Source organism: Serratia sp. S4, assembly GCF_000347995.1.
In the GTDB taxonomy this organism is placed as follows: Bacteria; Pseudomonadota; Gammaproteobacteria; order Enterobacterales; family Enterobacteriaceae; genus Serratia; species Serratia quinivorans.
This window is the reverse complement of the sequence record NZ_KB661120.1, coordinates 4596850-4652260: the sequence shown is the minus strand read 5'-3', so window position 1 is coordinate 4652260 and position 55411 is coordinate 4596850. Positions and strand designations below refer to the sequence as shown.

Below are 55411 nucleotides of genomic sequence, written 5' to 3'. Positions count from 1 at the left end.
GGGTGCCAGGTAACGCCTGGGAGGCGCAAGCCTACGACTAGTGCAACAGAGAGCAAACCGCCGATGGCCCGCGCAAGCGGGATCAGGTAAGGGTGAAAGGGTGCGGTAAGAGCGCACCGCGCGACTGGCAACAGTTCGTGGCACGGTAAACTCCACCCGGAGCAAGGCCAAATAGGGGTTCACATGGTACGGCCCGTACTGAACCCGGGTAGGCTGCTTGAGCCAGTGAGCGATTGCTGGCCTAGAGGAATGACTGTCCACGACAGAACCCGGCTTACCGGTCAGCTCCCTCTATAAAGAAAACCCCGCGTGACGCAAGTTACGCGGGGTTTTTTCCTTTCTGGATGCCCATCACACCGGCAAATCGATCAGCAGTGCGCGCAGCGGTGTCTCGGCGCGGATGGTCAGGCGGTTTTCCTCGTGGATAAACGCCCCATCGCCGCAGGTCAGGTGTTGGCTGTCGTTGCGCTCGCCATGGGCTTCAATGGTGCCGTGGATCGATTGCAGGTACGCCCGCGGTCCGTTCAGCGCCAGCGTCTGCTGTTCGCCCGGTTGTAAATCCAGATGGTGGATCCACACCTGTTGACGCAGTTGCAGACTGCCCTGAGCACCGTCTGGCGAGGCCAGCAGCGTCAGGCCGGTCTCTGGCAACATCAGGCGTTGTACGCGTTCGTTGTTGCGCTCTGGGCAGGCATCCAGCCACAGTTGCAAGCGGGTCAGCGGCGTATCATTGCTGGTGTTCTGCTCGCTGTAACTCAGCCCCGGCTGGGTGGCCAGCAGCAAAGCCTCACCGGCCCTGGCGCTTACCGTGTTGCCTTCGCTGTCGCGGTATTCCGCTTTACCCTGCAGGATTAAATTCAGGATATCCACGCTGGGGTAGGTGCGTGGCTGGAACGACGCGCCCGGGGCCAGCACTTCTTGATTTAATACCCGCAGCGAGGCGTAGCCCATCAGCTTGGGATCGAAGTAGTGTCCAAAAGAAAAGGTGTAGCGAGCCTGCAGCCAACCAAAGTCAGCTTGCCCGCATTGTTGTGCTGTTCTGCATGTAATCATGGCAATCGGCTCTCTAAATTCATTATCTAGATGGTAAGCATCTGGACGGCGGATTGTTAGCCAGTTAATCTGGTCGGTATATTCAAATTTCCTGACAGAGAGATTCGATGGCCAGAGATCGGGCGTTAACGCTTGAAGCGTTAAGGGTTATGGATGCGATTGACCGACGTGGCAGCTTTGCTGCGGCAGCCGATGAGCTGGGGCGCGTGCCTTCGGCGCTCAGCTACACCATGCAAAAATTGGAAGAAGAATTGGACGTGGTGCTGTTCGACCGCTCCGGCCACCGTACCAAGTTCACCAACGTCGGACGTATGCTGCTGGAGCGCGGACGGGTACTTCTGGAGGCAGCAGACAAGCTGACCACCGATGCCGAAGCGCTGGCGCGCGGCTGGGAAACCCACCTGACGATTGTCAGCGAGGCGCTATCACCCCCGAGCAAACTGTTTCCGCTGGTCGATAAACTCGCGCTGAAGGCCAATACCCAGGTGTCGATCTTGACCGAGGTGCTGGCCGGTGCCTGGGAAAGGCTGGAACAGGGGCGAGCGGATATTGTTATCGCTCCGGATATGCACTTCCGTGCGTCGTCCGAAATCAATACGCGTAAGCTGTACAAGGTGATGAGCGTGTATGTAGCCGCACCGGGCCATCCAATCCACCTGGAACCGGAGCCGCTGTCTGAAGTGACGCGCGTGAAGTACCGCGGCATTGCGGTCGCGGATACCGCCCGGGAACGCCCGGTGTTAACCGTGCAATTGTTGGATAAACAGCAGCGGCTAACGGTCAGCACCATTGAAGACAAGCGCCTGGCTTTGCTGGCCGGCCTGGGTGTGGCGACCATGCCTTACCCGATGGTTGAGAAAGATATCGAAGAAGGGCGTCTGCGCGTTGTCGGACCGGAATACAGCCGCGAAGTTGACATCATTATGGCCTGGCGACGTGACAGCATGGGGGAGGCAAAGGCCTGGTTCCTGCGCGAAATTCCGCGTCTGTTTGCACAGTTGGAACGACAGTAAAACTCCCTTTTGCCGTTAAGCAAAAGGGAGTTGTGCGTTAACTAAAACGCCGGTCGCGGCCGTGTGGCTCATCCAAATCTTGCGCCGGCCCGATAGAAATAATGCCGTGCGGATTGATGGTGGCATGGCTGCGGTAATAGTGATTGCGGATGTGCGGCAGGCTGACCGTTTCGGCCATGCCCGGCATTTGGTAGATGTCCCGCAGGAAGCCATACAGGTTGAGATAATCGCTGATGCGGTGTTTGTCGCATTTAAAGTGGGTGACATACACCGGGTCGAAGCGTATCAGCGTGGTCCACAGACGCAGGTCTGCCTCAGTCAGGCGATCGCCCGTCAGGTAACGCTGTTGCCCCAGGATCTGTTCCAGTCGCGCCAGTGCGTCAAATACCCCGTTTACCGCTTCGTCATAGGCTTCCTGGCTGGTGGCGAAACCGGCCTTGTAGACGCCATTATTCACCAGGTCATAAATCCAACCGTTCAGTTCATCAATTTTCCCGCGCAGCTCGGTGGGATAATAGTCGCCGGCGCGTGCGCCAACACCATCAAATGCGTTGTTGAACATGCGAATGATATCGGCCGATTCATTGCTGACGATGGTCTGTTGCTGTTTGTCCCACAGCACTGGCACCGTCACGCGGCCGGTGTAGTGCGGGTCGGCGCGCAGGTAAAGCTGGTAGAGAAAGTCTGAGTGGTACAGGCTGTCGCCGGTGGCCTCAGGGAAGTCGGTGCCAAAGGTCCAGCCATTTTCCAGCATCAGCGGATGCACCACGGAAACGGGAATAAGTGACTCCAACCCTTTCAGTTTACGCATCAGCAGCGTGCGATGTGCCCAGGGGCAAGCGAGTGAAACGTACAGGTGATAACGATCTTGCTCCGCTTTAAAACCCCCGACTCCGTGTTCGCCCGGCTGACCGTCGGCGGTCACCCAGTTGCGGAACTGAGAGGTTGAGCGTTTGAAACGGCCCCCGGTGGATGAGGTGTCATACCAGATGTCTTGCCAAACGCCATCGACGAGTTGTCCCATGGGAATCTCCTTCGTGTCCGAGTGAAAAAGCAAAAAGGCCCGACATGCGGGCCCCTGAGTCGGTGTTAAAACCTTACCACTTTTTGTTCAAAATGCGGTCGATACTGAAACCGCCTGGGCCGGCAATGGCCAGTACGATGAAGCCGCCAGCTATGGTCAGATTTTTCATGAACATGATCTGGTTTACGCCATCTGCAAAGTTAGTATGGAACAGTAATGCGGTCAGGATGGTAAAACCGGCGGTGAACAGTGCCACAGTGCGAGTCAGGAAACCGAACAAAATTGCCAGACCGCCGCCAAATTCCAGCAGGATGGTCAGCGGCAGCAGGAAGCCAGGTACGCCCATCGATTGCATGTACTGTTGGGTGCCGGCATAGCCATCACCCATTTTGCCGTAGCCTGCCACGATAAACAGGATTGGCATCAGAATACGAGCAACCAGCAAACCTGTATCTTCTAATTTTTTCATCATTTACTCCAAAGTGATTTTTGTTTGCCAGTTTTGGCGTTTGTCATGTTAGTGAGCGGTATGCCGGGTATCTGACCCTGTCCTGCCCGTTTCGTCTTGATGGAGTGAATGTTAATCGGGATGAGTACGCTTTGTTAGCAAGTAAAACTGTCGTATTTTTTCAAAAAAACTGAATCTTTAGCCTGCTAACAAATCGTGGGGAATCAGAAAGTTGCCCAGCCTTCACCGGCAGAAACGCAAAGTCTCTGTGAAAAGGCGGGCAAAACATCGGAAGTATTGATGGAAGGGGGACGGTTACTTGCTGGAAAACGTTTTCTGGATCAAGCGGATAGTACCAAAGGCACCAAAAGCGCGGCGTGACCAGCGAATCAACTTGCTGGGATGGCGGATACCGTACAACGCCATCACGCTGGAACCGACCACCAGATATTTACGCAGGCCGAAAAGGGTTTGCCAGCCGCGATCGATGCGCTCGGTCTTTTCCAGCCACAGGGCTTTGTTTTCGGCAAGATCCAGCCTTTGTTGCTGGATCTTGCCAATCAACTTCTCTTTTCTCCATTCCAGATAGCGGCGGCGATTCATTTTTCACCTTCCAGCTCGGAACGGTCGATTTCCAACTGATTGCGTGTCGCACCCAGCAGCGTGGAGCGGCGCGCTTTGACCAGTGTCCAGATAGCGCCAGCCACGGCCAGGAACAACAGCACACCGGTCGTCGTGCCTAACGCGATCAAACGGTAGACGGGATCTACGGCCCAGAAAATCAGGATCAGCAGGCTCATCAGGCCGAATGCGGTGAATAACAGGGTCATACCGGCCATAATCAGCAACTGAATGAGGTTGGCTTTCTCCTCCTCCAGCTCGACCACGGCCAGTCGAACCCGGGTCTCCACCATACCGACCAGAATGGTGATGATGCGCTGGGCGACATCCAGGACCCCTTTAGCGGGGCCCTGTGCACGAACTTGCGGTTGTTCTGCCATAATTAGCGGCGCGCTAACAGAACGCCCAGCACTACGCCGACCGCAGCGCCGATACCGATACCGGTCCACGGATTATCACGAACATACTCGTCCGCCTGGCCGGCGATTTGTTTGGTCTGGGAGGCAATCTTGTCCCCGGCATCGCTCAGGCGAGCACGGGTATCCTTCAGCGCACCTTCAGCTTTGGAACGCAACTTTTCCAGCTCGGCTTTTGGCTTATCGGTGGAAGAGTTCAACACTTCTTCCAGCGTATCGGCTAAGGATTTAAGTTCAGCGCGTAAGTTTTCTGCATTTGAATCATGTGCCATGTGATTATTCCTTAACGTTAACTTCGACAGACTTTCAACATAGCGGATTTTTTCGCCGGAGCAAAGGGCGGATGGGTAGCTGATATCACTAAGCATCCATTTTATACGCAATAAAAATCCCGTGTGGCGTGGCTCTCAGCGATAAATCCGCTGGTGTAAAAAAATTATTCCGCTTGAGCTTGTTTCAGCTCGGCTTGAGCTTCAGCCAGCTTTTTCTGTTTCTTGGCCACTTTCTCCAGGTTGCCGGTCTGCTGGGCTTCTTTCAGTTCCTGCTGACGCTCGGTGACCTTGCCTTGTTTTTCATCAATTTTTTTCTGACGATCGGCCTGCAGGCTGGCTGGTGTGCAATGGGTCTGCACTTCGCCCAATGCCGTTTTCAGCCCGGCGACACGCTGAGTATTGCCGTGCTGGGTGGCATAATCGATCTGTTTCTGAATTTCTTGTGCCTTGGTCACACAGCCATTCTCTGCTGCGAATGACAGGGCCGGCACGAGGAATAATGGGAGGGCAAGTAACACCGAATGGCGTAATTTCATGTTATCAGTTCCTTAATTATTGGGATGCATTGGTAAACATCCTCTGTTCCTGACTGCCAACAAAGGCAGCGCGACAGGAGTCTTACGCTGCTGACTGACGCTAACCTTTAGCATAGTCATGGAAAGCGCAGACCCCCAAAGAATCCGCCCCAGTTCGGTGGTGATTGGTGATTAATTGAACAGTGAGGCTAAATGAAAGGAAAGCCCTTCATATGAAGGGGGTATTATCCCAGATTGAGTGGGGCGCGTGCAAATTCACGCACCCAATGGGTAGGAACAGGGGATTCGCTGAGGGCGATGATGTAGCCCGGTGGCAAAATGTTTTGCAATGCTTCGCGCGCCAGCAACTGTTGTTCCGGCGAGTCCAGGCGGATCACCAGGCCATCGCCTTCCGGGGTGATGCTTTTGATGCGAATGCCTCGCTGATCCAGCCTTTGGTAGACATAGAAACCGTCAGGTAGCGAAAGGCCTTGCTGGCCCGCACGGATGCGCAGTTCGCTTTCGGTACGCACCATGCAGGGCACCAACAGCGTGGCGAGCGCCAGTAAAGCTAGCGCAATCAGCAACACGTACTGCCAGCGCGGGCGCTTGATCATCACGCCCCTTTCCCCTGATCGGCGCGTTTCTTGCGCCACAGCACGATTAACGAGCCCACCAGCCCCGCTACCAGCAACACCAGCGGCAGTAGCATCAGGCAGAACATCAGTTGGTCTTCATATTTGCGGAACACCGGGGTTTTGCCCAAGGCAAAGCCCAGCGAGGTCAGGATCACCACCCACAGCAGACCGCTCATCCAGTTAAAGAACTGGAAACGTGCGTTGCTCAGGCCAGAGAGGCCGGCAATGGTCGGCAGCAGAGTGCGGACAAACGCCAGGAAACGGCCGACCAGCAGAGCGGAAAGCCCGTGGCGGTGGAACAACTGATGGGCACGCTGATGATAGTGAGCCGGCAGATGAGATAGCCAGCCCTGCACGGTTCGGGTATTACCGAGCCACTTGCCCTGTATGTAACTGACCCAACACCCCAGACTGGCGGCGACGGTGAGGATAAAAATGGTGAGCGGGAAATTCATGGTGCCTTTGGCGATCAGCACGCCAACCAGGATCAACAGACTGTCACCCGGCAGAAACGCCGCCGGCAACAGGCCATTTTCCAGGAACAGAATCAAAAACAGCAGGCCGTAGAGCGTCCAGACCAGCGAGGGATTCGCCAGCGTCTCAAAATCCTGCTGCCATAAGGCATGTAACAGTTCTTTAATGATGTCCATCCGGTGTTCCTAAAACGTCATTGTTTGTTTTTGTCTCAGCGGCGGATCGGGAGTGGACGCAGAGCGCGCGGGCGATCCTGGCTGCTGATAATGATGAAACGGTGTTGCTTTTTAGTGGTTTCTAATCGGTGCGACACCGGTCAAGAGTGGTAAGTCAGCGTACCACGATAAAGCATATTACTTTCTTTCCAGCCACCCAGCCTGTTTTGCTGCTGCGAGGTATGCAGCGTCCAGTTCATCTGGGCAAGCCGGTTTGGCGCAGGTGATTTCTGGCGCGGGAGGCAAGTGCTGTGACCCAACTCTGTGGCTAACGAATAAACCGGCAACAGTTGGGCGGGGGCAGGTAGCGAACCGGGGTAAGAATGCACCCGCGGCAGCAGCAGCGGCATTTTACCGGGCGCTTTACGCCGCAGTTCTGCCGGTGACTGGTAAACCGGGTCATCAGGGGAGAACACCGACTCGGCAAGCGATGGCTGACCGTTCAGTGCCGTGGGAATAGCTTTGGAGGACGCCGCGCATAGCTTTTGGCCGGAGACCGAACCGGTCCAGCAAAAAAGAGCAATAAGCATGGCAAACAACCAGCGCATGTATTCGCGTCCCGCCCCGTAGCAGAGGGTAAAAAGTGGCTCAACTTTACCAAAATAGCACGATTGGCAACAGGGAAATCTACGTTGCCAGCGGTGAAATACTACACGGCAAATCGCCGTTCAGGCATCGATTCAGCGGATTTTACAATACCTGACATAACGCTACGGTTTTTGACTGCTCGCGCTATTTATTTTCTGGGGCCACGCCGTCCAGATGAACCACCGGGTTATCGGCGAACAGATAGCGGTCGGCATTATATTCAAAATCGTCGCTGGTGGCGTTGAACAGCATCTGCTTGGTATTTTCCAGATGCTGCCACATGGCCAGTTTGGCGGCGTAAGGATCTTTACGTATCAATGCCTTGAGGATCTGATCGTGATCGTCGCACCAGCTGGCGATCGAGCGGTCGTCAATATGCTCATGCAGCTTGATCCAATAGGGGTTATTCACGCGCTGTACCCACATTTTTTCCACGATGGTGGCCATCGCCGTGTTCTGAGTGGCCAGCGCGACCTGCACGTGGAATTTCAGATCCCACTGCGAGTCGCGGAAGCGATCTTCCTTGCGTGCCTGTTCCTGGATCTCCATCAACAGAACGATGTCCTGTTTGGTGACCTGGGTGGCGGCGAATTCGGCAATGTTGCTTTCAATCAGTTGGCGCGCCTGCAGCAGTTCAAATGGCCCGGCGGTGGCAAACTCGATGCTGTCGCCCGGAATCACCAGGTTTTTCTGCTGGTTGGACATCACATGGATCCCGGAGCCTTTGCGCACGTCAACGTAGCCTTCCACTTCCAGCATGATGATCGCCTCCCGCACGACGGTGCGGCTGACGTTCATCTCTTCGGCAATGTAGCGTTCGGCCGGCAGTTTATCGCCCACCGGATATCGGCCGCTTTCAATACGCTGCTTTAGCTCGGCGGCCAGCTGCTGATACAGGCGTCTGGTTTCAGTGAATTCCATAGTGAATGCTCTTAGGGTAGGGAGGGGCGCGTAACCATGGATTTGTTATACCACTTATCCTGCGGAGCTACCAGTGGCCGGGGGGCGCGCCCGGCACGCTGGCCGGGCGATGGGGTTAACTGCGAGCCGAGGCCGGTTGCAGCGGATCTTCCTGCGGCTGTGAGGCCGGCCGATTTTGCAGGATGGTCCAGATGGCGATGGCACCGAGAATATCGAATACCGACAGCGCGGCGAACAGTGGGCTAAAACCCAGAGTATCGGCCAATGCGCCGACCACCAGGGCAAACATTGTGCTGGCGGTCCAGGCTGCCATGCCGGTCAGGCCGTTGGCGGTGGCCACTTCGTTGCGACCAAACACGTCAGATGACAGGGTAATCAGCGCGCCAGACAGCGCCTGATGGGCAAAACCACCGACGCACAGTAGCGCGATAGCCGCATAAGGACTGGTAAACAAACCGATCATTCCAGGGCCAATCATTAGCACGGCTCCCATAGTGACCACCAGTTTGCGTGAAACGATCAGGTTCACCTTAAAGTGCTTTTGGAAAAACGGTGGCAGGTAGCCACCAACGATGCAGCCGAGATCGGCGAACAGCATCGGCATCCAGGCGAACATGGCGATCTCTTTCAGGTTAAAACCATAGGCTTTGAACATGAATAACGGGATCCAGGCGTTGAAAGTGCCCCAGGCAGGCTCTGCCAGAAAACGCGGCAGCGCTATGCCCCAGAACTGGCGGTTGCGCACAATCTGCCAGGCGGACATTTTCTTGGCGTTGTCGGTTTGGTGCTGCGCTTCCTGGCCCTCCAGAATGTACTCGCGTTCCTCACTGCTGAGTTTCTTCTGGTCTTTCGGGTGCTTATAGAAAATCAGCCAGCAGATGGCCCAGATCAGGCTTAGCACGCCGGTGATGATAAACGCCATTTCCCAACTGTGTGCCACTATGGCCCAGACCACCAGCGGTGGAGCGAGCATGCCGCCGATTGACGAGCCGACGTTGAAGTAGCCAACGGCTATCGAACGTTCTTTGGCTGGGAACCACTCGCTGCTGGCCTTGAGCCCGGCGGGGATCATCGCCGCCTCTGCCATGCCAACGGCGCCGCGCGCCAGTGCCAGACCGCCCCAACTGTTGGCGAGTGCGGTTCCCATACAAAACAGCGCCCACAGAATGGCGAACATGGCGTAACCCACCTTGGTACCCAGTACGTCCAGCACGTATCCCGCCACCGGCTGCATCAGGGTGTAGCAGGCAGAATAGGCCGCGACAATGTACGAGTACTGCTGCGTGGTGATATGTAAGGTGCCTTCCAGCGTCGGTGCCGCCACGGCCATGGCATTGCGGGTCAGGTAGCCCAGCACGGTGCCGATGGTCACCAGCCCGATCATGTACCAGCGTAACCCTTTAATTTTACGCATCCAAAATATCTCCCAGTCTTCAATAGGTGACGCCGAGATGGCGGCAGTGTTTTAGGGGGATCCCCCTTTTCGTTGTTCTGCGCCGGCCTGTCCGTCACCGACGTATTCCCGCCGCATGAACGACTGGGTGGCGAGACAATAACTTGTCATACAGATTTAAAAGTTGAGTGATATCACAAAAGCCGTTTTTCAATTGGGCAATACTGTTTGCTGGATAATTATGCGATTTAGACGAGTTTTTGCCGTAAAACTGCCGTTTAACGGCCTTTTATGGCTGATGCTACCCAGGCAGTGGGTGATATTTTGCTGGACGCTCAGTGAAATTGGTGTGATAACTTTGTCGCATTGGACAGAGTACCGAACGGCAAGCAAGGCGAGGAACCAAAAAAGATGGCGACGTTTTTAAGCGAAGATTTTCTGTTGGGCAACGAATTTGCCCGGCGTTTGTATCATGACTATGCGGCAGACCAGCCGATTTTTGACTATCACTGTCATTTACCGCCGGAGCAGATCGCCGAGAACACCCGCTTCAAAAATTTATATGAGATCTGGCTAAAGGGCGATCACTATAAATGGCGGGCGATGCGCACCAACGGTGTGGCTGAACGGCTGTGTACCGGAGATGCCGGTGACCGTGAAAAGTTTGATGCCTGGGCCGCTACCGTGCCGCATACCATAGGTAATCCGCTCTACCACTGGACTCATCTGGAGCTGCGCCGCCCGTTCGGGATTACCGGCATGCTGCTTTCCCCAACGACTGCGGACGATATCTGGCAGCGGGGCAACGCCTTGCTGGCGCAGGATGATTTCAGGGCGCGTGGCATCATGCAGCAAATGAATGTGAAGATGGTTGGTACTACCGACGATCCGTTCGACGATTTGCGCCACCATAAAGCGATTGAGGCTGACAGTAGCTTCGATATCAAGGTGTTGCCAAGCTGGCGACCGGACAAGGCGTTCAATATCGACGCGCCGGGTTTCAATGATTACCTGCAAAAACTGGAAGCGGCAGCGGATATCAATATTGGCCGTTTTAGCGCGCTGTGTGACGCGTTGAAAAAACGCATGGATCATTTTGCCGCCCATGGCTGCAAGGTGGCTGACCATGCGCTGGACGTGGTGGTGTATGGCGAAGCGGACGAAAGCACATTGGACGCGATTTTAACCGCGCGCCTGAGCGGCAAGCTGCCGACGCCGGAGCAAAGCGCCCAGTTCAGAAGTGCGGTACTGCTGTTCCTGGCCGCCGAATATCAACGTCGCGAATGGGTACAGCAGTATCACATCGGCGCGCTGCGCAATAATAACAGCCGTATGCTCGCCAGTGTGGGGCCGGACATCGGCTTCGACTCGATTAACGACCGGCCGCTGGCGGAGGCGCTTTCTCGCCTGCTGGACGCCCAGGCACGCCAGGGCGGCCTGCCGAAAACTATTCTGTACTGCCTCAACCCGCGCGACAACGAAGTGATCGGCACCATGGTCGGCAACTTCCAGGGTGAGGGCACGCCGGGCAAGATGCAGTTCGGCTCCGGCTGGTGGTTCAACGATCAAAAAGACGGTATGCAGCGGCAAATGACGCAGTTGGCGCAACTGGGCCTGCTGAGCCGTTTTGTTGGCATGCTGACCGACAGCCGCAGTTTCTTGTCTTATACCCGTCATGAATATTTCCGCCGCATCCTTTGCCAGATGATTGGCGGCTGGGTGGAGAACGGGGAAGCGCCGGCGGATATTACGTTACTGGGTGAGATGGTGAAAAACATCAGCTTCGACAATGCCAAAAACTATTTCGCCATTGAACTGGCGTAGCCGTTGCCCGAGGTGGGTTTATGCAAAGCATGGTAAAAATTCATTCGCTGGATAATGTCGCGGTAGCGCTGAGCGATCTGGCCGCCGGCGAAACCTTGGCGTTGGACGCACTGACGATTCGGCTGGCGCAACCGGTGACGCGTGGGCACAAGTTTGCGCTGCAGCCGATCGCTGCCGGTGAGGCCATCATCAAATACGGCTTGCCGATTGGTCATGCGCTGGAAGCCATAGCGCCGGGTGAACATATTCACTCGCAAAATGCCAAAACCAACCTGAGCGATCTCGACAGCTATCAGTATCAACCCGCTTTCCCGACGCTGCCACCACAGGCTGCGGATCGTGAGGTGCAGCTTTACCGCCGAATCAGTGGGGAGGTGGGGATCCGCAATGAACTGTGGATCGTGCCGACCGTTGGCTGCGTCAACGGCATTGCCCGGCAGATCCAGCAGCGTTTTCTGAAGGAAACTCAGGATGCGCAGGGGATCGACGGCGTGCATCTGTTCAGTCATCCGTTTGGTTGTTCGCAACTGGGTCAGGATCATGAGAACACCCGCACCATGCTGCAAAATATGGTTCGCCATCCGAACGCCGGGGCGGTGCTGGTGATTGGACTCGGGTGCGAGAACAATCAGGTGGATGTGTTCCGCAGTACGCTGGGCAGGGTCGATGAGCAACGGGTGCGCTTTATGGTGTGCCAGCAGCAGGACGATGAGGTCGAAGCCGGGCTGGAGCAGTTGCATGCGCTGTATCAGGTGATGCGTGACGATCGCCGTCAGCCGGGTAAGCTGAGCGAGTTGAAGTTCGGACTGGAGTGTGGTGGATCGGACGGTCTGTCCGGGATCACCGCCAACCCACTGCTGGGGCGTTTTTCTGATTACCTGATCGCCAACGGCGGCACCACGGTGTTGACCGAGGTACCGGAGATGTTTGGTGCCGAACGGATCCTGATGAGCCGTTGTCGCGATCGGGCGACCTTCGAGAAGACCGTCAGCATGGTCAACGACTTCAAACAGTACTTCATCGCCCATAATCAGCCGATTTATGAAAACCCTTCACCGGGCAACAAGGCTGGCGGGATTACCACGCTGGAGGAAAAATCCCTCGGCTGCACGCAGAAAGCCGGGCAGAGTCAGGTGGTGGACGTGCTTAAGTATGGCGAACGCCTGCGCCAGCCCGGCTTAAACCTGCTCAGCGCGCCTGGCAATGATGCGGTAGCGACCAGCGCGCTGGCCGGTGCCGGCTGTCATATGGTGCTGTTCAGCACCGGACGCGGCACGCCTTATGGCGGCTTCGTGCCGACGGTGAAACTGGCCACCAACAGCGAACTGGCGGCGAAGAAACCCCACTGGATTGATTTTGACGCCGGTCGGCTGATCCACGGCACCTCGATGGAGAGTCTGCTGGAGCAGTTTGTCGACCTGATCGTGGCGATCGCCAATGGTCAGGCGGCGCGTAATGAAGTGAATGATTTCCGTGAGTTGGCGATTTTTAAAAGCGGGGTAACCTTGTAGGGCTGTGATAGTGAGGTCAAAAAAAGGCGCCCAATAATGAGCGCCTTGTTGAATAAGCTCGGAAATTAACGCACCTTCAGCGGATCTTCATCTGCCAAACGTTGGTCTTCCGCCTGACAGGCTGCGGCAGTAAACAGGACGTCGGTAGAAGAGTTCAGTGCGGTTTCGGCGGAGTCTTGCAGAACGCCGATGATAAAGCCGACGGCGACCACCTGCATGGCCACGTCGTTCGGGATGCCGAACATGTTACACGCCAACGGGATCAGCAACAGCGAACCCCCGGCCACGCCGGAAGCACCGCAGGCACAAACGGCGGCCACTACGCTCAGCAGCAGCGCGGTCGGCACGTCAACCGGGATCCCCAGAGTATGCACCGCCGCCAGCGTCAGCACGGTAATGGTGATCGCCGCACCGGCCATATTGATGGTCGCACCCAGCGGGATAGAAACCGAATAGGTGTCTTCGTTCAGATTCAGTTTTTTGCACAGCTCCATATTCACCGGAATATTGGCGGCCGAGCTGCGGGTGAAGAACGCGGTCACGCCGCTTTCACGCAGGCAGGCGAACACCAGCGGATAAGGATTGCGACGGATTTTCCAGAAAACGATCAGCGGGTTAAGCACCAGTGCGACCAGCAACATACAGCCGATCAGTACCACCAGCAGTTGAGCATAACCCCACAGTGCGCCGAAGCCGGTTTCTGCCAGCGTCGAAGCCACCAGGCCGAAGATGCCAAGCGGGGCGCAGCGGATCACCGCACGCACCACCATGGTGACTGCATGTGACATATCGTTAATCAATGATTTGGTGGTGTCAGAGGAGTGACGCAGCGCCAGTCCCAGACCCACAGCCCAGGCCAGAATACCAATATAGTTAGCGCTAATCAGCGCCTGGAACGGGTTGGCCACCACGCTCAACAGCAGGCCTTTCAGCACCTCAATAATGCCGCCCGGTGGGTTGATCTCGGCATTGCCGGCCACCAGCGCCAGGTTGGACGGGAACATAAAGCTGACCACGACCGCCACCAGCGCCGCAGCGAAGGTTCCCAGCAGGTAAAGGAACAGGATCGGCCGGATATTGGTTTTCTGCCCGTGTTTGTGATTGGCGATTGAGGCCATGACCAACACCAGCACCAGTACCGGCGCCACCGCTTTCAGTGCGCCAACGAACAGCGCACCCAGCAAGCCTACCGCCGAAGCCGTTGCCGGTGAGACCAGCGCAACAATAATACCGGCCACCAGGCCGACCATGATTTGTTTGACCAGACTGCCCTGAGTGATCTTCTGTAATAGTTTTTGCATAGTGCTTTTTCTTCCCGATGATGTTGCTTACAGCTTTATCTCGGCGGGAACCTCGCCGGACAACTTTTATTTGAATCTGTAACCAAGTGTGTTTGCCAAATCAGTATTCAGTAAACCAGGGGGGTTGGAAAGGGCCAGCGGTGAAATTCTGAGGGCGGATCAACTCTTGATAACATACTGGTTACATTTGTGTGATCGCAATAACGTTTGGCGTTTTAGGCGAATTGCCAAACAATCACGGGGCGACTAGCGCCCCGGATAACAGATTATGGTGCTTTATTATTAGTCAGGCGGTCATTCCGGCGGTTAACCCAGGCGTTGATCAGCAGCGTCAGCGTCAGGATACTGGCGACTACGCCGAGTGAAACACCGATCGGAATGTGGAACAAATCGATAATCAGCATCTTGACGCCGATAAACATCAGGATCAGCGACAGACCATATTTCAGCATCGAGAAGCGTTCTGCCACGTTAGCCAGCAAGAAGTACATGGCGCGCAGGCCCATGATGGCAAACAGGTTAGAGGTCAGGACGATGAACGGGTCGGTGGTCACGGCAAAGATCGCCGGGATGCTGTCGACCGCAAAGATCACGTCGCTCAGTTCTACCAGGATCAGCACCAGTACCAGCGGCGTAGCAAACAGCAGGCCGTTGCGGCGCACGAAGAAGCGCTCACCTTCCAGATTATCAGTCATGCGCAGATGGCTGCGCAGCCATTTCACCAGCGGTTTGTCGCCAATCGCCGCGCCATCTTCCTTCGCCAGCGCCATCTTGATACCGGTGAACAGCAGGAAAGCGCCGAACAGGTACAGCAGCCACTGGAACTGGGTCACCAGCCAGCTACCGGCGAAGATCATGATGGTACGCAGCACGATCGCGCCCAGTACGCCAAAAATCAGCACCCGACGCTGAAGGTTGGCCGGAACGGCAAAGTAGCTGAACAGCATCAGCCAGACAAAGACGTTATCAACCGCCAACGCTTTTTCGATCAGATAGCCGGTGAGGAAGGCCAGCGCCTGTGTGTCGGCAACGGCGCGCCCGGCGGTTTGGTTCAGGTAGTACCAAAAACCCAGGTTAAACAGCAGAGAAAGGCTGACCCACACCAGCGACCAACTGGCGGCCTGCTTCAGCGTCATGGTATGCGCGCCTTTGCGGCCCTGCAGCAGCAGGTCAATTGCGAGCATCACAACTATGATGGCGGCAAAGCTGCCCCATAACCAAGGTGTGCCAACGGTATTCATCATCAGAGGTATCCTTCAAAAACAAAAACGGCCAACGTCGGAAGACGCTAGCCGCTCTTATGAACGCTGCAAGCAAACCTCGCCTTCCGGCAAGGTCTCACTTACAACGTTGATGAAGGTGCACCTTGGTGCTCCCTGACATCAGGTTGCCCGGTAACCGGGTGCTTGCGCACCGTAATGACGATTAACCGGCAATGAAGTTACTCCCCTTTGCACGGCAGAAAGTAATGCAAAATGTGTCAGCGGTCAACGTTTATTGCACTACCCGGCCAGGGCTTTTTGCGCGCCCAGGCTGACGACAAACCCTTGCAATAGCAGCCGGCTGAACGGCGTATCGCTAACCTGCTGTTGCTTAAGCTGATACTCCGCCTGTTGCTGCGGATACAGCTCACCGAGCCAACTCAGATACTGGTGCATCACCGCGCCGTTAAACTCTGGGTGGAACTGGGTGGTCAGCACGTTATCGCCATAACTGAGGATCTGATAAGCATCCTGTTGCGAACGTGCCAGCACTACGGCACCGGCAGGGGGCGTCAATACGCTCTGGGAGTGGATCAGATTCGCCTTGAAGCGCGGCGGCAGCATCGCCATTCGCCGGTCATGGGCGGCGGCGGGCAACAGCTCGATATCCAGCGTCCCCACCTCCATGCCCTGCGGGTGATAGCCAACTTCCCCGCCAAGCGCATAGGCCAGCAACTGATGACCGTAGCAGGCGCCAAAAATCGGCAGTTTGATTAGCATGGCCTGACGCAGCCATTCGGCGGCCTGTTCGCTCCACGGCAGTTGCTCGGTGACCATCGCCGGTGAACCGGTGATCACCACCCCAGAGTAGTGTTGCGGTGGCAGCGGTTGTTGGCCGGCGGGTAGGTGCACGATCTGCACGCGATCGGCGTCGATATTCCCATGTTGCAGGAACATACCGTCGAAATTGGCTTTTTCCTGGCGGATAACTTCCGGCGCGTCGCCGGTCTGCATCAGTAATAACGGTTTCATGTCATTCTCCGTCGGCAGGAAATACTACGCCGGTCTGGCGGCGGATTTCGGTCAACAGGCGGGCGATAATCAGCGAGTTTTCCAGCCCCGGATGTTCTACCTGCCGTTTCTCCACCAGTTCGGCGAAGACTTGCGCTTCGTACAGCATGGTATTGATATGCTGCGGCTGGGTCAGATCCTGGCGTTGACCACCGCGTGGCGTCAGCACTACGCCCTGACACTCCGAGATTTTCTCAATTACCAGCGTGCCTTCTTCGCCCTGGATCTCGCTCGGAATGTCCGAGTTGCTGACCTTGGAGTGGGAGAGGGTCACGTCGAAGTCGCCGTAGTTGAGGCAGGCGGTGCCGTGCGCATCAACGCCGGTATCCAGCAAGCTGGCGCTGGCGATCACCGATTTTGGCTCACCGAACAGCGCCACGGCACTGGCCAGGCAGTAATAACCAATGTCCATGATCGAACCGTTGGAAAACTGCGGGTTGAAGGTGTTTGGATTTTCACCGGCCAGATAGCGTGGGTAGCGCGAAGAGTATTGGCAGTAGTTGATAAAGGCTTTCCGCAACCGGCCGATTTTCGGCAGCGTCTGCTGCAAGGTCAGGAAATTCGGCAGGTGGGCGCTTTTAAAGGCTTCGAACAGCACTACCTGATTTTCACGTGCGCAGGCCACCAGCTTTTCGGCTTCGCGCAGGTTGGATACCAGCGGTTTTTCGCAAATTACGTGTTTTTTATGGCTGAGGAATAACAGCGATTGCTGGTAATGCAGGCTATTGGGGCTGGCGATGTAAACCGCGTCGATGGCGTCTGACTGGGCCAGCGCTTCCAGGGAATCGAAAAACAGACTGACGGGGTAATTGGCACCAAATGCCTGCGCCTGTTCCAGCTTGCGCGAATAGACGGCGGTCAGCTTCAGTTTGCCGCTTTCGTGTGCGGCATCGATAAAGCGTTCCGTAATCCAGTTGGTACCAACAACGGCAAAGCGAATCATAGATATCTCCGGTTCCCAGACGTTAGAAATCAGAGTATCACAGGGAATCGTCAGGTATACAGATTGCCAAACACGGAGAGGTGGGTCAGATACAGCCGGGTATCGAACTCCAGTTGATGGTAGTTGGGTTCCATATGGCAGCACAGACTGTAGAAAGCCTTGTTGTGGTCTTTTTCTTTCAGGTGCGCCAGTTCATGCACCACGATCATGCGCAGAAACGGCTCCGGTGCCAGCTTGAATACCGTCGCCACGCGGATTTCCGCCTTGGCCTTCAACTTGCCACCCTGCACGCGGGAAATGGCGGTATGCATGCCGAGCGCGTGTTTCATTACCTGGATTTTACCGTCGTAGGCCACTTTGCTCAGCGGCTGGGCATTGCGCAGGTACTGGTTTTTCAGATCGACGGTAAACTGATAAAGCGACTTGTCGGTGGTGCAGTCGTGCACCTGCGGATAGCGCTGTAACAGCACTTCACCCAGACGCTGCTGGTCGATCAACTGCTGCACCTGGCTTTGCAGATGTTCAGAGTAACCCTGCAGGTAAGTCAGTTCGATTTCACGCATGAGTAATATCACGCCCCAGAATTTCCATAATTGGACGCAGTCGCTCGCGCTGCATATTTGCCTGTCGGGCTTCCCAGCGGTCGTGGGCCGCCTGCAGGTTTAGCCAAAAATCTGCAGTGGTTTCAAAAAGATCGGCAAACAGGTTTGCCTCCACAACGCTGAGACGGCGATGCCCATTGCATAAACGGTTTACCGTGGCGCGAGTGACGCCCAAGACCTTGGCCAGATCCTCCTGGCCGATACCCAGCGGTGTTAAGTACTCTTCTTGCAGCACTTCCCCCACCGTAGTGGGTTTTCGGCTTATGGTCTCTAACATAATTCTCCGTTGCCTAGGTATCTTGATGTGGGTCTAGGTAAATCAGCTCGGCGGCATCATTGCGCCAAATATTTGTCTCGGAAAGACGAAATCATTTCCTTCCCCATTCCATTGGGCCAATGAGTGTAACATTTAAAGTTACATTGCGTCGGATTAAAAATTGCTCAATACAGATTAAGCGGAAGGAATGCTATAGCTATCAGCAGCGAAAAGCGGGTTTGGCTTTCCGCTATGCGAGTGAATGCGCAATTTATCCGAAAAAACATTTTACTGGCGGACGTTTTTAGGGGATAAACAGCCCAAATTTTATCAGTCAGGAGGGGCAATGAGCCAACTCGATCTGGGAACACAGCAACTTGAGCTGGAGCGTTATCCCCAACAGGAAGAATCCACCCAACTACAGGCGTGGGAAGCGGCGGACGAATATCTGCTGCAACAGCTTGAAAATGTAAACATTGGCGATCGTCCGGTGCTGATTTTCAACGACAACTTCGGCACGCTGGCCTGTGCGCTGCACAGCCATCAGCCTTACAGCATCAGCGATTCTTACATGAGCCAGTTGGCCACGCGCCATAACCTGAAGCTCAATGAATTGGATCCGCTGCAGGTTACGCTGCTGGACACCCTGGCCGAATTGCCTGCGTCACCGGCGGTGGTGCTGATCCGCATTCCTAAAGCGCTGGCACTGCTGGAACAGCAGCTGCGTGCGCTGCGTGATGTAGTGGCACCGGACACGGTGATCATCGCCGGGGCCAAAGCGCGCGACGTGCATACCTCTACCATGCAGCTGTTTGAAAAGGTGCTCGGCCCCACTCGCACCAGCCTGGCATGGAAGAAAGCGCGGTTGATCCACTGTGAAGTCGCAGACATCGTGCCACCGGCAGCGCCGGTAACCACCAACTGGGTGCTGGACGGCACCGATTGGGTGATCCACAACCATGCCAACGTGTTCTCACGCAGCAACCTGGATATCGGCGCACGCCTGTTCCTGGATCATCTGCCGCATGACATTGAAGGCCACATTATCGATCTCGGCTGCGGTAACGGTGTCATCGGCATGGCCGCATTGATGCAGAACCCGCAAGCCCAGGTGAGCTTTGTTGATGAGTCCTATATGGCGGTGGCCTCCAGTGAACTGAACGTGGAGCATAACCTGCCGCAGGATATGGATCGTTGCCAGTTTGAAGTGAACAACTCGCTGGCGGGGATTGAGCGTGAAAGCGTGCAGGCGGTGCTGTGTAACCCACCGTTCCACCAGCAGCATGCGATCACCGATCATACCGCCTGGCAGATGTTCTGCGACGCCAAGCGTTGCCTGCAGGTGGGTGGCGAGCTGCGCATTGTCGGCAACCGCCATCTGGATTACCACCAGAAGCTGAAGCGTTTGTTCGGTAACTGCACCCTGATCGCATCCAACAAGAAGTTCGTGATCCTCAAAGCGGTGAAATCCGGCGCACGTTACTGATTGGCGGAGCGTAGAGTCAGCCATTTCCCATCAATATCTCGTTGAATCTCTTTGGCTAATGCGGTTGGTAACCCGACCGTATTAGCCTGTTGTTGGAAATGGCTTACCACGCTGTAAATTTCTTCGGCCACATTCATTACGGCCTTGGCGTTGGCCAAACCGGCCTGCCCGGCCATCATCGTCATTGCTGATGCGGTGATTTTCGAACCGTTACCGTTAAAAGCCGTCATATGCTGACCATAAGGCGAAGGGCTATAAACGATGTCATAACAGGGGGATAGCCGCCAGTTGTCTTGATCATCCGCCAGAAAAGCAAAGTTTTTGGCGTGGTCGTCCTGATTTACCGTCAGATAATTGAACAGGGCTCGGCGTAGTAATTTTCTGGCTTCTTCCACACCGCAGAGTATTCGGGTCGCTTTAATCAGATCGACATAATCCAATGAAGGCTCACGAAAAGGGGCATCCAATAATCCGCTGGCAGAAATCATGTGCCGACGGCCATGGTCACCCACGCAGTCAAAGCGTTCTTGCTCAAGCCAATGACGGTCTTTGCCAATATCGATCAAAGTAAAGTCTGCGACTTCAATACCGGCTTGCCGCGCCATCGTCATATAAACGTATTCGATCTGGCTTTCACGATGCCCAAGGGCAAATTTCTCGGAGGTTAGCTTTACCAAAAGCTTCTTGCCGACAGCATCCTGTTGGCTAGAAAAAGTACCATCAGCTAAGCGAGTGACGCTTAATTTTGGCCGCGCGCCCCCCGATCCCCCGGCATCCATCAAATGAGCAATCAGGTGTGACTCCGTCCCTTCAAACTCCTTAACGGCCTCATTCCCCAGTGTTATCAAGGTTAAATCTTGATTGTTCTCCTGATGGGATAATGGCAAGTCAGGCTCATAAAACAAAGCACCAAACCCACGTTCACCGGTGAAGGCCAACCTTTCCAATACGCTAATTGTTCTGGGATTGTAGCCATTTTGTCGAAATACACGATCCATCAAATAAAGCCCCCAACCATCCGGCAGGCTATCGGCAAAAACACCCTGTAACCCGTAATGCGGCTGTTTTGGTGCCTGATGCAAAAAGTTATCCCAGGGCAAATTGAAGGGGGAAAGTGAACTCTGATGCGAGGCTAAATAGCTTTCGTCGTAACGGAAATAAACACCGGTGGCATTTTCTGCCAGTTGCCCCACATTTTGTACATTGCCATCGCTCAGGCGACGTTTTACCAGCAGAGGAATATCAAGCATTTTTCAATACCTCCTCAATAGTTTGCGGTCTATTGCGGGTTCTGGTCAGTTGATGAAGTTCATTCAGATCACCAAGAGCGTCATAGAGCATCAGGAACTGACGCAATGAGATATTGCCGTCGGCTTCAAACTTGCGGATGGTACTATTAGGGACGCCAGAAATTTTAGCCAAGGCGGCGACTGATAATTTACGGCGTTTACGCAATTGCTTCAGGTAATCCTGCAGGGCGAGTTGCGTATCGTAGGGAGTATGTAGGGAAATCATGGTGCACCTATGACAACCTTAATTGCTACTATTATAGCAATTAAGGTTATATATAGGTGTTTTTTGCCACTATAGTGGCAATTTTTTACAGCGCCATCGCCAGCCGCGTGCCCTGATCGATAGCGCGGCGGGCATCCAGTTCGGCGGCCACGTCCGCTCCGCCAATCAAGTGCACCGTTTTGCCCATATCCAGCAGCGGTTGTTGCAGCTCGCGGCGTGGTTCCTGCCCGGCGCAGATAATCACCGTGTCTACCGGCAGACAACTTTCCTGCTCGGCCCGTGAAATATGCAGGCCTTCATCATCAATACGTTGATAATTCACGCTGTTGAGCATTTTTACGCCGCGCATCGCCAGACTGGTGCGGTGGATCCAACCGGTGGTTTTCCCCAGGCCTTCACCCACTTTGCTGGTCTTGCGTTGCAGCAGATAAATCTGCCGAGCCGCGTGCGTCGCCACAGGCCCTTCGGCTGCCAGACCGCCGCGATGGTTAAGCTGGTTGTCGATACCCCATTCACGGTTAAACTCCGCCTGATCCAGACTGCTCGACACGCCGTGCTGGCTGAGGTACTCGGCGGTGTCAAAGCCGATACCGCCGGCACCGATAATCGCCACCCGTTGGCCGACCGGTTTTTTGTCGCGCAGTACGTCCAGATAGGTCAAGACCCTGGCGTTATCGATGCCAGGGATCTCCGGGGTACGCGGCACGATGCCGCAGGCGAGGATCACTTCGTCAAATTCTGCCAGGTCGGCCGCCGTCACCCAGGTACCCAGTTTCAGCGTTACCTCCAGCAGCGCCAATTGGCGGCGGAAGTAGCGCAGGGTTTCATGGAATTCCTCTTTGCCGGGGATCTGTTTGGCAATATTGAACTGGCCGCCAATCTGGTCGGCAGCGTCGAACAGCGTCACCCGGTGGCCACGGCTGGCGGCGGTGGTGGCAAAGGCCAGCCCGGCTGGCCCGGCGCCGATCACCGCCAGTTTCTTCGGTTTTTCTGCCGGAACCAGTGGCATTTCGGTTTCGCGGCAGGCGCGTGGGTTAACCAGGCAAGAGGTGAGTTTGCCTTCAAAAATCTGGTCGAGGCAGGCCTGGTTACAGCCAATACAGGTATTGATTTCGTCGGCGCGACCTTCGGCGGCCTTTTGCACAAAGGCGGCGTCGGCCAGGAACGGACGGGCCATCGACACCATATCGGCGCAGCCGTCTGCCAGCACCTGCTCGGCAACGGCCGGATCGTTAATGCGGTTGGTGGTGATCAGCGGAATGCGCACTTTGCCCATCAGCTTACGAGTTACCCAACTGAAACCGGCACGTGGCACCATGGTAGCGATGGTCGGAATACGCGCCTCATGCCAGCCGATACCTGTGTTGATGATGGTTGCACCAGCCTGCTCAACTGCCAGCGCCAACTGTTCGATCTCCTGCCAGCTGGAACCGTCTTCCACCAGATCCAGCATCGAAAGGCGGTAAATCAGAATGAAATCGCTGCCGACCGCCTGCCGCACCGCCCGGACGATCTCCACGGCAAAACGCATGCGGTTGCTGAAGCTGCCGCCCCATTGGTCGTCGCGCTGGTTGGTGCGCGACACCAGAAATTGGTTGATCAGATAACCTTCGGAACCCATCACCTCGACGCCATCGTAACCGGCCTGCTGCGCCAGTGCCGCACACTGGGCGAAGTCGGCGATGGTCTGCACGATCTCCGCCTCGCTCAGCGCAGTGGGAGCGAAGGGATTGATCGGTGCCTGCAGCGCGGAGGGGGCGACCGGCTGCGGCTGATAACTGTAGCGACCGGCATGCAGGATCTGCAGCGCAATTTTACCGCCGGCCTGATGAACGGCCTCGGTGACGATGCGGTGGTGGCTGACCTGCTGTGGTTGACTGAGGGTGGAGCCGCCGCGATACACCACGCCCTTTTCATTGGGGGCGATCCCGCCGGTGACGATTAGCGCCACGCCGGCCGCCGCGCGTTCGGCATAGAAAGCGGCCATGCGCTCGGGGCCATTGGGCAGTTCTTCCAGGCCGGTGTGCATCGATCCCATCAGCACCCGATTTTTCAGGGTAGTGAAGCCGAGATCCAGCGGCGCCAGCAGGTGTGGGTAATTGCTCATTGCAGTCTCCATCGCGTCTTTCATCGTTATTATTATGTACGACCAAGTGGTCGGATGAGATAAATCTAGCCGTCTTCACTGCGGTTGGGAACCTGCATTGCGCTGAATGTGATAGATGTCATGAATCTTTATTGCTGTTTGCATCGTGAACAGCAAATCGGTTAGCATTTGCGCGTTGAAATACCTTCTCTCTGCGGAGCCATTACCGAAAATGAACACACACGCCTGCTGATATCTTGTCCCACGTTGCGCACATCTGTGCCTTGTGGGGATGTTTTGATCTCATTCAGGAGTGCTTATGGCTCATTTTGCGCAGTCCCCTCATCTTGTTTTACATCAACTGAGCTGCCAGTTTGCTGACGGCGAAACGCTGTTCGGCCCATTGGATCTGACTTTCGATCAACAACGCTGCGGCCTGGTTGGGCGCAACGGCGTCGGCAAAACGCGTCTGCTACGGCTGATTGCCGGGCTGGACTTGCCGGGTAACGGCCATGTTGAATCCCATGCTTCACTGGCCTACGTGGCGCAGCAGCCGGATCTCGCACCGCGGACTACGCTGGCGCAGCTGCTCGGCTACGGCGAGACCTTTGCCGCGTTGGCCCGTCTTGAGCAGGGACGACCGCAGGCGGACGATATCGATCGTCTGGAAGGGCAATGGGATCTCAGCGATCGTCTGCAGGCCGCTTTTACCTCCGCCGGATTGCCGCCGTTCGATCCGCAACGGCCAGCGAGCGATCTGAGCGGCGGTGAACGGATGCGTGCCGCCTTGTGCGGGGCGATGCTCGGTGAGGCGGACTTCCTGCTACTGGACGAACCGACCAACCACCTTGATACCCGCGCCCGCGACTGGCTGTATCAGCAGTTGGAAAACTGGCGTGGCGGCTTGCTGGTTGCCAGCCACGATCGGCAACTGCTGGCGCGTATGCAGCGCATTGTCGAATTGACGCCCGGCGCACTGCACAGCTACGGCGGTAATTATGATGATTATCGTCACCAGCGTGATCTGGAGCAGCAGGCTGCGCGTGCCGGACTGGAACATGCGCGTCAGGAACGTCGACGCACCCGCGCCCGGCAGCAGAAAGAACATGACATCAGCCAACGGCGCTCTGCGCAGACGCTGAAAACCGTCGATACGCTGAATATTGCCTCCTTTGAACGCGTGGCCTACAAGGCGGCGGCCAAAGAGAGTTTGGGTACGCTGCGCAAGCAGCATCAGGAGCAGAAAGGCTCCCTCGATGCCGCAGTGCGTGAAGCCTGGCAGCGGGTGGAGGAAGACAGCCCGGTGATGTTGACTCTGCCAGGCAGTGCAGTGGCGGCGGGCAAACAGGTACTGGTGCTGGAACAACTGCAACTGCCCTTTATCACTATGCCGCCGCTGGATTTACGCATCGATGGCCCGATGCGCGTGGCGTTAACCGGCCCGAACGGCTGCGGTAAAACGACCTTGCTGAAGGTGATCCTCGGGCAGTTGGCCGCCAAAGCCGGTCGTTGCCATTGCTTGCTACCGACGGCTTATCTCGATCAAAATCTTTCGCAGCTCAATCTGTCGCTCTCGGTGGTTGAGCATCTTGGCCTGCAGGATTCGCCGCTAAATGAAGGCAGGATGCGCAGCCAGTTGGCGCAGTTGCAGTTAAATGCCGAACGCGTGCTGTTACCGTTGGCGGCGCTGAGTGGAGGGGAACGGCTGAAAGCGGCGCTGGCCTGCATGCTGTGGCGGCAGGAACCGGCGCAGTTGCTGCTGCTGGATGAGCCGACCAACCACCTGGATCTGGCATCGTCACTGGCGATCGAGGCCGCATTGGCCAGTTTTCCCGGCGCGATGCTGGTGGTCTCCCATGATGAAGCGTTTTTGCAGGCGTTGAAATTGACCCACCGTTTGCAATGGCGGCAGGAAGGGTGGCAATTGCAGAGCCTTTGATGGAAAACAAAACAGCGCTCAGGGACGGATGCATTCCAGCAGCAGGGTAAAGGCGGCGGCCATTTGTTCTTCTGGCACGCAGGCAAACCCCATCAGCAGGCCACGGCGATGGTTGGGCAGCATGTAGTAACGCGACAGCGGCCGCACCAGCACGCCGCGTTCGTTGGCGGCGGCGGCGATAGCCACGTCGTCCGCCTCGTCCGGCAGGTTTAGGATCAGGTGCAGGCCGGCGTTGTTGTTGAACTCGCTCAACGCCTGCTTGCCCAGATGCTGCTCGATCAATGCGGTCAGAAACGCCCGGCGGCGGGCATACAGCAGCCGCATGCGACGGATATGTGCGGTGTAATGGCCTTCCTGAATAAACTGCGCCAATGCGGTCTGGATCAGCAGATGACCGCCGCGGTACAGCTCGGCATGGGCGGTTTTCAACGCCGCGACCAGCGGCTTTGGCAACACCACGTAGCCCAGCCGTAGCGCCGGGTACAGCGTTTTACTGAAGGTGCCGATATAGATCACCGGTGCGTCGGCTTCCAGCCCCTGCAATGCCGGGATCGGCTGGCCGGAAAAGCGGAATTCACTGTCGTAGTCATCCTCAACGATCCAACTGCCGCCGTTGCGTGCCAGTGCCAGCAAGCGTTGTCGCCGCGCCAGGCTCATCACCGATCCCAGCGGATATTGGTGCGACGGGGTGACAAATATCAACCGTGGTGCGCCGCTGGGCTGCTCCGGTGGCACCATGCCGGCTTCATCAACTTCCAGCGGGCAGATATTCACGTCGTTCATTCGCAGGATATTGCGGATCCCCCAATAGCCCGGCTCTTCAATCCAGGCATCGTCGCCCGGATTGCACAGCAGCCGCGTCACCAGATCTATCGCCTGATGGATGCCCTCGGTAATCAGAATCTGCTCCGGCGAACAGCGTACCGAACGCGCCACACGCAGATAATCCACCAGTGCATGTTGCAGTTCCGGGCTGCCGCCCTGGTTGCTGTAGGTCAGTTTCTGCGGGGCTGGGCGACGGCTAATGCGTGCCTGGATCTTGCTGAATAACTGATGAGGGAAGGCATTTACATCGGGCACGCCGGGGATAAACGCGCCCCATTGTTTGGGGCTGGCGCTGGCGTGATGCAACAGAGCGGCACCGCGCTCTGACAGTTCAATACCTCGTTGCACCCCATCACTGCCAGCAGGAGCACTGGCAGTGGATAAACAACTGTCCGGCACGGTTTCGGCGACGAATGTGCCACTTCCGGCGCGCGCTAGAACATATCCTTCTGCCAGCAATTGTTCATAAACGGTTAAAACCGTGTTACGTGAAAGGCTAAGCTCCTGCGCTAAATCGCGTGAGGCGGGCAGGCGGCTGGAGGGCGGCAGGCTACCGTCCAGAATGCTGGTACGGATCGCATTATAGAGCCGTTTATGCAGCTTATCATCGGGCTGTTCGCCGAGACGCTGCAATAACAGGTCACCACTCAGTGAGCGCAATTGGATCCCTCAATTAATCGTAACTGGCTCTCGATTATAGGGCCACATCCTGTGTAAATAAACGCCATTGTTTCACGAATGTGAACGAAACGTACAACTGGCATCGCTCATCGACCGGAGAGAACAACATGAAAAACGCAGAATTGAATCAACGTCGTCAGGATGCCACCCCGCGTGGGGTAGGCGTGATGTGTGGTTTTTACGCAGAGCGTGCAGAGAACGCCACGCTGTGGGATGTCGAAGGTAATGAAGTTATCGATTTCGCCTCTGGTATTGCGGTGTTGAATACCGGGCACCGTCACCCGAAGGTGATCGCCGCGATTGAAAAGCAACTGAAGGCCTTCACCCACACCGCTTACCAAATTGTTCCTTACGAAAGCTACGTTACGCTGGCGGAGCGGATCAATCAGCGCGCACCAATCGAAGGCCCATGTAAAACCGCATTCTTCACCACCGGTGCCGAAGCGGTAGAGAACGCCGTCAAAATTGCTCGTGCTCATACCGGTCGTCCAGGTCTTATCACCTTTGGCGGCGGTTTCCACGGCCGTACCTATATGACCATGGCGCTGACCGGCAAAGTGGCTCCTTACAAACTGGGCTTCGGGCCATTCCCCGGTTCGGTGTTCCACGGTCAGTACCCAAATGCGCTGTACGGCGTGACCACCGAAGACGCGATGAACAGCCTGGAACGTATTTTTAAAGCGGATATCGATCCCAAGCAGGTTGCGGCTATTGTGCTGGAGCCGGTGCAGGGTGAGGGCGGTTTCAACATCGCACCGGTCGAGTTTATGCAAGCGCTGCGCACGCTGTGTGACGAGCACGGCATTCTGCTGATTGCTGACGAAGTGCAGACCGGTTTTGCCCGTACCGGCAAATTGTTTGCCATGGAGCATTACAGCGTGAAACCCGATCTAATCACCATGGCGAAAAGCCTGGCGGGCGGTATGCCGCTGTCGGCGGTGGCCGGGCGTGCCGAAGTGATGGATGCTCCAGCACCGGGTGGGCTGGGTGGCACCTATGCCGGTAACCCGCTGGCGGTGGCGGCAGCGTTGGCGGTGTTGGAAGTGATTGAAGAAGAGCAACTGTGCCAGCGTTCGCAGCGCCTGGGGCAGCATCTGGTGGAGGTGCTGCAGCAGGCGCGCCAGACCAGCAAGGCGATCGTGGATATCCGCGCGCAAGGTTCGATGGTGGCAGTGGAGTTTAACGATCCGGCGACCGGCAAGCCTTCGGCGGAGATTACCCGTCAGGTACAGCAAAAAGCGCTGGCAGAGGGCCTGCTGTTGCTGAGCTGCGGCGTCAACGGCAACGTGATCCGTTTCCTGTATCCGCTGACCATTCCGGAAGACCAGTTCACCAAGGCGCTGGGCATTCTTTCCCGCGCGCTGGCCCAATAAGGAGTGATCGGCAATGAAATTGAATAATCCCGAGCTGCTGCGTAGCCAGTGCCTGATTAACGGTGAGTGGTGCGATGCGCTGAGCGGCAAGCGTGAAGCGGTGATCAACCCGGCAACCGGCGTCGAACTGGCCAGTATTCCGCTGGTCAGCGGCGAAGAAACCCAGCAGGCGATTAACGCGGCACAGGTGGCGCAGCAAGGCTGGAAGCAACTGACCGCCAAGCAACGTTCCGCACTGCTGCTGGCCTGGGCCGACAAGGTACTGGCAGCGCAAGAAGATTTGGCGCAGCTGATGACCGCTGAGCAGGGCAAGTCATTGGCGGAAGCGCGTGGTGAAGTGGCCTATGCCGCTTCGTTTATCACCTGGTTTGCCGAAGAGGCCAAACGGGTCGACGGTGCGGTATTGCAGGCGCCACTGGCCTCACAGCGCCTGGTGGTGGTCAAGCAACCGATTGGCGTTTGTGCGGCGATCACCCCGTGGAACTTCCCGGCGGCGATGATCACCCGCAAGGTCGCGCCGGCGCTGGCGGCAGGCTGCGCGATTATCGTTAAACCGGCCGAACAAACGCCGCTGACCGCGCTGGCGTTAGGCAAGCTGGCGCAGGATGCCGGCATTCCTGCTGGCGTATTGCAGATTGTCACCGGTGATGCCGCTCAGGTGGGCAAGATGCTGTGTGACAGCCCGGTGGTGCGCAAACTGAGTTTTACCGGTTCGACCGAGGTCGGCCGGATCCTGATGGCGCAGTGCGCACCAACCATCAAAAAACTGTCGTTGGAACTGGGCGGCAATGCGCCGGTGATCGTGTTCGACGACGCCAACCTGGACGCGGCAGTCGCCGGCATTATGGCCTCCAAATTCCGCAACAGCGGCCAGACCTGCGTCTGCGCCAACCGCATCTATGTGCAGGACGGCATCTATGACCGTCTGGTGGACAAGCTGGTGGCGGCGGTCGAGCAACTGAAAGTCGGCGACGGCAGCCAGGAGGGCACCACTCAGGGCCCACTGATCGACCAGGATGCGGTGGAAAAAGTACAAAGCCACATCGACGATGCGTTGATCAAAGGTGCGCAGATCGCTATTGGCGGTCAGCCACACGCGCTGGGGCGTACCTTCTTCCAGCCCACGGTAGTGACCGGCGTGACGCAGAAAATGCGTTTCGCCAAAGAAGAAACCTTTGGCCCGGTGGCGCCGTTGTTCCGTTTCCATGATGAGGCGGAAGCCATCGCCATGGCCAACGATACCGAATTCGGTCTGGCTGCCTATCTGTTCACGCAGAACGCCTCGCGCCAGTGGCGTGTCCCGGAAGCGTTGGAATACGGCATGGTCGGCATCAATACCGGGCTGATTTCCAACGAGGTGGCGCCGTTTGGTGGCGTGAAACAATCAGGGCTCGGGCGTGAAGGATCGCGTTACGGGATTGAAGAATATCTGGAGTTGAAATACCTGTGTATCGATGTGAGCTGTTAACCACTGGGAAATTAACCTCTCCCGGTGGCTCGCACCGCCGGGAGACAAAGGATGCTGCATGTCTGCTGATAATACCTCTATTTCTCCGGCGCTTAGCGCCGGGGTGCGAAAGCCTGCACCCGCCAAATCACTGAGTTTCCTCGAAGGGGTGGCGATGATTGTCGGCACCAACATTGGCGCCGGCGTGCTGTCTATCGCTTACGCTTCCAGCAAGGCCGGTTTTTTACCGCTGTTGTTCTGGCTGGTGCTGGTGGGCAGCCTGACCACTATCACCATGCTTTACGTCGCCGAATCCACTCTGCGCACCCGTGCTCACCTGCAATTAAGCGGGCTGGCGAAACGTTATGTCGGCGGTATCGGTGCCTGGCTGATGTTTGCTTCGGTCTGCGTCAACAGCGTCGGGGCGCTGACCGCCTATATGACCGGCAGCGGTAAACTGCTGCAATCCCTGTTTGGTATCTCTCCGGCGATCGGTAGCCTGCTGTTTTTCGTGCCGGCGGCGGGGGTATTGTACTTGGGGCTGAAGGCGATTGGCCGTGGCGAAAAGTTTATCAGCATTGGCATGGTGGTGATGCTGACCGCGCTGGTGGCCGCCACGCTGCTCAAAGACACCACTCAGATGCGCAACCTGCTGGACGGTGACTGGCGCTTTATGGTGCCGGTCTTCAACGTGGTGGTGTTCTGCTTCTCGGCGCAGTATATCGTGCCGGAAATGGCGCGCGGTTTTTCGGACAAACCAGAACAACTGCCCAAGGCGATTATGGTCGGTATGGCGGTGACCTTTGTGTTGCTGGCGGCGGTGCCGATGTCGGTCATTGCTCTCAGTGGATTGGATGGCATCACTGATGTGGCGACCATTTCATGGGGCCAGGCGTTGGGGCAATGGGCGTTCTTCTCCGCCAACATTTTTGCCCTGTGCGCGATGCTGACTTCTTACTGGGGGCTGGGCGGCAGCTTCCTGACCAATATTTTCGACCAGTTCAGACTGGGTAATGACGAACAGCCGCTGCGCCGTTTTGGCGTGCTGATGCTGGTGGTATTGCCGCCGTTCGCGCTGGCTTACAGCGGGCTGGTGTCATTCGTTAACGCACTGTATTTCGCCGGGGTATTCAGCGGGGTGATCCTGTCGATTATGCCGATGCTGATCCTGCGCGGGGCGCGCAAGCACGGTGACCAGACGCCACGCTGGCAGTGCAGCTGGATCACTCACCCGTTGTTGCAGGTAAGCATCATATTGCTGTACCTGGGCAGTGCGGTGTATGCCATTGCGTCGCTGTTCGGCTATCTGCCCTCTGGATGGTGAATTGCCTTCCCTCAAGAAGTGATGTTGTTTCTCGATAATTGAGAACGGCGGCGTCGTGGCCGCCGGTTTTTTTAGCCGCGCATTTTCTCCGGCAGTGCCAACCAGGCCTGCACCGAAGGACGTTGCCACTGTTTCTGTGCATAGTGGCGAATGTTTTCCGGCACCGCATCACCGTGTATCACCAGCCGATTGAGCATCAATGCCAGATCGGTATCGGCAATGCACCATTCCCTGAATAGATTATCCTGGCCGTGGCTCAGCATTTTTTCGACGGCGGCGATCAGCTTGTTGGCGTCAGCCTGTGCGGCGGCGGACAGCGGGGGAAACTTGCCTTTGCCGAAAACGGCCTCGGTCGAGCGTTCGGCGCGAAGGTTCTGCAGATCGCTGCGTAGCCATGCCTGGACTTCCCGGGCCTTGGCGCGTTGTTTAACGTCGCGCGGATACACCGGGTGAGCCGGGTGGATCTCATCGAGATATTCATCAATGGCCGAGGACTCCGAGAGTTGAAACTCACCGATCACCAGCGCAGGGACTCTGCGTGTCAATGACAGCGCTGCATAGCTTGCCGCTTTGTTTTCTCCCTGTGACAGGTCGACCGGTTTAACGGTAAAGGGAATGCCTTTCTCCGTCAGGGTAATAAACGCCGACATGGCATAGGGGCTGAAAAATTCGGCATCGGTATAGAGTTCGGCAATCGGCTGAGACATTGGGTTTTCCTCAAGGCAAAGGGATGCGAACTTTGATAATTGCCGAGCAGTGGCTAAAAATCAATCTGTTAGCAGAAAGTTATTTCAACGGCGACCCGCACTGCGGGCGGTGGTTGCCGACGTTGTGATATATTTGTTGCTATTAAGTTGGTTTTGGCAGCGCGAAGTAACATGAAGAAGCAGTGGATAGAGAGTTTGAAACTAGGGTGTGCACGTTTGTGGCCGCATCCCTTAGCCGTAAGCAAAAAAGAGATATTGCTTTCCAGCGTTGGCGCCGGGCTGGGGCTGATGATTTCCGGTTGGATCAGCCATTTTGTTCTGGGCGAAGTGAACCTGTGGTTTATTGCGCCGATGGGGGCTTCCGCCGTGCTGCTTTTTGGCGTGCCGAACAGTCCGCTGGCGCAGCCATGGTCCATCGTCGGGGGCAATATGTCGGCCGCAGCGGTGGGGGTCAGCACCAGCCTGCTGATAGCCGATCCCGGCCTGGCCTGTGGAGTGGCGGCGGCATTGGCGATTGGGTTAATGTTTAAACTGCGTTGCCTGCATCCTCCCGGCGGCGCGGTCGCGCTGACTGCGATCCTCGGTGGGCCGGGCATTCATCAACTGGGCTATAGCTTCGTGCTGTACCCGGTGCTGTTGAACTCGGTGTTATTGGCGCTGCTGGCGATTATCTTCAATAACCTGGCCGGACGACGCTACCCGCACCCTCTGGCCTCGGCCGAGGCCAAGCCAGCCAATCTGCCGATTGATGCGGTGTCTATCACCCGCGCCGACTTGCATGAGGCCCTGATGCAGGGCGAACTGTTTGATATCGACGAAGACGACCTGCAGGAAATCCTGCTGCGTGCCGAACAGTTGGCGCACCAGCGGCAGAACGGTGGCGCCTGATTAAGCTATCGCCATTTCATCGCCATGAAAATCAGGGCAACAAAAAAGCCACTTCGTGTGAAGTGGCTTAATGTGCTGTTATATCAGCTAAATTTGGTGGCCCCTACTGGACTTGAACCAGTGACCAAGCGATTATGAGAACCATTTACGTCAACCATAAAACAATAACTTAGTTAAATAACAATGAGTTGTGAAGTCAATAAGCGGCAATGTAAGGCAATAATCCTAACTTCATGCGACACTTTTGCGACATTTTCCTAGCCGATGTTACAGGTTAGTCTCTCGATACGGAGACGATCAAATCCAGTTTTTTTATCAGCATATTTTTGAAGGATATAGTTTACTCTGTTGACCCATAATTTTTCTTCAGATAGTTCGCTATACAAAGCGCCAGTGTTGTATCTGGCCTCCAAGCCTTCTCTGATTTTTTGCCAGTGGTTAACAGGAGCATCTAACCATATATTAACAAATCGGTGAGCTTTGATATATCTCATGACATCAATATAACTGTACTGTCCTTGCCCGTGGTAGCCAGATGATATCAAGCTTTTAAATTTATCAGGATCTTCATTCATAGATTCAATTATTTCTTTTATATATTCTGGGTATTTTTTTTGCATTGCAATCCTTTGATTATATTCAATAAGATCAAACATGTCATTGGAGATTTTTCGATACTCATCTCGTATCCAATAACCATAGCCATGGGAGGATTCTCTATGCATTGAAAATCTACTATTAGGGTTTGGTAAGGGCATTAAATTATATTTTAATAATTTTCTTAGATAATGACTAAGTTGAGTGTAAACTTCTTGATAAGTTAGGTCGTGAGCTTTAATTAATGACATTAGTAATTTTAAATTAAATATATGAAGTATTTTCCCTGTATCAACTATTGATAGCTCGTCTAATTTATTGTCTATATCTTGTATTGCCAAACTTACATCTTGGTGTGATAGCTCATCAAAGTTCATTAAAATTAGCCAAGATTCCATATTTTCTTGAGATAAATACTTACTAGACTCTACTTCGGAAATTATTTTATTTTTGTCATAGTAGCCTTTTGTTAAACAATTTATGAGAGTCTCATCGCTAAATATACTTCTTATTAAATCAAGTGTTAACCCTTTTTTCCTGTAAGACTCACCGATTTGTACGATTGCAGGTGGTGCTTCGTTATCTTTATCTTTATTTACGTGATATTTTATTGATTTTTCAACTCTAAGAATTATATCGCTTTCTTTTATTTTCCCATACCGGTATTCTATGGAGAATACCGTAAAGAAAGTGAATGTTTCATGCATAGCAGCGTCATTGTATATATGTTTTTTTTCAAGGCATTCCAATAGTCGAACAGCATCATTAATAGAGTGTTTTAAAATTCTCATAGAACGGCATTCAGAGGCTGTGAAAGCATTTAGAATTGCTTTTTTTATTTTATCAGGAATTTCTTTTCTATCTGTAAAAAAATTAAACACCTCGTTAATATTCGGTTCAACTCTTAAGGTTTGACCTATTACTTTTTCTTTTGACTGATCAAATGATTCCATTATTTTTTTGTCATGGGCTATTGCGATGACTTTACATCCATGATGTTCTACATATTTGTTAATGGCTCCGAGTATTTCATTTATGTTGACTGAACATCGTTCAATATCGTCAAATACAATCACGCGATCATTCTTTACATCCTCCTTTATTGCCGCATTTACAAGGTTACTGACAATACCTCCTAGGCCGAATGTAAATGCCTCTGTACCAAGGCTGCTATCACTCAGACCGCCAGCGGCTTTTTTAGCAAGCGCTTTCGCAGGAGACATTTTGTAGAATACTGAAGCGTAAATATCATCTATTGATGTAACGTCAAAAAGACTGACATAGTACATTTCATCGTCTTTCAAAGATTTTTTTATTTGATACGTCTTACCTGAACCCCATTCACCTGTTACGAGAACTGCGTATCCGGGGGCGATAAGTTTCTTGTAATAATCAATGTAATCCCTAAACTGAGTTATATTATCCATGCTAATCTCATTTGTTTATTAATGGATTATAGGAGAGAACATCTTCTAGATGGTCCGGTGAAAAATGAGCATACCGCATAGTCATTTTTATATCTGTATGCCCAAGAACTCGTTGCAATACTAAGATATTTCCACCATTCATCATAAAATGAGATGCGAATGTATGGCGCAGAACATGAGTTAACTGCCCTGGCGGAAGATCAATCTCTGCACGTTCAAGTGCATTTCTGAACGCGTAGTAACAGGGAATAAAAAGTGTACCATTATTTTTCGGTAGTTCAGCCACTAATTCCGAGGATAAGGGAATTGTACGGTTTCGTTTTCCTTTGGTTTTTATGAATGTTACTTTTCCAGTTGATATCTGTGAGTGTTTGAGGCTTTCAGCTTCACTCCAACGAGCTCCTGTGGCGAGGCAGATCTTTACAATGATTTCTAGATGTTTTGCTGAGCTGTTGCGGCATTCATGTAAAAGCTGACCAATTTGTTCTTTTGTCAGAAAGGCCATTTCACTTTCGTCAGTTTTGAACTGTCTAACATTTTCTAGTGGGTTTGGGGCTAACCACTCGCCTAATCTTTTTAGTTCGTTAAACACAGCTAAAAAATACGCGTGTTCCAGATTCATCGTTCGGGGAGATACTTTGCTAACGCGTTTGGTACGAGCAAATTTCCCTTCAAGGCGCTTAGCGCGGTAAGCCGTAAAAAGTTGAGCAGTAAATTCATTGGCTAGGGGAAAACCCATACACTCTGCAGCCCATAACATGGAGCTTTTACGTTTCTCACCATCATTCAAGGTAATGCCATGGCGACTAAACCACAGCTCAACCAACTCGGTGAGGCGGCGTTTTTCTTTCCCTTCGCCTAACCACGGCGAAGACTCAATTTGATCTAGTGTGTAATTCTCGAACGCAAGCGCTTCGCCTTTTGTGGCAAACTTTTTACGAACACGCTTACCTTCTTTACCGCTGCTACGGTCAACGGTGTAAAAGTCTGCTATCCAGCGCCCGTCAGGCAGCTTTCTTACTGGCATTACTTATTCCACCGTCAAAACTACGCGACCAAGCACAGTTATATCATCAAGATCGCAGTCAAAAGCGGCTCCAGTACCGCTGATGCGCACCTTCTTAACTGGTATGCGTGTAAGCGTGCGTATGCCTATTTTTCCCTCAATTTCGACTAACCATAAGCCGTCATGCACCTCGCTGTATTTCTCATCAACGATGTATTGAATGTTGCCATCTATTAGGCACATTGGAGAGGTAGGGGCATGGTTTGGCTCCAAGAATATCCCTTTATCGAATAAGACTTTATCAGCCTCATAGAGTTGACCATTGATTAGTCTTTTTCTAATTAGACTCAGTGTATCTGATTTGATGTCTTGAGAATTACCCCCCCTGCCTGTCACCAGCCACTCGATACTTGTTCCCGTTTCTAGGGCGCATTGCAAAACGATATCTGCCGGGAAAACATCACGTTTGTATCTCGCGGATAAGCTACTGGCAGCAATGCCTAAGTGCTCCGCAAGTTGCATTTTCATGCTGAAACCGTAGGCGGCTACGACCCTGTCGAGAGCTTCTGAAGTTGATTTAGGGAAATCAAAGCTTAGATGTTTACTCATTTATGATATTGACACTTAGAATTAATCTAAGTAATCTCCGTGTTGTTTTGAATTAGACTCATATTGCCGGATATTACCGTATCTGGCGCTAATCGAGAGAGTTTGCCTTATGCGACCTAATATTACAATTGTCATCCCTGAACCTTACCTCCCTCTAGACGAGTATTGCCGCCGTACCGGCACCAATAAAGAAACGGCTAAGAACCTGATTGAATACGGAAAGTTGCCTATCAAACCAAAGGGTAAACAGAAAAAAGGGCTCATTGAAGTAAACATGGCGGCCCTGACTGTTCGAGCCCTGAGTGAATGTAGCGTCTCTCTTCAGGCTTAATCTATTTTACCGATTAGAGTAGGGCTAACCATGTTTGATTACGCTGTTTCTAAACATTCGCACTTCGATGAAGCCTGTCGCCAGTTTCCAGCGCGTCACAATGTGACGGCTCTCGCTAAGCAGATCGGCATGAATGCCCAGACGTTGCGCAATAAGCTGAGTCCGGGCCAGCCTCATCAGCTTACTTGTGCTGAATTGCTTGCGATTACCGACGCTACAGAAGATTCAAGCCTGCTTGATGCACTGTTGGCGCAAATCAACTGCATGCCATCCGTGCCAGTCAATGAAGCCAGCGCCGGGAACATCCCAACGTATGCACTACAGGCGACGGCTGCCGTCGGCAATATTGCTGCCGCTGCAGTTCAAGGCGACCACAAGACCCCGGTTCGCAAGAGTGCACTGCTTGAAAGCGTCAACACGGCGATCCGCCATTTGTCGCTAATCGGTCTAACCGTTCAAAACCGTATCCAATCCACCCCGGCGCTAGCCTCCACCGTTGACGTGCTCGGCGGCCTGAGTGTTGTCGCTGGTTTAAGCTGAGGTGATCACTGTGCCTATCTCAATCGCTCCGCTACTGAAACAGCAAAGCCCATCGCGTCATTTTGAAAACGGCTTTATTGAACTGCCGGGCGGTAAACGCTGGCGGCCACGTCACGATCAGGCTGCATTGCTGCGCGGTCTGTCTACTGCAAAACCTGCGCAACTATTGCGCCGTATGTTCTGCCGTTAATTGGGGTTGATATGTTACTGGCAACGGATGACCAAAAAGCTATCGGCATTAAGCGCATTTCTCAGATTAAGCGTGATCTGTTCGCGCATAGAAAGAACGTGGCGCAAGAGGCTTTTGATAAGTCACCGGGGCATATCCGCAGAACTGTTTGTTTTCATGCTGGATTGAAAGAGCGGCATGTAAATATGAAATTTGCAGAAATGAGTTATTCAGAGCGTAAACAAATCGTGTGGGCGCTGAATGACCTGATTGATTTATCAAAAACTTTACCGCGATTTATCAGTAATGATGATTGCGAATTAAACACTAATTAACCGCATTGCGTAATTCTGGCGTTAACCCGCCGGACATCACTTTGCCTAAAATAAGGAATTAAGTATGTCAAATATGGTTTTTATTGGATTAGACCGGGCCAAGGAAGGGAGCGAATTCTCACAGGTGATCGTATTGCTTGATAGCGCCCGTCTTGATGAACGTAAGAATCAAGCCGATCTCGCCGCTGCTCGTTTGGTGCGTTTGGCTGCTCACATTACTAAGAACGGCTTAACGGCTATCGAAGCTGTGGAACTGCTGCGCCAAGAGGCTGAAACCATCGAGCACCAAGCACAGGAGCTTCACTGATGGCGGACTCTATGGATTACTCACAGGAGAATCAGGCGCTATTGCTGGAGGCGCAGATCGCTAATGCCCGCCAGTGCTCGGCGTTGCCGTCTGCGTTTGTGTGTGAAGAATGCGACGCTCCGATCCCCGCCGCACGTCGTGTGGCTGTTCCCGGCGTTTATACCTGCGTGGGCTGCCAGCATCTCCGCGAGGTAAAAGGTCACCTTTTTATTTTTTCGGGGATTGCATGATCGAATTCTCCATTTTATTCGGCCTGCTGATTTTTGCAGTAGGTCATTTTATTGCGGCCGATTTGAGTGATTTAGAATTCATGCGCCGCCCAGAAAACCAAAATTACGATTAGGAGTTTTTTGTGACGCTACATGATTTAAAAATCAAACCCTCTTATTTTAACTTCGTTCGTGCTGGAGTAAAAAAGGCTGAGTTTCGTTTGAATGATAGAGACTTTAAAGAGGGCGATTTATTAAAACTCCGTGAGTGGCTAGAAGATGCTAATGGATATACTGGTGAGTTCATTCTTGTAAAGGTCACTCATATTACTGACGTCAGCGAGTGGAAGGCTGGTTATGTAGTTTTAAGCATCCAAATACAGCAAGACTCAATGTGTGTGAATTGCAATGAGCGCTACTGTGGCAACTGTGCCTACTCCAACGGCGCTATAATTCAATGAGCCAAGCGGTACCCGCTTACGCTTACCCATGGAACGCACCGCGCCCGGCAATCGCCGGGCCGGTAAGACCGCTTACCCGTGAGGAACATGCTCAGGGGCAAGCTGTTTTACGCAATATCCATTCCCTGCCGCGTTTTCTTAGTGCCATTTTCCTGTCACGCCATGATTACCTGCTGAAATCCAAAGGGCTGCATGACGCCAATAAATGGCTTGTGTTCCAGTTTGAGCGCCGCATATGGCCCCGTATTGAGGCGGTTAACGCTAAGAATGGGATGAACTTAGCGGCTTCACCGCGCTGGATGGCGGAGATTGATAATTATGCGGGTTTACCGGGTATGGATGACAAAGAGCTGAAACGCCTTGCGGATCGCGTGGCCGGTCAACTGTTGTCTATCTATGAAAGCCGCGTTGAAGAATTTATTAAAAGTAACGGCGGAGACAATACAGGGCTGTTTGAAGATAGCACTCAAGCCTGTTTTTATGGTCATACCGCGCCGATGGCCCGCGCCTTCAATATCACCCCGATGCATTGGAACAAATACCGCAAGGGCAAACTTGATGCCCGGTCAGCGATCGCAAGTCTGTCCCGGTTGGTAGATGCGGAATGGTGGGAACGCCAGTTAAAAGCCCAGCGCACGCGCTGGCGCGAGGCGTTGTTGATTGCTGTCGGCAATGTGAACCGTGGGGCGTCATCTTATTCCAGCAAGCAGGCGATCCGGGAAGTGAAAGCGCGTCGTCAGTCCAACTTTGATTACCTCAACAGCCGCGAGCTGGAGAATGTCGAAACCGGCGAACGCTTCAGCCTGATCGACAAGGTGATGGCGAGTATCTCTAATCCGGAAATCCGCCGTATGGAGTTAATGGCGATGATCGCCGGTGTTGAGCAGGCCGCCGCTACGCGGGGCGATAAGGGGATGTTTATCACCATTACCACTCCATCCAAATATCACCCAACGCGCGCCGTCGGCAAGAACAGCCCGAAGGTGCAGTTTAACCACAAATGGGACGATGAAGCCTACACACCAAAAGACGGCCAGCGCTACCTTGTGAACTTGTTTAGCAATATTCGCACGGCGTTTAAAGATGCAGGTCTGCAGGTCTATGGCGTGCGCGTAGTCGAGCCGCACCATGATGCGACGCCGCACTGGCATATGATGCTGTTTACCTCCAAAGAGCAGCGCCAGCAGGTGATCGACATCATACGCCGTTATGCTATGGCTGAAGATGGCGACGAGCGCGGCGCCGCCAAAAACCGTTTTGACTGCAAGCACCTGAACAAAGGCGGTGCGGCGGGCTATATCGCTAAATACATTGCAAAAAACATCGACGGGTACGCGCTGGACGGCGAACGCGATCATGAAACCGGCGAGTTGTTGACTGATACAGCCGCTGCCGTCACCGCGTGGGCGTCAACGTGGCGAATCCCTCAATTCCACTTTATCGGCCTGCCATCGCGCGGCGCATGGCGCGAGTGCCGCAAGATTCGCTCTGTCAGTTTGGCCGATGAGTTTGACGAAACAGTAGAGGCTGTGCGTGCTGCTGCTGATGCCGGTGATTTTGCCGCTTACATTTTGGCGCAGGGTGGCCCTAACGTTGCCCGCGACGATCAGACCGTGCGTGTAGCCCGCCGGGTTGCCGACGAGCGCAACGCCTATGACGAAGAAGTGCAGAAAATCGCAGGGATTTTTGCCCCGCACATCGGTGCCGATCGCGTTTATGAAACTCGCACCACCCAATGGCGCATCGTCGCTAAAGCTGTTGCCGTTGAGCCTTTGACTTTGAAAAGCGCCTCTGGCGCGCCTCGGAGTCCTGTCAATAACTGTGGGTTGGTCGATAGCAAAGGCGCTACAAATTCGCAGGATAGTGAGCCTGTAGAGGCCGTGGCGGTGCTGGAACACTCACCGGAAACACCGATTGACTGGAATGATATGACCGTTACACGGTCTGTTATGAGCCGTATACGGGCTATTCCGTCGCAGATAAAGAAATCACAACGCAGTTTTGACCCTTATCAGGTGCCAGAACTGGCCCCATCAGCAAGATTGACTCCGGCAGAACGTGATCGGCTGAGCGGAATCCGGGCAGATTTGGCCCAGCACGACATTGCCGCCCAGCGCTGGGAACTGGAAGCGCTAGCACGCGGTGCTAAAGTCAAATTTGGTGATATTTCAATGCAGTATGAGCCGGTTAATGATTGGGCTGGTTTTTAATAATTAGTTGCGGAAGCAAAATTTATGGTTGATACTGTATATGCATACAGTGATTAGGCATCGGAGGAACAGGGTGCATTTACCAGCAGTGGAAGAATTGGTTGTTTTGGAACGCATTGAACTCATTGCCCGCTTGGGGGTTTGTTATGAGAGCCAAGCTAAAGATAAAGACATTGCATTGATCTGGATTTCAGAATTGGCCGGTGAGATGAAAACCAACATCGCCCCGGAAAAAGCAGCAGTGATAAAACACCTTGCGACTATTTCTTGATCCAGTAGGTGACGTATGAAACGAGATTTACACATGACCGGGGCGTTCATAGAAGCGCTAAAATCTACCGATAAAGGCCGCAGGATTAAGACGGTAGACTTTATACATGCAGCGACAAAGCAAGGGATGCACGTCACCCCGGAGGAGGCGAATTACTACATAAAAAATAGGTCTGGCCATGTTTTCAAGTTGATTGAAGAGGGCCGCCATCAGCACAACACATATCTTTATCTGTGCTAAAAATTGTATTAGCTCAGACTTGAGCTGACATTGTCACAGCACAGAGCTTAACCTAACAGGGCCGGACATTGATGACATCACAATGTGTTAATCAACGGTGAGCAGGTCAAGTCAGTTGGTGATGGGATTAAGTTGTCAAAAGTTGTCGCCCGCCGGCACCGCCAGCGGGGATTCTTGGCTGTACGCGCTCTAAGTTGCAGTTGACTCAATGGGGTAAATAAACTACTTCGAGTTACCAAAATGGCAGGTTGCGCTTTTTAAAATCCCAACAGTACATTCTAATTTAAGCCGAATTTAGTCAAAAACGTTTCTAATAATAACAAATGAAAATGATAACTTGTTGATTTTTATGTTATTTATGTGATTTTTTTTTGTTTTTTTGGATTGAATTGACTGTACAAATTAATGATCTTATATTCCTTCAATATGTCAAATCATAATATAGTCAACATGAAAGGAGTCTATGTGAACAGTAATGTTAAATTTATCAGTTCGATCTCAACTGAAGGTGAGTTTGAAACACTTGTCAAAAAATACGCTGAGGAATTGTTCAAAGGAAATGCATATTTAGTTGGCGGGCCTTACGATAATGGTAAGGATTTAGTTATTAAGCGTAATGAACGAGAAGTTCGCCAAGCTGCGCAGATAACCATTCAAGAAAAAAAACTTGAAGAAAAACTTGAGGCAGACCTGTTAAAAGTGGAGAAGTTGATGGATAATCACAATTATCCACCGATATTGCATTTTTTTTGGAGTCATCCCATTTCTGAGTATACATTGGATAAGCTCAGAACTGGTGCGATGACTAATCATCTAATTTCTTTGGAGTTTTATGATGCAAAAAGAATTGCGCAAGATTTAACAGATCATTATCCACATATTCTTAATTATCTAATCAAAGTAATTCATAAATTTGATATACAAAATGATGAGCCAATAAATTTTCAACAAAGAGCTTTTTATGAGTATCTTCTGCTCAGTAAAGACAGTACGAATTTAAAGAATGCTATTTTAGATGCAAATATCCTCTCTCATTTGAATGAAGGTGGAAAAGCTATTGAAGAGTTATTAGGCTTGCTTCAAGGAGTAAATTTGAGAATAGGTAGTCTAAAAGGTAAATTACAAACTCTTACTCGTGCAGGTAAAATAATCCATCAAGATGGTGTATATATCCTAAGTAGAGAAGAAGTATCTAAGCTTGAAAATATCAAGCTTAGGGATAGTACTCGTAAACAAGAACTAATTAAAACTATTAGTAATAAGCTTGCAAAGCATACTGATAAGGATTTGGCCTCTGAAGTTGTGAAGTTAATCATCACAGCTTATGAAGAATCTATAAGTATTCAAATAACAGAGAGCAAATTTGAACCTCCTAAGTTAAAAATATTTCAAGCAACAATTCATAAGCTAAAGGTATTAATTAATGAGAAATGCGATTTAGATAGAGGTGAATCTGAAGCATTAGCCAGTGAATTACTTGCGTTAGCTGGTGAAAATGAATATCTATCAGAGCATTGCTCAGCAAAGTTGTGTGTTAGTTTTTTGAGTGATAGTAAGCTTGAAAAATACATTCAAGATAAAAGTTTCTATATTTATCTTGATGCACCGGTATTGATACCATATCTAATCACAATAATGTTCAAGGATGGTTCTTTATTCGATAAATCTTTACGAAATATTAATCTTTTGAGAGAGAATATAAACTTAATAAGAAACAAAAGGTTAAGGGTTTCAAATGAACATTTTGAAGAAACTGCCAGACACTTTTCTCAAGCAGAGAAGTTAAGCCAATTTGTTACTGAAGAATTGGTAGAACAATTTGGTGAGTCAAAAAATGTTTACTTCAATGTCTATATGAAGTGGAAAAATAAAAGAAGTGATAAATCTAACTTCGACGATTTTACTAGTGCATTCTTAGGACTGGAAAAAGAGGAGATTAATCCGAGCAATAAATTTACAGCCTATGCAGGCTGTATTTTTGAGTTATTAACAGCAGCTAACTTTGATATTATAGACAATAAAGATCTGGTATCCTCAGAGTTCGTAGAAAGAACGAGAAGAAAATTTATTAGGGAATCAACTTCATTTAGACCTTACAGAGCGATTGATAATGATATATATTGCGCCTACACTTTAGGCGAAGAGAAGTTACATCTTGATTCAAAAGGATATTTTAGCACTCCAATGCTGATCACTTTGGATACGTCTCAGTACCTCCTCAGGAATATTGTTCGCAGAGAGAATAAGTATGCTGAGTGGCTTATTTATACGCCTCAGCGAGCGATTGAAAGACTTTCCTTGGTTGGATTGAAAATATCATCGGAGTCTCTTAAGGATGGTGTTTTGGCTACAATATCTGAAGAATATTTCTTTAAGGAAAACTCGATGAGCTTACTTGATACTTTATCGGTTATCATTGACGATAATAATAACAGTGAAGGAGATATAATTAAGTTTGTTACTTCGTTAAGAAGAAAAGTAAATGAAGAGGCCTTGGACCATTCAGAAATTGATGTGGGTCATTATAATAACATCAGCTATGTATTGCTATTCATTCATCGTGAGTTTAAGGACGAATTCAGCAAAATAATAAAGCTTTTCTCTGATGCTAGTTATCAAGATACTCTAACTAAATTACTTATGACTAGTATAAAGGGCGAGTTTGATGAGAAACAGAGAGATCTCCTGCGTGAAAATATGCAGAAAATCCTCTTGAGCTATAAATAAAAAAATAAGAAAGAAGCAAAGGTATAATTTCTTTTGCTTCTTAAAATTATTTATCTTTTGGTATAGGAGAGAATATATACTATCTAAGTATGATTTGCAGTTACAGTGTGAATATAGCTGGGAATAATATCCATTATATAAGATGCTATAAATACTCATCAAGATTTTATTTATGCTCTAACATGAGGAAGTTAGATATTATTCTTAATGAAATTGTTAAGTGAGGGAAATTTCTCACATAAATGTGTGAACCAAGTGTGGTGGGGATACTTTATGGTGGTTAAATTAAAGTTTGATAAAATCATTTTGTCATGCTTTTTTTTGTTCTTTCTATCACCAAAATTAACCAGTTAGTCCTTAAAATTCCACTATCCTCTGATTACCAGCCAGTTGTGTAAATATCGACATGTGTGCCTATAGTCCTGACCAGTTGCCATAGTGAATAGCTAAATTTGACCACTTTAAAAGATATGTTAATTTCCGCTGGTCGCTCAGAGCGGACTGTCAGTTTTGATTGTACGCTGCTAGGGAATGTTGCCAGCTCAAGTCTGAGCTAATATAGCTAAATACCCTATGCATGCATTAGGTGCATGAATTCGCATGATGATCCGGTGTGACATTTACCCCCGCAGCGCCAGCACTGGTGCGGATCGCGCTGGATCATGCAAGTGCATTAAAAGCGACACATAAAGCGGGCAGGCGAGGCGGGGATAGCATTGCGCGCTGACTGGTTATGTGCGTGTTCCTAGAAAATGATATTGAGTTAGAAGTGCTTTTTATAACTGAACCATAGAATAACTTAAAATTTAGCCTTAAGATAAAAGCTGTTGTTTGATATAGATAAAGGAGAAGTTATGTCGCTCAGCTTTGTGAGAAAAAATATTATGGAATTTATTTCCTATGATTTACCTGAGGTCATGGTTATCAAAGGAGATTGGGGGGTAGGGAAAACTTATTGTTGGGATGAATGTTTACGTAATTCTGCGCGAGAAAAAAAACTAGCATTATCAAAATACTCATATGTATCTTTATTTGGTATAAACTCTCTTGAATGTTTGAAAAATAGTATTTTCGAAAATGTAGTGTACAAAAACCAAATTAGTCATAGTGATAGTTTTGATAATTTTATCGAAAGCTCATCAAAAAAATTATTGAATTTTGGGAAGAGTAATGCTGCCCTTGTGAAGGATTTCCCATTTATTAAAAATTTTATACCGATGTTAGATAGAATGTCATTTTTATCATTAAAAGAGACGTTGATTTGTATAGATGACATTGAGCGCAGAGGTAAAGGGCTGACAATAACTGATGTCCTAGGTTTAATTTCAATGTTAAAGGAGCAAAGAAAATGTAAGATAGTTATTTTATTAAATGAGAATGAGTTAAGGAAATCTAAGCTAAATAAGTACAAGGAGAAAGTTATAGATTACGAAGTGGAATTTCACCCTACATCTGAAGAATGTGTGTCTTTAGCTTTTGGTCACAATACTCCGGATGTAGTGAAAGGTTATTGTAATGCGCTACAAATAAAAAATATTCGTGTTCTAAAAAAAATAGAAAGATTATCTATTGTAGCAAACTCCTACTTGAGTGATGTAAGGGAGATGCTGAAAAATGAAGTTATGCATTCATTGGTTCTCTTCGTTTGGTGTTACTATTGTTCCGAAGCCAATAAAAAAATACCCACTCTGGATTTTATAAGAGGTAAAGGAATTGACTTGTATAACATTAGCGATAAAAAAGAAAAAGATCCTGTCCATGCCGAGTGGGATAGATTATTGATGGCTTATAAGTATTATCATACTAGTGAGCTTGATGTTGTTATTTTAGCAGCAGTAATAAGTGGTTATTTCGATAAGGATGATTTTTTGGATTTGTTAAAAAAAAGGAATGATGCCATTATACGTGATGAGTCGAGCAATTCATTTACTAAAGCGTGGGATAAATATCATAATAGTTTCACTATAGGAAAAGAAGAACTTGTAAACACACTGTATGATAGTTATATGATTAATTGTCGTTATATTTCCGCTGGAAATCTTAATGGTACGGTCACATTGATGAAAAGCCTAAATGAGGATGAGAAGGCAAAGGAAATAATAAATAAGTATGTTAGTGAACATTCAGTGGATCTTGAGTTTTTTAATTTAAATGAATTGAATCACTTTGGTGATATTAAAGATCCAGATATAGTTGCTACATTTAGAGATGTTTATGAAAAAAATAAAATTAATGAAAGTGCAAAAGATGTGTTGGGCAGGATAGCTGGAAGGAATGGTTGGAATCCTAAGGATATAGATATTTTGGCTAATACATCAGCTGGTGAGTATTATGATTTATTTACCAGTGAGCTAGGAGAAGACTTGGTTTCATTTGTTAGTACATGTTTGAAGTTTGGTGATCTAAATAGCAGTGATGAGAAGTATAATATCATATCTAATAATGCTAAAAAAGCTCTTTGCAAAATAGCAGGGGAAAGTGATTTGAATAGGTTGAGAGTTCTTAAGTATGGAATTGAACTGCCTGATTGATTATTGCTTTTTAAAGTGTGGCTAATGCTTTTTTGCTAAATATAAAATATTTAAATTTAATTTTCGCATGTTTTTATTGTAATAATTGCCGCGACTATAGATTGCGGCAATAATTATTAAAAGACTGCTATTTTCTAAGGTAGTATATGGTGTTTAAATGCACTTTATCTATAAGGCTTAATTTGTAAATGAAATTTGACTATAGTTCATAATGGGAAAAACAAATTACATTATCTCCCATCCATTTGTTAACTTCTTTCATCCGCTCTTGCAATGGTCGCAGTTCATTTCGCACAAATACCTGACTAGCCTTTTCAACATCCCCAAACCCCCCAGTATTGTTCGGTATAATCCCCATCATTTGAGGCGGTACTCGGTGCGCACTTAGCAAATCGTCTCTGGTCGCATTCTTGATATTGAAAAAATCATCTTTGGTAGCGACCTCGCTTAGCGGCAAGATTTTAATGCCGTCGGGTTTGCCGTTAGGTGCATACATAAACAAATTGCGGAAGTTACCCAGTCCCTTTGTGTCTCGCATGGCTTGGCGCATCCTGTCGACGTCGCTGGTGCTTTGGGCTGCGTCGGTCATATACAGGATGTAACCGGCGTGAGCGCCGTTCTGGTAATACTTGCGGCGGAACAGTGTCGCCGCTTCATTCAGCCACGCAGAATTTAATGCGCTGAGATACTCCGGCAGGCCGTACAGCTCTTGATTGATATCCGGCTCAATCAGATGGAACACACTTCCCGGTGCAAATTGGTGGGGCTCTTTCCAGTCTTGCACAAACCAATGCGTATCCGGCTCAACGCCCCGGCGGGTGTATTTTGCCGGTGAACACTGTAGGCGCAGCGGCTCGCCGAGTTGGTTTTTCCTTACCTCTAAAAAAGCATTCCCAAACACCAGATAATCCAACGCATAGCGGCTAAATTCCTGCTGGCTTAGCATGGGGTGAGGGATGAACGTAGACGCCAAAATATTGCGCTTTACGAACATAGGTGAGCTGTGGTGAACGGCGGCCCGCACGCTGCGTGCCAGCCCGTCAAAGCTGATCGGCGGTTCGTACCATTTACCGTTGCCGGTGCATTCGATGTAATCAAGAATTTCCCGCTTATCTAACACCGGAGAAGGCTCTCCAAAAGAGAACGCCTCAAAATCTTGCCCCTGAGTGGCAGGAGTAGGGGAGGTGAATGCCTTACGGCCTTTGCGTTTACTCATTAATAAAACTCCAAAATGTTCGGGCTACTGTGGCCGCTGCCTGCGGTGAGCGGTTCATTTAACAAGGCGTGCATGATTGCCCACGCGACATCGGCGTGGCTGGCTTCTTCGCTGCGACTGGTGGTATAAGTGGAGCGTGCGCCGCTGGCGGTCATGGTCTTGCGGATCGCCATAAAAGCGGCTGTGATATCGGTGTGGCTGGTGTCATATTCGAGACAGCCGCGCCCAATGGTGTCTTTGGCTTTCAGCACCATGGCGGTTTTGATTTCAGGGGTGTATTTGATTTCTCTCGCAGCCGGGAAGAATTCGCGCACCAATTGGAAAACCCCTTGCCCGACGGTGGTCGCATCGATGCCGATGTATTCCACGCAATATTTTTCGGTAAGGTCTTTGATTTTCTGGGCCTGATCGGCAAAGTTCATGCCTTGCCACTGGTGGCGCTCAAGCACGCGGAATTTGCCACCGGCCACCATAGGCGGGGCGATGACTGCGCACCCGGCGCTGTCGCCGCCGTTGGCTTCTGATGGATCGTAACCAATCCACACAGGGCGATAGCCAAACGGCCTCACGGCGTACGGGTTGACGTCTTCCCACTCTTCCAGCGTGTCGACCATGCAGCCTTGCAGCTCCGCGAACGGAAACACCGACGCGGTATCGTCCACGAATTCACACATCAGCAAGTTTTGATACTCACTTGGCGCGTACTCAAGGGACAACTGATTAAGGTCAAACAGGTTACAGCCGCCGGTCAGCGCATCTTCTACCGTGACAATTTGCCGCCACTGCCCATCCCCGCACAGCACGCCTTTTGCAAGGTGGCTGTGACTGAGGTCGAGCTGAATATGGTCGTTCTTGCTGCGACGGCCCTTATTGAACAGTTCACCCGACCAGAACGGATAAGCGGAATGCGCCAGACTGGACGGCGTGGAAAAGTAAGTGGTGCGCCATTTCTTGTGCAATGACATCCCGCTGGCGACTTTGCGCAGCTCCTGGAATTTCGGGATCCAGAAATATTCATCCAGATAGAGGTTGCCGGTGTAGCTCTGTGCGGTGCGCACATTGGTGCCGAGAAAAATCAGGCGTGCGCCGTTCGGTAACACCATAGGATCGCCTTTCAGGTCAACGTCGACCAATCGGGCAAAGTCAATGATGTAGTTGCGGAAGACATGCGCCTGTGCCTTACTGGCTGACAGGAAAATCTGATTGCGGCCGGTGGTCAGCGCATCCATTAACGCTTCACGGGCAAAATAGAAGGTTGCGCCGATCTGGCGTGATTTCAGGATATTGCGGATGCGGTGTTGCAGCCCGGCACGGTGCCAGCCGCGTTGATATTCGAAACAATCCCCCAGAAAAATATCGTTAAGCTTGGCAATGGCCGCTTCACTGAACAGGTTACGCTCGACGGGCTTGCGTTCGCCTTTGTTACGGTTGGCGACATTTGGGTTTAAATCCGCCTCGTTGCCGCTCATGGAATAGCGATTGACCCGCGCCAGCCGTTCAATCTGGCGGCCGAGCAGGTCAATTTCTTTGAAGTCGATACCCTCCTTTTTCGTTTTCATGATGAGCTGAATTAACCGCGCTTCCATGCTCTGCTCCACGCGGGAAATGGGCGCGATATCGTCCCATTTGTCGCGTAGCTTCCAGCTCTGCACGGTCGGTGCCTTGGCATTCAGCGTTTCCGCAATTTGGCGCACAGAGAAGCCCTGCCAGTAGAGCAAGGCAGCTTGTCGGCGCGGATCGCTGATGATGGTTGTCGTCGGTGTCGTGTTCATGCTGCAAAGGCTACGGAAGCCCGATGCAACTCGCCTTAAGTCGCTGTTGTGCCTTAGATCTTCCAACCGCAACGCGTTGAGACGCGACGCCATTCCCCTGAAACTAGCTCCGAACCCAACCACCCCAACTGGAGCCGTTTACATGGCAAAGAAAGTTTCTAAGTTTTTCCGCATCGGCGTTGAAGGTGACACCTGTGACGGGCGAGAAATCGACGTTAACGATATTAAGCAGATGGCGCAGCACTACAGCCCGAAAGTGCGCGGTGCACGCATCAACCTTGAACACATCAAAAGTGTTTTGCCGACCAGTGATTTCCGTCGTTATGGCGATGTTGTCGAGCTGAAAGCTGAGCAGATAGACGAGCCGGACGAACCTCTGTTGCACGGCAAGTGGGCGCTTTACGCCAGACTGACACCGACACCAGATTTAGTGGCAATGGTCGCAGCGAGTCAGAAGATTTACACCTCGATGGAGATCCGCCGCGATTTTGCCAAAACAGGTAGCACCTACCTCATGGGATTGGCTGTCACTGATGATCCGGCCAGCCTCGGCACTGAAATGCTGGAGTTTAGCCAGCGTGCCCAAAAGAACCCATTGGCAGGCCGTAAATCCGATCCGGAAAATTTATTCACTGCTGCCGTTGAGGCACTGATTGAGTTTGACGAAATCACCGACCCGGAAAACTCATTTTCCAGCCGTATTAAAGCGATGTTTACCCGCAAACAGGCTGGGGATGATGTGCGCTTCAATGAAATGGAAGACGCAGTGATGACCGTGGCCGAGCAGTTGCAGGAAGCAGAAGCGCGTTTTACCCAGACCACCGACGCCCTCAATGAAGTGATTACCGATCTCAGACAGCAGGTGGAAACCGGCAACAGCGCTTTCAGTGAGTTGAAAACGCAGCTTTCCAACACCGAGAGCTTTAGCCAGCCGACACGCCCGGAAGCCACAGGCGGCAACGGTGCGCAAGACGTGCTGACCGACTGCTAAGGCAGCCACACCCGATAAAACCGAATAAAAACAGGAATAACTATGCGCAAGCAAACCCGATTGAAATTTAATGCCTTTCTGTCCCGCGTTGCGGAGCTGAACGGTGTCGACACCGGCGATCTGGATAAAAAATTCAGCGTAGAGCCATCTGTCACACAGACCATCATGACCCGCGTACAGGATTCCTCCGCGTTTCTGACCCGCATCAATATTGTGCCGGTGGCAGAAATGAAAGCGGAAAAAGTCGGCCTTGGCGTCAACGGCTCTATTGCCAGCACCACCGACACCACCGGCGGTGATGAACGCGAAACCGCCGACTTTGCCACGCTGGATGCAGAGGGCTATTTCTGCCAGCAGGTAAACTACGATTTCCACATTCGCTATAACACTATTGATTTGTGGGCACGTTATCAGGACTTTCAGGCTCGTTTGCGTGATGCCATCGTAAAACGCCAGTCCCTTGATCGCATGATGATCGGCTTCAACGGTACCCATCGTGCGAAAACCTCCAACCGAATCAAATTTCCGTTGCTGCAGGACATTGCGCCGGGTTGGCTGCAAAAGTACCGCGACAACGCCCCGGCCCGCGTGATGCACAATATCACCGACGAGGATGGCACCGTGTTGTCAGAAAAAATCCGCGTGGGAACCGGGGGCGATTACGTCACCCTCGACGCGCTGGTGATGGATGCCACCAACACCTTGATTGCACCGTGGTATCAGGAAGATCCGGAACTGGTTGTTATCTGTGGCCGTCAGTTACTGGCCGACAAGTATTTTCCTCTGGTGAATCAGGAACAGCCGAACAGTGAAGCGTTGGCTGCTGACCTGATTATTAGTCAAAAACGCATTGGCAACTTGCCCGCCGTGCGCGTGCCGTTCTTCCCGGCCAATGCGCTGATGATCACCCGACTGGATAACCTGTCGATTTACTGGCAGGAAGACACCCACCGCCGTCATATGGTGGAAAACTCCAAGCGTGACCGCATCGAAAATTACGAATCCATCAACGAGGACTATGTGGTGGAGGATTACGCCTGCGGCACTCTGGTGGAAAACATCGTGTTGCTGCCACCGCCAGACCCAAAGAAAGTGAAGGAGGATGAGGAGGCTAAAGCAAAACTATCCGCTGATGAGGGGCTTAAAAAGCTGGCCGGTGCCATTGTTGAGGCGGTGAAAGGAGTCGCAGCTCCAACCGAATCGATTACGGATGCCGCTGATCCTGAGGTGAAAGGTACTGACGCTGTGTCAGTAGACGACAAAGCGGCAAAAGGCGGTAAGTAACCATGACCAGCCCTGCCCGCCGTCACCTTCTGCGCCAGTCTGCGGTCGAGGCCGCGCAGCGGAAAAATGACCCGCTGCGCCATGCCAACGGCTATGAACTGATGATGCTTAAACTCTATGAGGATAAGCGAAAACTCAAGCAGATACGCTCACAAGAGCGTAAAGCCGAACTCAAACGCCAACTGCTGCCGGACTATGCCCCCTGGGTTGCCGGAGTGCTGGCGGAAGGTAACGGTGCGCAGGATGCCATTCTGATGACGGTCATGATTTGGCGACTGGATGCCGGGGATATCCCCGGCGCACTGGACATTGCCTGCTATGCGTTGCGCTACAAGTTAGCACCGCCGGGCAACTTCACTCGCTCCACGCCGTACCTCATCGCAGAAGTCGTCGCCGAGTCTGCCACCCGTGCCCATGAGGCTGGGGAGGCGGTCAATATTGACCACCTCACGCAGACCATGGAACTCACCGACGCAGAAGACATGCCCGACCAAGTGCGCGCCAAGCTGCACAAAATTACCGGGTACGTCTTGCGTGAAACGGGCAGGGCTGAACTGGCGTTAAACCACCTGAAGCGTGCGTTGCAGTTGCATAACGGCTGTGGCGTCAAAAAGGACATTGAACGGCTGGAGCGGGCGATCCGTACCGCTGCCAGCCGCTAACAGAACGCGCCCCGCGCCGGGCGGCACGATGGCCGCGACAGGTTTCACCTCGTTAACGCCGTCGTCCACCGCCCCCTATTTTTTGAGGTCATATGAGCACCGTCATTATAAAACCCCGTCCGGACGCGCCAGCCCCGCGCCCGGAGGATGAGCCGATCATTAAAAACGTCTTTTTCTTCCCGGATATCACCCCGGCAGACGTGCGCGACGTGATGCGCATTGAAGGCACGATCACCGCTCCACGGCTACGGCTGGCGATTAAAAGTGCGCTGGCGGAAGTCAACGCCGAGCTTTTCACCTACCGCCGCGATCAGATGGCCGACGGCTATCAGCGGCTGGAGGATGTCCCCGCCGACGAACTTGACGGCGAAAGTATCCGGGTAAGTGAATACCGCAACGCGGTCAGCACCATGACCACCGCCATTTTGTCGGAACAATACCGCAGCATGGACACCACCGGCACCGGCGGGCGCAAAGCGGATGTTGTCGAGGCGTCCATTGATGAACTGTGGCGCTCGGCTCGTAACGCGATCAGCAATGTGGCCGACCGCGCCCACTGCATCATCGGGTTGCTGTAATGAAAATCTACGCCCTGCAGGGCGACACCGTTGACGCGATTTGCTGGCGCTACTACGGGCGCACGCAGGGCGTAGTTGAACAGGTTTACTCACTCAATGAGGGGCTGGCCGATGCCGGGGCGATTTTGCCGCACTGCCAGCCGGTCGAGCTGCCGGATGTGACCGCCGCGCCGCAGCGTGAAACTGTCAATTTATGGGATTAACAATGGAGCGAATTACCTCATTTTTAGCCTACGCGGTGGCGATTTTCCTTGCGTGGATCGGCAAGTATTCCCCGCAGGATATTGCCTTTATGGTCGGGGCCGCCGTGGGCGTCGGTACCTTTCTTGTTAACTGGTACTACCGCCGCAAAAGCTATCAGTTACTGAATAAATTAGGTGTTAGCCGGAGGGTATACGATGAACTCAATCGCTAAACGTTGCACAGTGGCCGCCGTGCTGGTGCTGGCTGCTTTGCTGCCGCAATACAGCACCCTGCACACCTCGGAGGCCGGGTTGCGGTTGCTGGCCGATTTTGAAGGCTGTCGGCTTTCCCCTTACCAGTGCAGCGCGAACGTGTGGACGAGCGGCATCGGTCACACCGCCGGGGTAGTGCCGGGCAAGGTCATTAGCGAACGTCAAGCCGCCGTCAATCTGGTCGCTGATATTTATCGGGTAGAGCGTGCCATAGGTCGCTGTATGCCGGTCACGATGCCGCAGCCAGTTTATGACGCGGTAGTATCCTTTGCCTTTAACGTCGGCGTGACGGCGGCGTGTGGCTCCGCACTGGCCGGTTTCATCAAGCGGAAAGAATGGCACAGCGCCTGCCTGCAGTTGCCGCGCTGGGTGTATGTCAACGGGGTTAAAACCGCTGGGCTGGAACGTCGCCGGGTATCAGAGATGGCCCATTGTCTGACCGGGGCCGCGCAATGAACCGCACCGGTGCGCTGTTCCTGTTCCTGTCGCTGGCCGCCGCCGGTTGGCTCAAATGGCAGGTTATCGCCCTGGGTGGTCAGTTGGATGAAGTGCAACGGGAAAACAGCCGGATTTCGACGGCGCTGACCGATACCCGTACGGTGATCAGCATGTTGCAGGCAGCGGCCGGCCAACTGGCGCAGGAAGAGAAAAGCCTGAGAAATGACCTCAACAATGCGCACCGGCTGGCGCTGACCCGCGAACAAAAAATACAGAGATTACTCAATGAAAACCAAATTTTACGTGATTGGTTCAACACTTCTTTGCCTGCTGATGTTGCAAGGCTGCACCAGCGCCCCGGCTTCACCGGCGCCGCAAATTATCTACGTTGGCTGTCAGGCGGTGAACCCGTGCCAGATACCGGCAAGCAGCCCGAAAAATAACGGCGACCTGAGCGCCGACATTCGCCAGCTTGAAAACGCCTTGGCGGCCTGCGCGGTGCAGGTCGACGCCATTAAAACCTGTCAGGAACAACACCATGTTAAAACCGCAACAGCTCCGCGCTGAGCTGACAAGCTGCCTGCAATGGTTGCAGCGCAACCCCGAAAGTCTGCAGGTACGGGTACAAGGTGGAAGCATTGCCGCCACGCTTGCCACCTCGCTGTCGCATGAGTACAGCTACACGCTGAATCTGCTGTTTCTGGATTACACCGGCGATCTGGATTTAATCGTGGTACCGATACAGGCGTGGCTACGAGAAAACCAACCGGACATTATGGCCACCCCAGAAAAGCGCCGTACCGGCTGTACTTTCGCCACGGATTTTAATAACGACGGCTCTTACGATTTCAGCGTGTCGTTGCAGTTAACCGAGCGTGTGGTGGTCAACGAGCAAGACGGCGGTGCGCTGCACGTTAAGCACCTGCCGGAGCCGCCGTTGCCGGAAAACGTCACGCGTCCGCTGCAGCTCTATGTACATGGTGAATTAGTGAGTGAGTGGAATGAACGAGCTTAACCCCTTTGACGCCCATCTGGCCGGGCTGATTACCGCGTTGTCGCCGCAGTCCCGCAAATCGTTGGCCGTTGCCGTGTCCAAGCGTTTACGCGCCAGCCAACAGCAAAACATCAAGCGCCAGCAGGCACCGGACGGCACCCCTTATGCCCCGCGTAAAACGCCATTGCGCAATACAAAGCGCCTGCGCGATCGGGCGATGTTCTCCAAGTTGCGCACCGCGCGTTACATGAAAGCCAAGGGCAGCGGCGACGAGGCTGTGGTGGAGTTTGTCGGCCGCGTTAAGCGCATGGCTAATGTGCACCATTATGGCCTGCGTGACCGGCCATCGCCGAACAGTGGCCCCGTGAAATATGAAGCGCGTCCGCTGCTGGGTTTTTCATATGATGACGTTAAGTATATAGAGGAAACTATTATCGCTCATCTATCTGAATGAGGCCTATTGCAATTGGCATAAGTTA

60 protein-coding genes and 1 other RNA gene (2 of these 61 running past the window's edge) are annotated in these 55411 nt (G+C 52.3%); 32 read left to right on the top strand and 29 right to left on the bottom strand.

Translation table 11 applies throughout. The annotated features are described in order from the left end of the window. An RNA gene (gene rnpB, locus SERS4_RS25985) (RNase P RNA component class A) lies at nucleotides 1-293 on the top strand; it begins 86 nt to the left of the window's first position. A 58-nt stretch (nucleotides 294-351) separates the two neighbouring features. Here the strand turns inward: rnpB and SERS4_RS0122410 are convergent. After that, nucleotides 352-1053, bottom strand: a complete 702-nt coding sequence (locus tag SERS4_RS0122410) for a pirin family protein (protein WP_017894130.1) — start codon at nucleotides 1051-1053, stop codon at nucleotides 352-354. Nucleotides 1054-1160: 107 nt separating this feature from the next. Here SERS4_RS0122410 and SERS4_RS0122405 point away from each other — a divergent pair, with 107 nt between their 5' ends. Continuing rightward, a complete protein-coding gene (locus SERS4_RS0122405; protein ID WP_012147030.1) occupies nucleotides 1161-2066 on the top strand; it encodes a LysR family transcriptional regulator in 906 nt (301 codons plus the stop codon). Nucleotides 2067-2103: 37 nt separating this feature from the next. On the opposite strand, the gene SERS4_RS0122400 is transcribed toward SERS4_RS0122405, so the two are convergent. The 11 genes from SERS4_RS0122400 to SERS4_RS0122350 all read right to left on the bottom strand — a co-directional run bounded on the left by SERS4_RS0122400 (nucleotide 2104) and on the right by SERS4_RS0122350 (nucleotide 9612). Beyond that, nucleotides 2104-3090 carry a glutathione S-transferase family protein gene (locus tag SERS4_RS0122400; protein ID WP_017894128.1) on the bottom strand — a complete coding sequence of 329 codons (987 nt, stop codon included), beginning with the start codon at nucleotides 3088-3090 and terminating at the stop codon, nucleotides 2104-2106. A gap of 73 nt (nucleotides 3091-3163) precedes the next feature. Next, nucleotides 3164-3559 (bottom strand): DoxX family protein, encoded by a 396-nt coding sequence (locus tag SERS4_RS0122395; RefSeq protein WP_017894127.1) that lies wholly within the window; start codon nucleotides 3557-3559, stop codon nucleotides 3164-3166. A 294-nt stretch (nucleotides 3560-3853) separates the two neighbouring features. Further along, a complete protein-coding gene (locus SERS4_RS0122390; protein WP_012147027.1) occupies nucleotides 3854-4141 on the bottom strand; it encodes a YqjK-like family protein in 288 nt (95 codons plus the stop codon). Further along, on the bottom strand, nucleotides 4138-4539 hold the full coding sequence (locus tag SERS4_RS0122385) for a phage holin family protein (protein ID WP_012147026.1): 402 nt from the start codon (nucleotides 4537-4539) through the stop codon (nucleotides 4138-4140). The genes SERS4_RS0122390 and SERS4_RS0122385 overlap by 4 nt, the downstream gene beginning before the upstream one ends. A gap of 2 nt (nucleotides 4540-4541) precedes the next feature. Beyond that, entirely contained in the window at nucleotides 4542-4847 is a 306-nt protein-coding gene (locus tag SERS4_RS0122380) for a YqjD family protein (protein ID WP_012147025.1), read from the bottom strand. A gap of 164 nt (nucleotides 4848-5011) precedes the next feature. Beyond that, nucleotides 5012-5383, bottom strand: coding sequence for a DUF1090 domain-containing protein (locus SERS4_RS0122375; protein WP_017894126.1), 372 nt, complete (start codon nucleotides 5381-5383; stop codon nucleotides 5012-5014). Between the two features lie 224 nt (nucleotides 5384-5607). Continuing rightward, complete coding sequence (gene mzrA / locus SERS4_RS0122370; protein WP_012147023.1) at nucleotides 5608-5979, bottom strand: EnvZ/OmpR regulon moderator MzrA; 372 nt, start codon at nucleotides 5977-5979, stop codon at nucleotides 5608-5610. Further along, nucleotides 5979-6650, bottom strand: a complete 672-nt coding sequence (locus SERS4_RS0122365; RefSeq protein ID WP_012147022.1) for a DedA family protein — start codon at nucleotides 6648-6650, stop codon at nucleotides 5979-5981. Before SERS4_RS0122365 ends, mzrA begins: the two co-directional genes overlap by 1 nt. A 140-nt stretch (nucleotides 6651-6790) precedes the next feature. After that, nucleotides 6791-7237: a hypothetical protein gene (locus SERS4_RS0122360; RefSeq protein ID WP_017894125.1), complete on the bottom strand. Its 447-nt coding sequence runs from the start codon at nucleotides 7235-7237 to the stop codon at nucleotides 6791-6793. 184 nt (nucleotides 7238-7421) lie between these two features. Next, nucleotides 7422-8198 carry a transcriptional regulator ExuR gene (gene exuR / locus SERS4_RS0122355; protein WP_017894124.1) on the bottom strand — a complete coding sequence of 259 codons (777 nt, stop codon included), beginning with the start codon at nucleotides 8196-8198 and terminating at the stop codon, nucleotides 7422-7424. A 115-nt stretch (nucleotides 8199-8313) separates the two neighbouring features. Next, entirely contained in the window at nucleotides 8314-9612 is a 1299-nt protein-coding gene (locus SERS4_RS0122350) for an MFS transporter (protein WP_012147019.1), read from the bottom strand. Nucleotides 9613-10002: 390 nt separating this feature from the next. Between SERS4_RS0122350 and uxaC the strand changes: the two genes are divergently transcribed. Further along, nucleotides 10003-11415 (top strand): glucuronate isomerase, encoded by a 1413-nt coding sequence (gene uxaC, locus SERS4_RS0122345; protein WP_017894123.1) that lies wholly within the window; start codon nucleotides 10003-10005, stop codon nucleotides 11413-11415. 20 nt (nucleotides 11416-11435) lie between these two features. Then, nucleotides 11436-12926 (top strand): UxaA family hydrolase, encoded by a 1491-nt coding sequence (locus SERS4_RS0122340; RefSeq protein ID WP_017894122.1) that lies wholly within the window; start codon nucleotides 11436-11438, stop codon nucleotides 12924-12926. Nucleotides 12927-12991: 65 nt separating this feature from the next. Here the strand turns inward: SERS4_RS0122340 and sstT are convergent, their stop codons facing one another. From sstT to SERS4_RS0122310, 6 genes are all read right to left on the bottom strand, one after another. Next, on the bottom strand, nucleotides 12992-14227 hold the full coding sequence (gene sstT, locus SERS4_RS0122335) for a serine/threonine transporter SstT (protein WP_012147016.1): 1236 nt from the start codon (nucleotides 14225-14227) through the stop codon (nucleotides 12992-12994). Between the two features lie 266 nt (nucleotides 14228-14493). After that, nucleotides 14494-15471, bottom strand: coding sequence for a TerC family protein (locus tag SERS4_RS0122330; RefSeq protein ID WP_017894121.1), 978 nt, complete (start codon nucleotides 15469-15471; stop codon nucleotides 14494-14496). A gap of 258 nt (nucleotides 15472-15729) precedes the next feature. Then, a complete protein-coding gene (locus SERS4_RS0122325) occupies nucleotides 15730-16461 on the bottom strand; it encodes a glutamine amidotransferase (protein ID WP_017894120.1) in 732 nt (243 codons plus the stop codon). A gap of 1 nt (nucleotide 16462) precedes the next feature. Then, the gene (locus SERS4_RS0122320; RefSeq protein WP_017894119.1) at nucleotides 16463-17443 is read right to left on the bottom strand and encodes a Gfo/Idh/MocA family protein; all 981 of its coding nucleotides are present in this window, start codon (nucleotides 17441-17443) and stop codon (nucleotides 16463-16465) included. 50 nt (nucleotides 17444-17493) lie between these two features. Beyond that, complete coding sequence (locus SERS4_RS0122315; RefSeq protein WP_012147012.1) at nucleotides 17494-18006, bottom strand: M48 family metallopeptidase; 513 nt, start codon at nucleotides 18004-18006, stop codon at nucleotides 17494-17496. After that, a complete protein-coding gene (locus SERS4_RS0122310; protein WP_017894118.1) occupies nucleotides 17999-18322 on the bottom strand; it encodes a HigA family addiction module antitoxin in 324 nt (107 codons plus the stop codon). The genes SERS4_RS0122315 and SERS4_RS0122310 overlap by 8 nt, the downstream gene beginning before the upstream one ends. A 325-nt stretch (nucleotides 18323-18647) precedes the next feature. Between SERS4_RS0122310 and rlmG the strand changes: the two genes are divergently transcribed. Beyond that, nucleotides 18648-19787 (top strand): 23S rRNA (guanine(1835)-N(2))-methyltransferase RlmG, encoded by a 1140-nt coding sequence (gene rlmG, locus SERS4_RS0122305; RefSeq protein ID WP_017894117.1) that lies wholly within the window; start codon nucleotides 18648-18650, stop codon nucleotides 19785-19787. Here rlmG and SERS4_RS0122300 read toward each other — a convergent pair. From SERS4_RS0122300 to SERS4_RS0122290, 3 genes are all read right to left on the bottom strand, one after another. Continuing rightward, entirely contained in the window at nucleotides 19781-21037 is a 1257-nt protein-coding gene (locus tag SERS4_RS0122300; RefSeq protein WP_017894116.1) for a type II toxin-antitoxin system HipA family toxin, read from the bottom strand. The two genes, rlmG and SERS4_RS0122300, sit on opposite strands and share 7 nt — an antisense overlap. Next, nucleotides 21030-21302 carry a helix-turn-helix domain-containing protein gene (locus tag SERS4_RS0122295; RefSeq protein WP_012147007.1) on the bottom strand — a complete coding sequence of 91 codons (273 nt, stop codon included), beginning with the start codon at nucleotides 21300-21302 and terminating at the stop codon, nucleotides 21030-21032. The genes SERS4_RS0122300 and SERS4_RS0122295 overlap by 8 nt, the downstream gene beginning before the upstream one ends. An 85-nt stretch (nucleotides 21303-21387) precedes the next feature. Next, entirely contained in the window at nucleotides 21388-23409 is a 2022-nt protein-coding gene (locus tag SERS4_RS0122290; RefSeq protein WP_017894115.1) for an NADPH-dependent 2,4-dienoyl-CoA reductase, read from the bottom strand. A gap of 298 nt (nucleotides 23410-23707) precedes the next feature. On the opposite strand from SERS4_RS0122290, the gene SERS4_RS0122285 reads away from it, so the two are divergent. After that, nucleotides 23708-25327, top strand: a complete 1620-nt coding sequence (locus SERS4_RS0122285) for an ABC-F family ATP-binding cassette domain-containing protein (protein ID WP_017894114.1) — start codon at nucleotides 23708-23710, stop codon at nucleotides 25325-25327. A gap of 18 nt (nucleotides 25328-25345) precedes the next feature. Here the strand turns inward: SERS4_RS0122285 and SERS4_RS0122280 are convergent, their stop codons facing one another. After that, nucleotides 25346-26812 (bottom strand): PLP-dependent aminotransferase family protein, encoded by a 1467-nt coding sequence (locus SERS4_RS0122280; protein ID WP_017894113.1) that lies wholly within the window; start codon nucleotides 26810-26812, stop codon nucleotides 25346-25348. Between the two features lie 128 nt (nucleotides 26813-26940). Here SERS4_RS0122280 and SERS4_RS0122275 point away from each other — a divergent pair, with 128 nt between their 5' ends. From SERS4_RS0122275 to SERS4_RS0122265, 3 genes are read left to right on the top strand one after another with little or no spacing between them, the layout of a single operon-like run. Next, nucleotides 26941-28206 (top strand): 4-aminobutyrate--2-oxoglutarate transaminase, encoded by a 1266-nt coding sequence (locus tag SERS4_RS0122275; protein ID WP_017894112.1) that lies wholly within the window; start codon nucleotides 26941-26943, stop codon nucleotides 28204-28206. Nucleotides 28207-28219: 13 nt separating this feature from the next. After that, entirely contained in the window at nucleotides 28220-29674 is a 1455-nt protein-coding gene (locus SERS4_RS0122270; protein ID WP_017894111.1) for an NAD-dependent succinate-semialdehyde dehydrogenase, read from the top strand. Nucleotides 29675-29732: 58 nt separating this feature from the next. Further along, a complete protein-coding gene (locus tag SERS4_RS0122265) occupies nucleotides 29733-30977 on the top strand; it encodes an amino acid permease (RefSeq protein WP_017894110.1) in 1245 nt (414 codons plus the stop codon). A 71-nt stretch (nucleotides 30978-31048) separates the two neighbouring features. On the opposite strand, the gene yfcF is transcribed toward SERS4_RS0122265, so the two are convergent. Next, complete coding sequence (gene yfcF / locus SERS4_RS0122260) at nucleotides 31049-31684, bottom strand: glutathione transferase (protein WP_017894109.1); 636 nt, start codon at nucleotides 31682-31684, stop codon at nucleotides 31049-31051. A 171-nt stretch (nucleotides 31685-31855) separates the two neighbouring features. Here yfcF and SERS4_RS0122255 point away from each other — a divergent pair, with 171 nt between their 5' ends. Continuing rightward, nucleotides 31856-32572: an HPP family protein gene (locus tag SERS4_RS0122255; RefSeq protein WP_012146999.1), complete on the top strand. Its 717-nt coding sequence runs from the start codon at nucleotides 31856-31858 to the stop codon at nucleotides 32570-32572. Between the two features lie 257 nt (nucleotides 32573-32829). On the opposite strand, the gene SERS4_RS0122250 is transcribed toward SERS4_RS0122255, so the two are convergent. Genes SERS4_RS0122250 through SERS4_RS0122240 form a run of 3 tightly spaced genes read right to left on the bottom strand, consistent with a single transcriptional unit; the run spans nucleotide 32830 to nucleotide 36211 of the window. Continuing rightward, nucleotides 32830-34596 (bottom strand): P-loop NTPase fold protein, encoded by a 1767-nt coding sequence (locus tag SERS4_RS0122250; protein WP_017894107.1) that lies wholly within the window; start codon nucleotides 34594-34596, stop codon nucleotides 32830-32832. Between the two features lie 7 nt (nucleotides 34597-34603). Beyond that, on the bottom strand, nucleotides 34604-35623 hold the full coding sequence (locus SERS4_RS0122245; RefSeq protein ID WP_017894106.1) for a tyrosine-type recombinase/integrase: 1020 nt from the start codon (nucleotides 35621-35623) through the stop codon (nucleotides 34604-34606). A gap of 3 nt (nucleotides 35624-35626) precedes the next feature. Beyond that, entirely contained in the window at nucleotides 35627-36211 is a 585-nt protein-coding gene (locus SERS4_RS0122240; protein WP_026142549.1) for a phage repressor protein CI, read from the bottom strand. A gap of 109 nt (nucleotides 36212-36320) precedes the next feature. On the opposite strand from SERS4_RS0122240, the gene SERS4_RS0122235 reads away from it, so the two are divergent. The 11 genes from SERS4_RS0122235 to SERS4_RS0122175 all read left to right on the top strand — a co-directional run bounded on the left by SERS4_RS0122235 (nucleotide 36321) and on the right by SERS4_RS0122175 (nucleotide 46542). Then, nucleotides 36321-36542, top strand: coding sequence for a hypothetical protein (locus SERS4_RS0122235; protein WP_017894104.1), 222 nt, complete (start codon nucleotides 36321-36323; stop codon nucleotides 36540-36542). A gap of 30 nt (nucleotides 36543-36572) precedes the next feature. Next, a complete protein-coding gene (locus tag SERS4_RS0122230; protein WP_017894103.1) occupies nucleotides 36573-37082 on the top strand; it encodes a phage regulatory CII family protein in 510 nt (169 codons plus the stop codon). Nucleotides 37083-37092: 10 nt separating this feature from the next. After that, complete coding sequence (locus SERS4_RS0122225) at nucleotides 37093-37272, top strand: phage filamentation protein Fil family protein (RefSeq protein WP_017894102.1); 180 nt, start codon at nucleotides 37093-37095, stop codon at nucleotides 37270-37272. Nucleotides 37273-37283: 11 nt separating this feature from the next. Next, on the top strand, nucleotides 37284-37586 hold the full coding sequence (locus tag SERS4_RS0122220; protein ID WP_017894101.1) for a hypothetical protein: 303 nt from the start codon (nucleotides 37284-37286) through the stop codon (nucleotides 37584-37586). A gap of 64 nt (nucleotides 37587-37650) precedes the next feature. Beyond that, complete coding sequence (locus tag SERS4_RS0122215) at nucleotides 37651-37893, top strand: DUF2732 family protein (RefSeq protein WP_017894100.1); 243 nt, start codon at nucleotides 37651-37653, stop codon at nucleotides 37891-37893. Continuing rightward, nucleotides 37893-38123 (top strand): TraR/DksA family transcriptional regulator, encoded by a 231-nt coding sequence (locus SERS4_RS0122210; RefSeq protein ID WP_017894099.1) that lies wholly within the window; start codon nucleotides 37893-37895, stop codon nucleotides 38121-38123. Before SERS4_RS0122215 ends, SERS4_RS0122210 begins: the two co-directional genes overlap by 1 nt. Before the next feature lie 122 nt (nucleotides 38124-38245). Next, nucleotides 38246-38563: a DUF3850 domain-containing protein gene (locus SERS4_RS0122200; RefSeq protein ID WP_017894097.1), complete on the top strand. Its 318-nt coding sequence runs from the start codon at nucleotides 38246-38248 to the stop codon at nucleotides 38561-38563. Next, nucleotides 38560-40773, top strand: a complete 2214-nt coding sequence (locus SERS4_RS0122195) for a replication endonuclease (RefSeq protein ID WP_017894096.1) — start codon at nucleotides 38560-38562, stop codon at nucleotides 40771-40773. The genes SERS4_RS0122200 and SERS4_RS0122195 overlap by 4 nt, the downstream gene beginning before the upstream one ends. Before the next feature lie 73 nt (nucleotides 40774-40846). Beyond that, complete coding sequence (locus SERS4_RS0122190; RefSeq protein WP_037410538.1) at nucleotides 40847-41044, top strand: hypothetical protein; 198 nt, start codon at nucleotides 40847-40849, stop codon at nucleotides 41042-41044. 705 nt (nucleotides 41045-41749) lie between these two features. Further along, nucleotides 41750-44011 (top strand): hypothetical protein, encoded by a 2262-nt coding sequence (locus SERS4_RS0122180; protein WP_017894093.1) that lies wholly within the window; start codon nucleotides 41750-41752, stop codon nucleotides 44009-44011. Between the two features lie 854 nt (nucleotides 44012-44865). Further along, nucleotides 44866-46542 (top strand): hypothetical protein, encoded by a 1677-nt coding sequence (locus tag SERS4_RS0122175; RefSeq protein WP_017894092.1) that lies wholly within the window; start codon nucleotides 44866-44868, stop codon nucleotides 46540-46542. Between the two features lie 199 nt (nucleotides 46543-46741). Here SERS4_RS0122175 and SERS4_RS25860 read toward each other — a convergent pair whose 3' ends face one another. Further along, nucleotides 46742-47758, bottom strand: a complete 1017-nt coding sequence (locus SERS4_RS25860; protein WP_017894091.1) for a phage portal protein — start codon at nucleotides 47756-47758, stop codon at nucleotides 46742-46744. Next, complete coding sequence (locus tag SERS4_RS0122165; protein WP_017894090.1) at nucleotides 47758-49530, bottom strand: terminase ATPase subunit family protein; 1773 nt, start codon at nucleotides 49528-49530, stop codon at nucleotides 47758-47760. The genes SERS4_RS25860 and SERS4_RS0122165 overlap by 1 nt, the downstream gene beginning before the upstream one ends. A 142-nt stretch (nucleotides 49531-49672) precedes the next feature. Between SERS4_RS0122165 and SERS4_RS0122160 the strand changes: the two genes are divergently transcribed. The 11 genes from SERS4_RS0122160 to SERS4_RS0122115 all read left to right on the top strand — a co-directional run bounded on the left by SERS4_RS0122160 (nucleotide 49673) and on the right by SERS4_RS0122115 (nucleotide 55386). Beyond that, nucleotides 49673-50521: a GPO family capsid scaffolding protein gene (locus SERS4_RS0122160; protein ID WP_017894089.1), complete on the top strand. Its 849-nt coding sequence runs from the start codon at nucleotides 49673-49675 to the stop codon at nucleotides 50519-50521. A 42-nt stretch (nucleotides 50522-50563) separates the two neighbouring features. Then, a complete protein-coding gene (locus tag SERS4_RS0122155) occupies nucleotides 50564-51805 on the top strand; it encodes a phage major capsid protein, P2 family (protein ID WP_017894088.1) in 1242 nt (413 codons plus the stop codon). Between the two features lie 2 nt (nucleotides 51806-51807). After that, nucleotides 51808-52467, top strand: coding sequence for a terminase endonuclease subunit (locus tag SERS4_RS0122150; protein WP_017894087.1), 660 nt, complete (start codon nucleotides 51808-51810; stop codon nucleotides 52465-52467). 92 nt (nucleotides 52468-52559) lie between these two features. Next, on the top strand, nucleotides 52560-53045 hold the full coding sequence (locus tag SERS4_RS0122145) for a head completion/stabilization protein (protein ID WP_017894086.1): 486 nt from the start codon (nucleotides 52560-52562) through the stop codon (nucleotides 53043-53045). Beyond that, nucleotides 53045-53248: a tail protein X gene (locus SERS4_RS0122140; protein WP_017894085.1), complete on the top strand. Its 204-nt coding sequence runs from the start codon at nucleotides 53045-53047 to the stop codon at nucleotides 53246-53248. Before SERS4_RS0122145 ends, SERS4_RS0122140 begins: the two co-directional genes overlap by 1 nt. Before the next feature lie 2 nt (nucleotides 53249-53250). Next, nucleotides 53251-53460: an HP1 family phage holin gene (locus SERS4_RS0122135; RefSeq protein ID WP_017894084.1), complete on the top strand. Its 210-nt coding sequence runs from the start codon at nucleotides 53251-53253 to the stop codon at nucleotides 53458-53460. Continuing rightward, the gene (locus SERS4_RS0122130) at nucleotides 53444-53956 is read left to right on the top strand and encodes a lysozyme (protein WP_017894083.1); all 513 of its coding nucleotides are present in this window, start codon (nucleotides 53444-53446) and stop codon (nucleotides 53954-53956) included. The genes SERS4_RS0122135 and SERS4_RS0122130 overlap by 17 nt, the downstream gene beginning before the upstream one ends. Beyond that, nucleotides 53953-54381, top strand: coding sequence for an Rz-like lysis system protein LysB (gene lysB, locus SERS4_RS27365; protein WP_026142544.1), 429 nt, complete (start codon nucleotides 53953-53955; stop codon nucleotides 54379-54381). Before SERS4_RS0122130 ends, lysB begins: the two co-directional genes overlap by 4 nt. Beyond that, nucleotides 54272-54505, top strand: coding sequence for an Rz1-like lysis system protein LysC (lysC, locus tag SERS4_RS27250; RefSeq protein WP_253275402.1), 234 nt, complete (start codon nucleotides 54272-54274; stop codon nucleotides 54503-54505). The genes lysB and lysC overlap by 110 nt, the downstream gene beginning before the upstream one ends. After that, a complete protein-coding gene (locus SERS4_RS0122120; RefSeq protein ID WP_017894081.1) occupies nucleotides 54477-54953 on the top strand; it encodes a phage tail protein in 477 nt (158 codons plus the stop codon). The genes lysC and SERS4_RS0122120 overlap by 29 nt, the downstream gene beginning before the upstream one ends. After that, on the top strand, nucleotides 54940-55386 hold the full coding sequence (locus tag SERS4_RS0122115) for a phage virion morphogenesis protein (protein ID WP_017894080.1): 447 nt from the start codon (nucleotides 54940-54942) through the stop codon (nucleotides 55384-55386). Before SERS4_RS0122120 ends, SERS4_RS0122115 begins: the two co-directional genes overlap by 14 nt. A 22-nt stretch (nucleotides 55387-55408) precedes the next feature. On the opposite strand, the gene SERS4_RS0122110 is transcribed toward SERS4_RS0122115, so the two are convergent. Continuing rightward, nucleotides 55409-55411 carry the final stretch of a hypothetical protein gene (locus tag SERS4_RS0122110; RefSeq protein ID WP_156816666.1) on the bottom strand. The gene runs 759 nt beyond the window's last position, so only the last 3 of its 762 coding nucleotides appear in the window; the start codon falls outside the window, past its right edge — the gene reads right to left on this strand; its stop codon occupies nucleotides 55409-55411.

What these genes read in the sequence shown, in the direction of transcription:
- SERS4_RS0122310 (WP_017894118.1), bottom strand. Translation starts at nt 18,322, where the DNA reads ATGTTAGAGACCATAAGCCGAAAACCCACTACGGTGGGGGAAGTGCTG.
- SERS4_RS0122270 (WP_017894111.1), top strand. Translation starts at nt 28,220, where the DNA reads ATGAAATTGAATAATCCCGAGCTGCTGCGTAGCCAGTGCCTGATTAAC.
- SERS4_RS0122340 (WP_017894122.1), top strand. Translation starts at nt 11,436, where the DNA reads ATGCAAAGCATGGTAAAAATTCATTCGCTGGATAATGTCGCGGTAGCG.
- SERS4_RS0122350 (WP_012147019.1), bottom strand. Translation starts at nt 9,612, where the DNA reads ATGCGTAAAATTAAAGGGTTACGCTGGTACATGATCGGGCTGGTGACC.
- SERS4_RS0122410 (WP_017894130.1), bottom strand. Translation starts at nt 1,053, where the DNA reads ATGATTACATGCAGAACAGCACAACAATGCGGGCAAGCTGACTTTGGT.
- SERS4_RS0122285 (WP_017894114.1), top strand. Translation starts at nt 23,708, where the DNA reads ATGGCTCATTTTGCGCAGTCCCCTCATCTTGTTTTACATCAACTGAGC.
- SERS4_RS0122155 (WP_017894088.1), top strand. Translation starts at nt 50,564, where the DNA reads ATGCGCAAGCAAACCCGATTGAAATTTAATGCCTTTCTGTCCCGCGTT.
- SERS4_RS0122235 (WP_017894104.1), top strand. Translation starts at nt 36,321, where the DNA reads ATGCGACCTAATATTACAATTGTCATCCCTGAACCTTACCTCCCTCTA.
- SERS4_RS25860 (WP_017894091.1), bottom strand. Translation starts at nt 47,758, where the DNA reads ATGAGTAAACGCAAAGGCCGTAAGGCATTCACCTCCCCTACTCCTGCC.
- sstT (WP_012147016.1), bottom strand. Translation starts at nt 14,227, where the DNA reads ATGCAAAAACTATTACAGAAGATCACTCAGGGCAGTCTGGTCAAACAA.
- SERS4_RS0122385 (WP_012147026.1), bottom strand. Translation starts at nt 4,539, where the DNA reads ATGGCAGAACAACCGCAAGTTCGTGCACAGGGCCCCGCTAAAGGGGTC.
- lysB (WP_026142544.1), top strand. Translation starts at nt 53,953, where the DNA reads ATGAACCGCACCGGTGCGCTGTTCCTGTTCCTGTCGCTGGCCGCCGCC.
- SERS4_RS0122230 (WP_017894103.1), top strand. Translation starts at nt 36,573, where the DNA reads ATGTTTGATTACGCTGTTTCTAAACATTCGCACTTCGATGAAGCCTGT.
- SERS4_RS0122220 (WP_017894101.1), top strand. Translation starts at nt 37,284, where the DNA reads ATGTTACTGGCAACGGATGACCAAAAAGCTATCGGCATTAAGCGCATT.
- SERS4_RS0122135 (WP_017894084.1), top strand. Translation starts at nt 53,251, where the DNA reads ATGGAGCGAATTACCTCATTTTTAGCCTACGCGGTGGCGATTTTCCTT.
- mzrA (WP_012147023.1), bottom strand. Translation starts at nt 5,979, where the DNA reads ATGATCAAGCGCCCGCGCTGGCAGTACGTGTTGCTGATTGCGCTAGCT.
- SERS4_RS0122380 (WP_012147025.1), bottom strand. Translation starts at nt 4,847, where the DNA reads ATGGCACATGATTCAAATGCAGAAAACTTACGCGCTGAACTTAAATCC.
- SERS4_RS0122320 (WP_017894119.1), bottom strand. Translation starts at nt 17,443, where the DNA reads ATGATTCGCTTTGCCGTTGTTGGTACCAACTGGATTACGGAACGCTTT.
- SERS4_RS0122175 (WP_017894092.1), top strand. Translation starts at nt 44,866, where the DNA reads ATGTCGCTCAGCTTTGTGAGAAAAAATATTATGGAATTTATTTCCTAT.
- SERS4_RS0122210 (WP_017894099.1), top strand. Translation starts at nt 37,893, where the DNA reads ATGGCGGACTCTATGGATTACTCACAGGAGAATCAGGCGCTATTGCTG.
- SERS4_RS0122290 (WP_017894115.1), bottom strand. Translation starts at nt 23,409, where the DNA reads ATGAGCAATTACCCACACCTGCTGGCGCCGCTGGATCTCGGCTTCACT.
- SERS4_RS0122300 (WP_017894116.1), bottom strand. Translation starts at nt 21,037, where the DNA reads ATGCTTGATATTCCTCTGCTGGTAAAACGTCGCCTGAGCGATGGCAAT.
- exuR (WP_017894124.1), bottom strand. Translation starts at nt 8,198, where the DNA reads ATGGAATTCACTGAAACCAGACGCCTGTATCAGCAGCTGGCCGCCGAG.
- SERS4_RS0122240 (WP_026142549.1), bottom strand. Translation starts at nt 36,211, where the DNA reads ATGAGTAAACATCTAAGCTTTGATTTCCCTAAATCAACTTCAGAAGCT.
- SERS4_RS0122120 (WP_017894081.1), top strand. Translation starts at nt 54,477, where the DNA reads ATGTTAAAACCGCAACAGCTCCGCGCTGAGCTGACAAGCTGCCTGCAA.
- SERS4_RS0122130 (WP_017894083.1), top strand. Translation starts at nt 53,444, where the DNA reads ATGAACTCAATCGCTAAACGTTGCACAGTGGCCGCCGTGCTGGTGCTG.
- SERS4_RS0122265 (WP_017894110.1), top strand. Translation starts at nt 29,733, where the DNA reads ATGTCTGCTGATAATACCTCTATTTCTCCGGCGCTTAGCGCCGGGGTG.
- yfcF (WP_017894109.1), bottom strand. Translation starts at nt 31,684, where the DNA reads ATGTCTCAGCCGATTGCCGAACTCTATACCGATGCCGAATTTTTCAGC.
- SERS4_RS0122250 (WP_017894107.1), bottom strand. Translation starts at nt 34,596, where the DNA reads ATGGATAATATAACTCAGTTTAGGGATTACATTGATTATTACAAGAAA.
- SERS4_RS0122245 (WP_017894106.1), bottom strand. Translation starts at nt 35,623, where the DNA reads ATGCCAGTAAGAAAGCTGCCTGACGGGCGCTGGATAGCAGACTTTTAC.
- SERS4_RS0122330 (WP_017894121.1), bottom strand. Translation starts at nt 15,471, where the DNA reads ATGATGAATACCGTTGGCACACCTTGGTTATGGGGCAGCTTTGCCGCC.
- uxaC (WP_017894123.1), top strand. Translation starts at nt 10,003, where the DNA reads ATGGCGACGTTTTTAAGCGAAGATTTTCTGTTGGGCAACGAATTTGCC.
- SERS4_RS0122145 (WP_017894086.1), top strand. Translation starts at nt 52,560, where the DNA reads ATGAGCACCGTCATTATAAAACCCCGTCCGGACGCGCCAGCCCCGCGC.
- SERS4_RS0122255 (WP_012146999.1), top strand. Translation starts at nt 31,856, where the DNA reads ATGAAGAAGCAGTGGATAGAGAGTTTGAAACTAGGGTGTGCACGTTTG.
- SERS4_RS0122150 (WP_017894087.1), top strand. Translation starts at nt 51,808, where the DNA reads ATGACCAGCCCTGCCCGCCGTCACCTTCTGCGCCAGTCTGCGGTCGAG.
- SERS4_RS0122325 (WP_017894120.1), bottom strand. Translation starts at nt 16,461, where the DNA reads ATGAAACCGTTATTACTGATGCAGACCGGCGACGCGCCGGAAGTTATC.
- SERS4_RS0122195 (WP_017894096.1), top strand. Translation starts at nt 38,560, where the DNA reads ATGAGCCAAGCGGTACCCGCTTACGCTTACCCATGGAACGCACCGCGC.
- SERS4_RS0122215 (WP_017894100.1), top strand. Translation starts at nt 37,651, where the DNA reads ATGTCAAATATGGTTTTTATTGGATTAGACCGGGCCAAGGAAGGGAGC.
- lysC (WP_253275402.1), top strand. Translation starts at nt 54,272, where the DNA reads ATGTTGCAAGGCTGCACCAGCGCCCCGGCTTCACCGGCGCCGCAAATT.
- SERS4_RS0122160 (WP_017894089.1), top strand. Translation starts at nt 49,673, where the DNA reads ATGGCAAAGAAAGTTTCTAAGTTTTTCCGCATCGGCGTTGAAGGTGAC.
- SERS4_RS0122165 (WP_017894090.1), bottom strand. Translation starts at nt 49,530, where the DNA reads ATGAACACGACACCGACGACAACCATCATCAGCGATCCGCGCCGACAA.
- SERS4_RS0122405 (WP_012147030.1), top strand. Translation starts at nt 1,161, where the DNA reads ATGGCCAGAGATCGGGCGTTAACGCTTGAAGCGTTAAGGGTTATGGAT.
- SERS4_RS0122295 (WP_012147007.1), bottom strand. Translation starts at nt 21,302, where the DNA reads ATGATTTCCCTACATACTCCCTACGATACGCAACTCGCCCTGCAGGAT.
- SERS4_RS0122315 (WP_012147012.1), bottom strand. Translation starts at nt 18,006, where the DNA reads ATGCGTGAAATCGAACTGACTTACCTGCAGGGTTACTCTGAACATCTG.
- SERS4_RS0122400 (WP_017894128.1), bottom strand. Translation starts at nt 3,090, where the DNA reads ATGGGACAACTCGTCGATGGCGTTTGGCAAGACATCTGGTATGACACC.
- SERS4_RS0122390 (WP_012147027.1), bottom strand. Translation starts at nt 4,141, where the DNA reads ATGAATCGCCGCCGCTATCTGGAATGGAGAAAAGAGAAGTTGATTGGC.
- rlmG (WP_017894117.1), top strand. Translation starts at nt 18,648, where the DNA reads ATGAGCCAACTCGATCTGGGAACACAGCAACTTGAGCTGGAGCGTTAT.
- SERS4_RS0122360 (WP_017894125.1), bottom strand. Translation starts at nt 7,237, where the DNA reads ATGCGCTGGTTGTTTGCCATGCTTATTGCTCTTTTTTGCTGGACCGGT.
- SERS4_RS0122115 (WP_017894080.1), top strand. Translation starts at nt 54,940, where the DNA reads ATGAACGAGCTTAACCCCTTTGACGCCCATCTGGCCGGGCTGATTACC.
- SERS4_RS0122375 (WP_017894126.1), bottom strand. Translation starts at nt 5,383, where the DNA reads ATGAAATTACGCCATTCGGTGTTACTTGCCCTCCCATTATTCCTCGTG.
- SERS4_RS0122365 (WP_012147022.1), bottom strand. Translation starts at nt 6,650, where the DNA reads ATGGACATCATTAAAGAACTGTTACATGCCTTATGGCAGCAGGATTTT.
- SERS4_RS0122140 (WP_017894085.1), top strand. Translation starts at nt 53,045, where the DNA reads ATGAAAATCTACGCCCTGCAGGGCGACACCGTTGACGCGATTTGCTGG.
- SERS4_RS0122395 (WP_017894127.1), bottom strand. Translation starts at nt 3,559, where the DNA reads ATGAAAAAATTAGAAGATACAGGTTTGCTGGTTGCTCGTATTCTGATG.
- SERS4_RS0122275 (WP_017894112.1), top strand. Translation starts at nt 26,941, where the DNA reads ATGAAAAACGCAGAATTGAATCAACGTCGTCAGGATGCCACCCCGCGT.